Below are 56,501 nucleotides of genomic sequence, written 5' to 3'. Positions count from 1 at the left end.
GGAGCAGAGCTGAAGGAATGGCTCGAATGGTCGGCAGGCCAGTTCAATACGATTGACCCGGCTTCGACGGAGAAGCAGGAGCTGGTCAACAATGACTTCCCTACGTATAACTTTGATGTTATCGACGGGGTGACTTACCAGATCGACGTCTCGAAGCCCGCAAAATATAAAGCCGACGGTACGGTATCGAATGCGGATTCCAGCCGGATTCTAAACTTGAAATACGGGGGAAAACCTATCGAGCCCGCGAAAAAATTCGTAGTGGCAACGAACAACTACCGCGCCTCTTCCAGCAAATTCGCGAATCCGGACGGTAAACGGATTATACTGGCTTCGCCGGACGAGAACCGCCAGGTCATTATTGACTACATCCGCTCGTTCAAGACCATTAACCCGGCCGCGGACGGCAATTGGTCGCTTGCTCCGATCAATGGCAAGGTAAATGTAGCCTATAAAACCTCGCCCGACGCTAAAGCCGCGGCGGAAGCGGTCAAATCGCTTTCTTACGTGGGCCCAACGGCAGACGGTTATGCGGAATTCAAGCTGAGCTTTGCAGCACCGGCAACGACGGTGCCCGAGGCGCCAACGAAGCCCGATCCGAAGCCGCCTGCGAAGCCTGAACCGCCTGCGAAGCCGGAGCCAAAGCCCGATCCGAAGCCCGAGACTCCGGCCGATATCGTCTACACCGTGAAGAAGGGCGATACGTTATGGGCGATTGCCCGCGAATACGGCACAACCTGGCAGCAGCTTGCGAAATACAATAAGCTGAAAAATCCGAATCGGATTTACGTTGGCCAAAAGCTGCTTATACCGGCAAGCAAATAAGAGGTGAAATCAAGATGGCCCCCGAATATGTCCGGGAGTCATCTTTCATCATTTTTGCTTAAAAGGAGCGGTTATGATGCATTCTTGATCAGCTTAAGGCGGAGCAGGACCGGCAGCATAAACCGAATTGCGCCCATGACGATAAGATATCTAACGATGGGCTGTTTTTGGTATTGTCCATATGTCCAGGTTGCGTTAGTCTGTAGAAAGAAGCAGGTACAGCATGCCGCAGGCTGCGGCAGAAATGGAGAACCAGGGCAATGACAGGCAGAAGCAGCGCCGGACGGCGCAACGTAGGCATCTTCGCGCATGTGGATGCGGGGAAAACAACAACGACCGAGCATATGCTGTTCGTCAGCGGACGGACGCGCGCGCTTGGCAGCGTGGATGCGGGGACGGCATTAACGGATTGGCTGGATGTGGAGAAGGAGCGGGGCATCTCGGTAAGGGCGGCAACGACATCCTTCGTATGGCGGGATACAACGATTAATCTTGTGGATACGCCGGGGCATGTCGACTTCCTGTCGGAGGTCGAGCGTTCGCTGCGGGTGATGGACGGCGCCGTGCTGATCGTATCCGCGGTGGAAGGCGTGCAGGCGCAGACGGAGATGATCTGGAGCGCGCTGCGCAAGCTGGGTATTCCAACGATCCTATATATCAATAAAATGGACCGGATCGGCGCTGACCGGGAAGCGGTATTGCGGGATATCCGCAGCTATCTGACGCCGGATATCATAGAGGTGCAGCATCCGATCGGAAGCGAGCAGCAATTTGCCGGTTCCGCGGATTTATGGGGAGCGGATGCCGACGAGGAAGCGAGGACCGCGCTGGTGGAAGCGGTTGCGGAACGGGATGAGGAGCTGCTGCTGCGGTATATAAGCGGCGAAGCCGGGGATTGGAAAAGCCATGCTTCGGGGATGACGAAGCGTGCGGAGCTGTTTCCGGTGTTGTACGGCGCATCGGGCAGAGGAATTGGCGTAACCGAGCTGATGGATGCCATCATCGATTATTTGCCCGAGCCGGGCGGGAATCGGGAAGCGCCGCTGTCGGGTATCGTGTTCAAGATTGAACGCGATAAGACGATGGGGCGCATGGCGTTTGTCCGGCTGTACGAAGGGACGATGCGCAACCGGGATGTGATCCGGAATTATTCGCAAAATATCGAGGAGAAGGTCACGCAAATCCGCAAGGTGGAGGGCAGCCGATCGGAGGACCTAGGCTTGCTGGAGGCAGGCGATATCGCGGCCGTATGCGGCATGTCGCATGTACGGATCGGCGATATTATCGGCGATCCGGGTGCCGTTCCGGAGGAGGTGCGGCTTGCGGTGCCGCTGCTTACGGTACAGGCGCATTGGGCCGATCAGCAGCAGTATCCGGCTGTCGTGGCGGCGCTTCAAGAGCTGTCGGACGAGGATCCGCTGCTGGACGTGCAGTGGCTGCAGGAGGAACGGGAGCTGCACGTGAAGGTCATGGGGCCGATTCAGCTGGAGATTCTGACAAGCGTGCTGGAGAACCGGTATGGTCTGCAGGCGAGCTTTGGCCAGCCGTCGGTCATCTACAAGGAGACGCCAAGCTGGCCTGGCGAAGGCTATATCGCGTATTTGATGCCGAAGCCTTGCTGGGCCATTCTCCGGTTCCGCATTGAACCCGGCGAGCGCGGAAGCGGGCTGCATTACGAAGCGTTTGTCCGTTCGGAGGACTTGCTTCCGCAATATCAGAACGAGGTGGCAAGACGCGTGCCGGAAGCGCTGCAGCAAGGGCTGAAGGGCTGGGAGGTCGTTGACCTGAAGGTTACGCTGATCGAAGGGCAGCACCATGTGTGGCATACGCATCCGCTTGATTTTGTCGTGGCGACGCCGATGGCTATTATGAACGGGCTGGATTCGGTCGGCACAAAGCTGCTCGAGCCGGTGCTCCAATTCCGTATCGTTGTCCCGGAGGAAAACGGCGGCCGCGTCATGAATGATATTGTCCTCATGCGGGGGACTTTCGAGGCGCCGACGCTGCAGGGCGACCGGCTTCTTATCGAGGGGCGCGTGCCGGCGGCAACGTCGCTTGAATACTCGATGGAGCTGAACTCGCTGACGAAAGGGCGCGGCACGATGGCGACCTTCTTCGCCGGCTACGAGGAATGCCCGCCGGATGTAACGGCGGAACGGACGCGCCGCGGCGTTAATCCGCTGGACCAATCCAAATATATATTAAGCGTCCGCAAGGCGCTGCAAGGATAATAGAAGCTGGCCGCTTTCCGGTACAAGGGGAGCGGCCGGCTTCTTTTCAGTAGACATAGCAGACAAGCAGGTAAGTCGCAGCCGAGAGCAGCACGGTAGCGGCTGCCATCGCGGCAAGCGGGCGCAGCGCTTTGTCCTTCAGGGCGCGCAAATCCACGTTCAGGCCAAGACCAACCATAGCCATCGCAAGCAGGAAGGACGGGGCTTTCAGCAGCTGGTCGGCTGCATGGGCCGGCAGCTCAAGCGGCGTGCCGGGCGTCAGGCTTCCGAAGAGACTCATGGCCGCAAAGCCAAGCAGGAACCACGGGAAGGCAATGGCTGTTCCCGTTCCCGGATCGTTATTTCCCTTATTCCTGCGCTTCATGATCAGCATCAGTATAAAGCTGACCGGTACGAGCAGCAGCACCCGGCTCAGCTTCGCGAGCAGACCGGCGTTCACGGCGTCCTGGCCTGCCGCGGCGGCAGCCAAAGGGACATGGGCGATCTCATGGAGCGTAAGACCGCTCCATATCCCGTATTGCCCGGCGGTAAGAGGAAGCAGCGGCTGAAGCACGTTATAGCCGATAGCGGCGGCCGTACCGATCAAGGCGATCAGACCGGCGCTGACCGCGGTGTCTTCGTCCCGGGCTTTCACAATGGGGGATACGGCAGCGATTGCCGCCGCTCCGCATATGCCGGTGCCGACGCCAAGGAGCAGGGACAGCGGGGCATCGGCCTTCAGAAGACGGGCGATGCCAAGGGTCATCCCTACGGCAAGAATGATCGTAACGGCGCCCTGCAGCAGGAGGGCCGGGCCTTGATGGAGAAGCAGGCTGATGTTCAGCCGCAAACCGCATAATACGATAGCGAGCCGCAAGAGATGCTTGGAAGCGAATTGGATACCCTCGCGAAGCCGCTCCGGATAGCCGATGAACTGGCGCGTAATAATAGTGCCCGTCAGCGCCAGGGCCATCTGCCCGATGCGGTCAAGTCCCGGAAGTCGGGCCAGCTCGTAAGCGGCCGTGGCAATAGCGGCCGTCAGCAGAAGTCCGAGCAGCCAGTTAAACGGCTGAAGGAAACGTTTATTTTTTGGCGTAAAGGTATAATGGGTTATCGTACGCATCTGTCGTCACCTCGACGTTTGTTGGTGGTTGATGAGTTAAGTTTAACCGGACCTTTACGATAAGAAAAATAAATAGTTATAATCGTTATAATAATGAATTGCTTATGATGGAGGTGGTTGGTATCGTGGATCAGTCTTTACTTGTGTTTATGACCGTTGCCGACATGCGGAATTTCACGCGCGCGGCAGAGGCGCTGCATATGACCCAGCAGGCAGTGAGCCAGCATATTCAAGCGCTGGAGAACAACATCGGAACCAAGCTGCTCGATCGCAGCAACAAGCATGTCCGGCTCAGCAAGGCAGGGGAAATTGTATACAGGCATGGCAAGGAAATAGAAGGGTTGTATGCGCGCATGCAGCGGCTCGTGGATGATCTGATGCATAACGCAAGCGGCTTGCTGTCCATTGGCGCCAGCTATACGTTTGGGGAATACGTACTGCCGCATGCCATTGCTTATTTGCAGGCGCACTATCCGCTCATTAAGCCGACTATTACAATCGGCAACACGAAGGAGATCAGCTCGCTTGTTGCCGGAGGGCAGCTGGATATCGGCATTGTGGAGGGCGAGCTGGAGCATGAGAAGCTGTATGCCGAGTCTTTCGCCAAGGACCGGTTGTACGTGGTGACGGCTTCTTCCCATCCATTCGGCACGGCTGACGATATTGAGGCCTTAAAGCTGCAGCAGGAAACCTGGATCGTCAGAGAAGAGGGCTCGGGGACGCGGGAAGTGACCGAGCGGATGTTCCTTGAGCAGGGGCTGAATCCGGAGAATCGCATGGTATTCGGCAGCACGCAGATTATTAAAGAGTCCGTCGAGGCGGGCCTGGGCATCTCGTTATTGTCCCATTGGGCGGTCCGCAAAGAAATTGCGCTTGGCACCGTCAGCAGGCTGACCGTTGGCGGCAGGCCGGTGGAACGGGATTTCTCGCTGTTGACCGGATTGCACCGTCAGCATACGAAAGCGGCGGAGGTGTTTATCGGGATATTGCGGGAGCGGAAGGGCTGGCCGGAGCAGGTTGAATGATAAAAAGACTGTTCCCCATCGTCAAAAAACGATAGGGAACAGCCCATGCATGCTTACCCGTTTCCGATTGCCGATGGAGCATTATGCTTCGGTTTTCGGTTATTGGCCTTCAGCTTCAGCCGCTTTTTTTTGCGCAGCCAGCTTCTGGCGATACTGAAGCGCGGGAAGGCCGCCCCAGCCCCAGTTATCGGTATCGACTTCTTCAATAACGACGAAAGTCGATTCGAGCGGCTTATTTAATACGTTGAGCAGCAATTCGCTGACACCTTTGATAAGGGCAGCCTTCTCTTCCGCGGTAACCGAATCGCGGCCAGGCGTTGTGCCCTCCCGCGTGACTTGAATGTTTACGATTGGCATATAGAGTTCCTCCGCTTTTTTTAGTCGTTATTCTTGTCCAAGCCGGCTTTTACTGCTGCTGAAAGACGTTGATCAGATCGGCAGGCGATTGCAGTCCGGACAGGGCGTGCTTCTCGTTAATGACGTAAAAGGGAACGCCTCGTATACCAAGCCTCCGCGCATCGCGCTGTCCTTCTTCTACCTTCTCGAGACCTTCTCCCTTGAGAAGGCGGGCTTTAAGAGCCTCGCGATCATCCGTAATCCCGCTGGCCTGAGCTATATCCGCAAGCGTGTCCACATCGCCGATATCCAACCCTTGTTCAAAATAAGCCGTATACAGGTTCACGATCAAATTCGACTGCTGATGCTCCGGCGTAATCGCGATCAATTGATGCGACAATTCCGAATTTGGCGTAACTTTAACGAGATCCATATTGTAATTCAGACCGAAAAGAGCGCCGGTTTGGTTATACTGCTTCATTCTTGCTTCGAATTGCGCTTCTCCGCCCAAACGGCCGATCATCACCTTCCGGTAGTCCTCGCCTTCCTTGCGGATGCCGGGGTTCAACTGGTACGCATGGTAGCGAACGGTGGCGTTTATGCCTTCCGGAAGCTCCTTAAGCGCGGTTCTCAGGCTAGCATCCCCCATTCGGCACCAGGGACATACCGTATCCATATAAACGTCGATCGTTACGTTTTTCATTTGGTCACCGCCAGCGGTTTAACCGTTCTAAGATGCTCCACGTAGGCTTTGCTGCTTTGAGCAAGGCGTTCAGGCGTTACGTCGGAAGTGTCGTTTACCGCGAAGTGCGGCAGGTAGACGGCGCTGATGAAACGCGCGCTTGCTTGAAGCGGAGCCAGGATCTGCTCCAGCGTAAAGCCGTTGGAACCGGTTGGCTGATACGATTCCGCCGTGCCGTAAGTCGAAATCGCAGCTCCGATTTCTTTGCCTCTTGTCGCGGTGGCTTCCGGACCGTAAGCCCAATTGTACTGCAGCACGGAATCGTACCATTCTTTAAGAAGCGGCGGCGTGCTATACCAGTAGAGCGGGTATTGGAAAATGATGCGGTCATGCGCTTCAACCAGCTGCTGCTCGCGTTTAACGTCGATGTTCCGGTCCGGATATTCTTTGTACAGTTCATGGACCGTGATGTCGCCGTGTCTCCGCAGCTCCTCGACCCATGCTTTGTTCCAGTTGGATGCTTCCAAGTTAGGATGCGCTACGATTACGAGTGTTTTCATTTGTTTTTCTCTCCATTCATTGTTGGTTTAAATTTTATCTATCTACTAAAAGGTAGATTTAGTGCTGAAAAAATATCCGCTTCGCCTGTTAAGTTAAAGCGGATACGACTCCATCGGCAATGATCGTAAACCGGTTGACATCCCGAAAGGTTCTTGCCAGCAGCTGAGCCCCTTGAAGCGAGGCCAAAATCATATGAGCCTGCCAGCTTGCTTCACCTTCAAAACGCAATTCCCCTTCACGGCGGCCTTCTTCCAGGACACGCTCCACCCACGCCAAGTTGGAGGTAAAGAAATCTGCCAGCCTTGTCCCAACCTTCTCCGACAGGGTAGCCAGATCCGAAGAAAGCATCACGCTCAGGCAGGTGCAATAGCTATCGACCGGAATGCTGAAAATATTGACGTATTTGCGTATCTTGTCCAGATTGTTCTGCGTATCGGCGTCAATCTGAGCAACGGTAGCCAGGAAACCCTTGTGATACCGTGTAATCAACGCTTCCCCTAGATCCTCCTTATTCGGAAAATGGTAATGGATGCTTGCTGTGCGGATACCGACCTTCTCGGCAATGTGCGCGTAGCTGAAGCCGTTAAATCCGACTTCCTGCACAAGCGCTTGGGCGGTATCAAGGATCAAGTCAGCCGTGTTTTTGTTACTGTTCATGTATGCATTCTACCTTTCAGTAGGTATAAAAGTCAATATCCTGTTTCATCCAAAAAATTGAAGGCTCTCTAATGCTGCCGAGCGAGCCGTTTGCCTAAGGCAAACGGTATAACGCAAACGGCTCGCCATTACGGAATGAGCGGCTTAAAGTATCCAGCTCGTCCAGCGCGGCCTCATCTAGAGGAAGCTCAACGCTGCCCAGATTATGCTCCAGCTGCTCCGTGCTGGTAGCGCCAACGATAACGGTGGAGACGGCAGGCTGCTTCATCAGCCAAGCCAGGGACAGGACGCTTGCGGAACAGCCAAGCTTATCCGCCAGCTCGCTGACCCGGCTTCCCAGCGCAAGATTGCTCTCGCCGAAGAAACGGGTAAAGCCCGGATTGGTCGCAGCGCGCGAGCCGGCGGGAGCTTCTTCGCCGGCGCGGTATTTGCCGGTCAGGATTCCGCCGGCCAGCGGGAAGTAAGGAATAATGCCTACGCCTTGATCAAGGCACAGGGGAACAAGCTCGCGCTCCGGCGTCCGGTCAGCCAGCGAGTAGCTTGTCTGGGTGGAGACGAATCGGTTCAGGCCAAGACGGTCGCTAAGTCCAAGCGCCTTCATCAGCTCCCAAGCGGCGTAGTTGGAGGCGCCGATATACCGGACTTTGCCGGACCGGATCATATCCTCGAGCGCCCGCAAAGTCTCTTCGAGAGGGGTCTCCGGGTCAAAAGTATGGATCTGATACAGATCAACGTAATCGGTCTTGAGCCGCTTCAGGCTATCCTCCAGCTCCAGCATCAGATGGTAGCGGGAGGAGCCCTTCGCATTAGGCCCTTCGCCTCTGACGAGCCCGGCCTTGGTTGCCAGGACAACCTCATGGCGTTTGCCTGCAAGCGCGGCGCCGATGACGGATTCCGAAGCCGTTGCCGAGTAAATATTTGCCGTGTCGATAAAGTTAATGCCGCTGTCGATGGCCGCGTGCAAAATACGAGCCGACGCGGCCTCGTCTGCCCGCGAGCCAAAGGAGTTTGTTCCGAGGCCTAGCGCGGATACCTTCAGTCCGCTTCCTCCCAGCCGATTGTATCGCATCTTTAAGGTCATCCCCTTTTCATGGATTAGATATAATGTTGCAGTTAGTATAGCAAAATGTGGGCATTGCAAGCTATATGCGAATCAAGCTTGTCGTGCTATATTTGACATAAAAGTAAAGCGCTTACTTATACTAAATTAAGGGGATTTTAAGCTGTATCGATTATAGTAGCACTATAGAGCAACATTTTGTCCGAAGGGGATGGGGAAAATGACGCGTCTGCCAGTTACCTACTCGATTATCGTGCCGGTCTGCAATGACGAGGAATCGCTGTTTGGCGCCTATAAGCGCCTGAAGCAAATCATGAAGCCTACCGCCGCCAGCTACGAATTTATTTTTGTCGATAATTACAGCACAGACCGGTCGGCTGATATGCTGCGCGTCTTTTGCGCGGCGGATATCCGCGTAAGAGCGATCTATTTGTCGGCCCGCTGCGGCCATGCCGCCGCGATTGCGGCGGGCATCGACCATGCGGCAGGCTCGGGAATCGCCGTTATGGAAGTGAAGCCGATAGACCGGAAAGCAGACATGGCCGAGCTGGCAAGCCCGCGTCCGGCTTATGCGATCCGGTCGATGGAAGGCTTTGCGCATTCCCCGCTGTGGGATGCCATTCCGGCTGGCTGAAGGCTACAGCCAGGCATTCAGCTGCTGCCGCAGCTTCTCCGAGACCGGAGTAAGCGGCAGGCGAATATGATCCGAGGCGATGATGCCTTGCCTTGCAAGAAGATATTTTAACGGAGCGGGATTGGGCTCCTGGAACAATAGACGGATCAAGGGAAGCAGAGCGCCGAAGGACTGCCTGCTTGCTTCAAGCTGACCTTTCATGAGCTGTTCGTATACCTCCGCAAATGCCGTTGTCCGGACGCTGGCGGATGCGAGCATGCCGCCGGCTGCGCCGCAGCACAGCATGGCGTGGAAATAGATATCTTCTCCGCATAACACCGGCTTGTGATCACCGCTGCTTGCAAGCTCGATCATCAGCTCGATTCCGCCGGAGCTGTCTTTGATCCCGATGACGCCGTCCAGGTCCAGAATGGCACGGACCGTATCCGGAGCAAGGCGTATTCCGGTACGCGAAGGAATCTCGTAAGCAACAATCGGCAGGCCCGTGCTTGCTGCCTGTCTGTAGTGCTCGATGATGCCCTCCTGGGAAGGACGGCTGTAATAAGGCACCACAACAAGCGCCGCATCCGCGCCAAGCTCGCCGGCAAAAGCGGTTTTCCGCACGGTGGAAGCCGTGTCGTTTGTTCCCGTCCCCACGATGACCGGACGGTTCATAGGTCCGCATACCAAGCGTGCGGCTGCCGTGAGAGCCGCCATTTCCTCCAGCGTTACCGTTGGGGCTTCCCCCGTTGTTCCGTTTACCACTATGCCGTTCACGCCATCCTCAAGCAGCTGCTTCACATAGGATTCGAATGAACGAATATCCACTTCCCCGCCCGCCCCCATAGGGGTTACCACAGGTACGTAAATGCCTTTCAGCTCATTTTCCGTTAGCATCTCCAGCGCCTCCCGTTTGTAATTATAAATTCTGTCTTTACTGTAGCACGGTTGAAGTATTACAGTTATCTATAATGATTCATGTCTATCATCAATAATATTAATATTTAGGCAAGTGCGGAGGTGGGAGCATGGAGCTGGTTTATTTACAGACCTTTTGCGCGGTAGCGAGAAGGCGGAGTATTACGCGCGCCGCGGAAGAGCTTGGTTACGCGCAGTCCAGCGTAACGATTCAGATTCAGAAGCTCGAGAAAGAATACGGAGCGCCGCTGCTGGAGCGGTTCGGCAGGCAGATGCGCCTGACGCCGCCCGGCGAGAAGCTGTTTGCGCTGGCCGTTCAGATGCTGGAGCTGTACGAGCAGTCGAAGGAAACGGTAGCGGGTTATGCGGGAGGTACGCTTGTGATCGGCGCTATCGATTCGCTGGCGGCTTATTATCTGCCTCCTTATCTGCAGAAGCTGCGCCAGCTGTTTCCCGAGCTGACCATCCAGCTTCAGCCGGACCGCGAATCGCAGATCGTCAGCAAAGTTAAGGACGGCGAATACGATATCGGGCTGCTGCTCGACGCTAAGCCGGCCGATGCGTCGCTGGAATGCCGGCCGCTGCGGGAAGAGCCGCTGGTGCTGGCGGCGCCGGCAGGTCATCCGCTTGACGGCCGTCCGCGGATCGAGCTGCAGGATTTGAGCGGCATGGAGCTCATCATGTCGGAGGAAAGCTGCGTATACCGGGGCATGTTCGAGAAGGTGCTGCGGGAGAGCGGGATCGCCTTTACCGCCTTGTTCGAGCTTGGCAATCCGGAGGCGGTGAAGCAATGCGTCGTCAACGGCCTAGGCCTCGCGCTGCTGCCCCGCATGGTTGTCGCGGAAGATATCCGGCAGGGACGAATAACGGCTCTTCCGTTTACCCATCCGCAAATCCGCTTTGACCTGCAGTATATGGTTCATCCCCGCAAATGGATGTCCCAGCCGCTTGATGCTTTTATTGCTCTGCTCAGCGAAGGGGAAGACAATAAATAAAAGAACGCGAGGCGTCTCCTTCACTGGAGAAGCCTCGCGTCTTGTGTTTGTTTCTTATTCCGGGTGATTATGAGTAGCCGTGCCTGCCGTATACGGCGATGTGATGCCTTCGTACATCAAATGCATCGTCATGCCTGCCGCCGCATGGGCGAGATTATGGCAGTGGTCCATCCACAGTCCCGGATTATCGGCAACAAAGGCGACTTCGTAGACCTCTCCCGGAGCCGCATCAAGCGTATCGGTCCACCAGGGGCTGCCGTCTACGGCTTCGCCGTTTCGCGACAGGACGAGCATATGATGGCCGTGAAGATGCATGGGATGCTCAACGGCGCCCCGGTTAATAATCGTTGTTTTCACAAGCTCGCCTTCGCGAACCATAAACATCGGCGTATCCGGGAACACTTTGCCGTTAATCGTATAGTTGAGCGCAAGCTTGCCGTTAAAGAACCCGAGCTGGTTATCCAGCACCATGGTGAACTCCCGGTCGAAATGGCTGCTTGCGTCAAAAGGCGTTGCAGCCGGCGTCCCGTAATGGGTCGGGTCAAAGACCGTCAGGTTAGCTGCATGCTTTGGCAAATCGCCTTGCCCGTCCGGACTCATCACGATGCCCAGCTTGCCGCCTAACCCCACGTTTAAGGTTACCGGCGTGTCCGGCATGACGAAGGTCACGTCGTACCGGCCGCCCGTAATCAAATCCAGCCTGACATTTTTCAGCTGCTGCGGTTCATGAAGCTCCGTTCCGTCAATGGCCGCTACTTTAAAAGAGGCTCCAAGCAGCGCGTAAGATTGCCTGACCCAATCATCCGTGTTGATCAGGCGAAGACGTACCGGAGTTCCCGGCGCAATCTTCATCCGCTGGATGCCTTCGTGATCTCCGATGGCAACGCCAAGGTGATCCCAGATATGAGTCGTCACCGTGATATCCTTCGTACCGGGCGGCATTCCATCCTCCGGTTCTACCACGAGCGGGCCAAACAGTCCTTTTTGCACGGCTTCCTGCGAATCCTGATGGGAATGGTACCAGAAGGTGCCGACCTGATTGGCGACGAACCGGTACGTATGGGTCTCGCCGGGCATGACGGCATTTTGCGTTGCTCCGGCTACGCCGTCCTCCGCGTTCGGGACGTCAAGGCCATGCCAGTGCAGCGTTACGCCTTCCTCGATGTCCTTGTTGATCAGCTTGACTTCGACCAGCTGCCCCTTCTTGAAGCGCAGCTCCGGTCCGGGCGTTTGACCGTTGTAGGTCCAGGCCTCTACCGTGCGTCCTGAAGCCAGTTTAACGGTCTTCTTCTCGGCGGTCAGCGTAAACGATACATCGGCTTTTCCTTCCGCCGGACCGGTCAGGCTGTCGACGGAGACTTCCTTTACGGGCTCAGCCGATGCGGTAACGGCGCCGCTATGATGGTTATGGGCAAGCATCGTACCCGTTCCGTTATCCATCGGCCCTTCCGTCATGGAGATCGTCTCCGGCAGCTTGCTGGCCGTAAGTCCGCCATAAAACGGAATGCTCCCTAATGCCAGGACAATAGCCAATACAGTCAGCCGGCGCAGGAATCGAATCAAGGGCCGGTTAACCGGCTTTGTTCCGTTCAAGCTGACTCTCGAGCTTCGGTTAAGATGGGTAAGCCATAGGACCATGCCCGCGATAAGGAGCAGCACCAGCGGGATAGTGCCGTTCATAACGTCGAACGGAATCGTGGTCGTAAACGTCCAATACATGCCGGTTAAGGAACCAAGCGCCACGAATTGATAAGGCGCCACAAGCGCCGGCTGCGAAGCCCGGCTCAGCAGTCTCACGTCAAGGGGCGAGTCGGTCTTGCGCATGGTCGCCTGCCGGATGCGGCGAAGGCGGGGCAGAGCGCCAAGCCAGATCATCAGCATGGGAACAATAAGGACAGGCGGAATGAGCAGGCGGTCCCGCCAGAAGACGGAATCCGTAGCCGCCATAAGCCAGATAATGCCTGCAAGAACGCCCGCGCAGGAGATGGACAGGATGACAGCCCAAGTCGTTAATTTACGTGCTTTTCGGTTCAAATTCGCTTCTGTCCCGCTGAATAACAGGGCGGATGCCTTGTTACCGGCAATCCAGGCGAGCAGCACGGTAAGAAGCAGGAAGCCCCTTGCAACGCTGATAGCTGCAAAATACATACAATCGATTCCTCCGTCCCGGACGTTGCCGCGGAAAATTGTGCATCGGATTCCAAGAAGCCAAGGAAGCTATCCTGTCCGCGATGTGATAATATAGTCATAGTTCATTGTAGCGCGGGCGGACACCCGTCTTAACCGTCCTGAGAATGGACTCGAACTAGACTTTGGGCCGGGAGAAGAAACGTTTCCGGCTGTTAGCCGTATGTGAATATACAAATCATTAGCTCATGCTTACGAGGCAAGAATTGCACGAAAAGGTTGAAGCACAACCATTTGAATATACAATTCTTTTAAGGAGGTGAATGCATTGTTAGAGCTGCAGGATTTAATCCCGTATTTTTTCTCGATCAGTATTTTATGCTCGATGGCTTATCTGGCTTATTTTGCCCATCAGAGCGTTGACGCGGAGTTTAATACCTTGCTGAAGCGGGTCGTATGGGAGCCGATTGTTCCGATCGTCGTCGTCATCAGCAGGCTGGAGAGGATCCAGCATTGGCTGGCCCGAAGGATAAAGCGCAAAGAAGCGCCGGATGGTGAATTAGCGGATTGTTGCCCTTCGTTTGTGGAGATTACCGAGCACGCACACAAACGAGGAGGCTATTATGAGCACAAACAATGCATTCACCGCTTTTACTAAAAAATACAGAATTCTCGCAGCCATCGCGATCCTGGTGATCGTCAGCGGCTGCGGCGCCAAGGGAACGATTGATTCGGACACGCCGGGCTTTTTCAACCACTATGTCGTATTTCCGTTCTCGTATCTGATTCAGCACATCGCCTCTTTCTTTGGCGACAGCTACGGCATGGCCGTTATCGTCATGACGCTGCTCGTGCGGATCGTTCTGTTGCCTCTGATGCTGCGGCAGTATAAAGGCCAGCAGGGCATGAAGCAGAAGATGAGCGTCATTCAGCCGGAGCTGAACAAGCTGAAAGAGAAGTACAAAGAGAAGACGCCCGAGAACCAGGCCAAGCTGCAAAAAGAAACGATGGAGCTCTACAGCAAGCATCAGTTTAACCCGATGGCGATTGGCTGTCTGCCCATGCTGATTCAAATGCCGATCCTGACCGGCCTTTATTATGCGATCAAGATGACGCCGGAGCTTGCCCAGCACTCGTTCCTGTGGTTCCAGCTTGGCACGCCGGATCATATTCTGCCGTTCCTGGCCGCGGCGATTTATTACGTGCAGTTCCGCGTATCGCAGATTGGCGTGGACTCCGCCCAGCAGAAGCAAATGGCGATGCTTGGCTTGCTCTCGCCGGTCATGATGGGGATTTTCTCCTTCAGCGCTCCGGCTGCGGTTCCGCTGTATTGGGTTGTCGGGGGAACGTTTATGATCATCCAGACCCTTGTGTCGAAGAAGCTTTACCCGACGCTGCCTGCGGCGGGAGCTAACGAAACGCCAGCGGTTTCTGCAAAATAATGCTTCGCGTGAAATAAAGAGAAAGGACGCATAACCTGTATGTGCAGGCGAATGCGTCCTTTTATTTTCCCGTATATGGCGATATTTCGCCGTAAGGGGCTGTTTACCTCACTCCGTAAATGCTATACTTGATATAGCTCCTTACCGCGAGCCGTCAGCCGGTCCGCTGGGAGGCGGCGCTGTTGCGCCCTTTTTCGGATACCTATCGATCAGTTTGCTTGATGCGTCCGGCAAGACGATTTGCGGCATCTCCTCTGTAAATAAGCCGAAATTCGGATCGATATCTCTCTCCGTAACGAGATCATCCTTGTTGTCCATCGCCCGTTCACTCCCTTTTTTTCAGCTCCTGCCGTTAGATTGCCCTATATTTAAACTTACCATTACGATTACATAAGGTCTTTGCGAGCCTGTCCGGCGTATTTTTGGTATACATGCCTGCCTGAGGTTACAATAAAAGGAGGATATGGCTCGGAATATGGATTGAAAAAGGAGGCGTTTTTTCGATGATGAAACATTTTCCGGCAAGTGCCCGCCATTCTGTCGATTTGGGATGGCTCCGCAGCGCGATGAGCTTCTCGTTTGGGGAGTATTTCGATCCCGACAACTCGAGCTTTGGCGTCATGCGCGTATTAAACGACGATACGATTGCGCCGGGTCGCGGCTTTGGCGCGCATCCGCACAGCGAGATGGAGATTGTGACGATTCCGCTAGCGGGAAGACTGAAGCATGAAGACAATCTTGGCAATATTGAAGTAACATCGGCTGGCGAAGTTCAGCGCATGTCGGCGGGAACGGGGATTATTCACGCGGAATACAACGATTCGGATACAGAGGAAGGAAAGTTCCTACAATTGTGGTTTATGCCGAAAGAACGGGGGCTCGCTCCCTCCTACGAAATGGCCAGCTACGATGAAGAAAAGCTCCAGAATGCGCTGCTGCCGGTTGTAACGCCGGATGGCGCGGGAGATACGGCAAGCATCAATCAGGATATGACGATCTATCTGGGAAGGCTGCAGCCGGGCAGAAGGATCTTTTTTAATCAGAAAACCGGACGCCGCGCCTTTGTTATGGTGCTGGAAGGAAACTTGAATGTGAACGGCATTGCGATGGGACCGAAAGATTCGATCCGCGCGGAATTCGAGCCCGATTTTGTGCTGTCCGCGGAAGAATCCGCGTTTGTTATGCTGATTGATCTGCCATAGGGCAAGGCTTGCGAAATGCGGCTGAAAGCGAGCTATACGCTTTTTAGGAGGGTTCAACCATGAAAGAACAATTACTCATCAAACACGCCGTAGGCGGCCGGACCTTTGTGGATTCATCCAAGCAATCGGTGTCTTACGAGGTCGCGCATGAGGATGGGCAGTGGCTATTCGCCGTTAACGCGCCAAAGCATGCCGGAATAGACGAGATCCTAAAGTGGAAGCAGGAGCTGAACGTGTTTATCTTTCGGAATTACGAAGACGGTCGGCCGACGCTGAAGATTTGGTACTCGGTTGCTTCGGATACGGTTAAATATGATGCGGCAGGGGAAAGGCTGACGTTTACCGCGATCTCCTGCATTGAATATATTCCAAACGAATTCGGCTATAAGCTGTAAATAAAGCTTCCAAACCCTGCATATTACAAGCTCTTTCGCTTCCTGACCGAGGCGGGGGAGCTTTTTTTGCGCCTGCTTTGCCGTTTCTGAATTTCATGTATGAAATTGGCGGTTAAAGGCACTCTAAAGTGGCGGGGTTCATGAAGTCCGTACCAGATTAATCTGTAGAAGGAGGCATACATACCTATGTACAACAGGAAAAAGATTCAAGAAGAAATCCCGGAGGTCATCACGAAAATTTGGTCATGCGCAAGCGAGGACTGCAATGGCTGGATGCGGGCCAACTTCTCTTTTGACCAGACGCCGACCTGCGTCCTGTGCCAATCTCCTATGATCAGCGGGGAGCGGATGCTTCCTTTGATTGTGAATTTGAATGATCCGGTAAAGCTGAGCGCTGTCGTCACTACGGCCGAATAGTTGGATCGCGCGGGAGGATGCCTATAGAGGCATCCTCTTTTTCGTTTCCTTGACAGGGGTGGGGAACGTCATTAGAATGGTTGCGATAAAACGGTTCGGGAGTGGTTGTCATCATGGTAAAAGGTACGGATGCCTCGCCGGCGCAGGCACCGAGAGCTGTCCTATGGATGGCTTTGCTGCTTGGTTCGCTTTCGGCGTTTGCTCCTCTCTCCATCGATATGTATTTACCGGCATTGCCGGAGCTTGCGGGCGACTTCCGCGCGGGAACCTCGATGTCCCAGCTCAGCTTAACGGCATGTCTGCTTGGCATTTCGCTTGGGCAGCTGTTTATTGGTCCGATCAGTGATGTGAGAGGCCGGCGGAAGCCCTTGTTAATTGGACTTATCGTTTATATTGCGGCTTCGATGCTATGCGTGGCGGCGCCGTCCATCGAGACCTTTGTTCTATTGCGTTTCGTGCAGGGCTTTGGCGGCGCGGCGGGGATTGTCATTTCGCGTGCGGTCGTCCGGGATTTATTCGAGGGAGTGGGAATGACCCGGTTCTTCTCCATGCTTATGCTGGTGAACGGGGTAGCTCCAATCGCGGCTCCGATTGCCGGGGGACAGATTCTGAAATGGACGGAATGGCGGGGCGTGTTTATGGTTCTGACCGTAATCGGTGCGGTTATGCTTGCGGCGGTATGGCTGGGGATGAAGGAATCTCTTCAGGAGAAGAACCGCTCGCAGGGCGGTATCGGCAACATGCTGATGAAATTCCGCGGATTGCTGACGGACCGCGTATTTATGGGCTACGCGCTGACGCAGGGCTTTGTGGTCGCCGCGATGTTCGCCTACATCTCGGGCTCGCCGTTTGTGATCCAGAACCTGTTTGGCGTTTCTCCGCAAGGCTACAGCTTATGCTTTGCCATTAACGGGCTTGGCATTATTGCGGCCAGCCAGATCGCCGGGCGGCTTGCCGGCAAGGTAAGCGCGCCGAAGCTGCTTGTTGCGGGACTTAGCCTAGCGTTTGCGGGCGGTCTCGTGCTGCTGATTGGTATTGTAGCCGGCTGGGGGTTGTTTGCCGTGCTGGTGCCTTTATTCTTCGTGGTTGCCAGCGTCGGCATCGTGCAGACGGCAAGCTTCTCGCTTGCGATGCAGAACCAGCAGCAGGCGGCAGGCAGCGCATCGGCGCTGCTTGGTTTGCTGTCCTTTGTTTTTGGCGCCTGCATGGCGCCGCTTGTGGGGCTTGGCGGCAGCGAAGCCGCGCTGCCGATGGGGATTGTGATCGCCGCGTCGGAGACCGCGGCCGTACTCAGCTATGTGCTGCTCGTACGGCGGGCTCGCTCGCGTTAGGGTGCCGGCCGATAAGGCGGGTTAGCGGCGATAATACCCTGTGGGGGCCTTCTGGACCTGCTTTTGCCCTGATGGCAGGCCTTTAACGCCCGCGGCGTTTTATGCCACTTTGGCGGCTGCAATGTTGCGATAAGGCCCTAAGGGGCCTTAACCATGAAAACTAGCTACACTCTCCTGGCCTTTAAGGTCCCCTAGAGACCTTAAACCGTCCTTAACTGCCGCTGTCCGCCGCCACTTTCGACTTTTCTAGTAGGTTAAGGTCCTTAAGGGGCCTTAACCTACCTATAGTGTTAGCTTCTGGCTGCGTTGGCGGAGTTAAGAATATAGGATTACTCGCTTAAGAAGGCGGAATGAAAAAGAGCTTCTGATGGCCGTTCAGGCCTTCAGAAGCTCTTGATTATGACGATCTTAGGGAAGATAGAGGGGGAGGCTGCCCTGCTGCAGCACCGGCGCTTATGTCACGTTACTTTACACCGCCGATTGGGGCGGGGGTTCCTTCGCCAAGCAGGCTGCCGCGCCAAGCCATGTAACGCTTCCATGCGGCGCCGCTGTCGAGCAGCTCTTTGCATTGGTACAATGCCTCTTCGACGGATTCGGCACGGTCGGCCAGACGTAGCCGAACGGCCGCGTTAAGCAGGACCTGGTTTACGTAGCCGATATGCGCCGTTCCCTGCAGGACAGCCTCTACGTTTTCAACCTGTTCGGCAGCGCTCCATTCCTTTTTCTCCGGCAGCGTTGCTTCCATGCCGAATTGTTCCGGATCGATAACATGCAGCCGCGCCTCGCCGTTCTCCACGATGTACGTGCGGGTAGGACGCTCGATGTACAGGTCCTCGGAGCCCTCCGTCCCTTGCACGATAAGGGCCCGGCGGTATTTCAAATCGGTGAGCAGCTTGCTCATCCGGTCAAAGACGGTATTATGGAAAACGCCAAAGACGAGGTACGGCGAATGGGAGAAATCGATCAGCTTCTCCGCGGTGTTCAGCACCGTGCGCATGCCAAGCTCTTCGCGGATGCTCCGAAGCTCGCCGAGCGGCGGGCACCATTCCTCCGTGTCCACGAACAGCACGCCGGTTGCCTTAGCCGCCTGCACGACGCGGTCCCGCGTCAGCTGCGCTTTGCCGATGCCAAGCTCGGCGAGCATATCCGGCAGCGTTACGCCCCATTTCGGCGGCAGCGACTTTGCGCCGTGCAGTGTAACGGGAAGACCGGCAGAAGCAAGCACGAAGGCCGTAGCGAAGGAAGCGAAGAAGGTTTTTACCCGCCCGTCGTATGGTCCCGCGCAGTCCAGCCCTTCTTGAATGGGAGCGCGGTAGGCGTTGTCCCGGCATACGTGTACGAACGCTTCCAGCTCCTCGACGCTTTCCATCTTAATCCGTTCGGCAATAAAAAAGGCGCCCATCTGGGCAGGGGACGCTTTCCGGTTCATGATCCAGTCGGCCGCTTCCAGCGCCTCTTCATAGGTTAAGTCCCTGGCGCCTCTTTTCCCGCGGCCGACTTCTTTTAATAGTGTGGTAAACATCGTCAGCACCCCTTTATTTCTGCTCTTGCAGCAGCTGATAGACTTTCACGATGGATGTCGCTACATCCACGATCCGCTTCCGCTCGTTCATCGCCTGCTTGCGCAGCAGGTCGTAAGCTTCCGCCTCGGATACCTGCTTTATTTTACATAGGATACCCTTTGCCATGTCAATCCACTTCCGCTCTTCGAGCCGCGCCTCCAGCTGCTTTCTCTCATTCAACCACTGCTGCCGTTCGAAGCAGGCCTTCGAGCCGAAATGAAGCGCCCAGTGGAGCTCCTGCTCGCTCATCGATGGCGCGAGAATACCGTCGATCGGCAGATCGTCCTCGCAAAAGGCGGCGGACATCGTTGCCGTATCGGCGCTGCACCACCAGAGCATGGGGAGCCTCTTGCGCTGCAACAGCCGGTTGCCCCAAGCCTTCACTTCGCCCAACGGCAGATGAAAAATGACGGCATCGGCTTTCGGCAGATGGTTTTTGGCCGTATCATCCGAGCTTGCATATAATACCGAATACCCGTATGCCTCCAGCATTTGCTCCAGCGACTGCGCTTCAGCATTTCCCCCGGCATTGTCGATCACTAACAGAGAACGCATGTCATCCTCCTCTTCCCCTACAAACGAATATCATTTGTTATTATATATAACATGAATCGTGTAAAACTGTCGATACGCACAAATGTTCATTTTTTATGTTAAGTATGTTGACATGAATGTCATGCCATTGTATAGTAGCGGTAACACACCGACAAAGCTTACGGTTTTGAGGTACGAAAATTCAATCTTTCATGAATACAATGGCGTATTCATTTGAAGCGGCAATGAAGCCTGACTTCGTCTTTTGCGGGAATGCACAAGTGCGTCCTCGCGGAATCCGAAGCAGGCTTTTTCTATTTTTCCATACAGATTAGAGGCTGGAGAGAGTGGAGAGGAGAATGACAATGGCGGATCGGAAGAAATTGGTGCTGGTTGGCAACGGAATGGCGGGGGTGCGGGCAATCGAGCATTTGATCAAGCTCGCTCCGGATGCATATAGCATTACGATTTTCGGAGCGGAGCCGTACCCGAACTATAATCGGATTATGTTGTCCTCGGTCCTTGCGGGCGGAACGGACATGAAGGATATCGTCATTAACGACTGGGACTGGTACGCGGACAATCATATCCAGCTGCATGCCGGACACACGGTCACGAAGATCGATACGAAACGGAAAAAAGTGTATTCCCAGCAAGGGATTGAAGCGGACTACGATGTGCTCGTGATGGCGACGGGCTCGAATCCGTTTATGCTGCCTCTGCCTGGCGCGAACAAAGAAGGCGTAATCGGCTTCCGGGATATCCGCGACACCGAGATTATGCAGGAGACTTCTCAAAAGTATAAAAAAGCAGCCGTAATCGGCGGCGGCCTGCTGGGTCTTGAAGCGGCGCGGGGGCTGCTGAATCTGGGGATGGACGTCCACGTTGTTCATATCAACGGCATTCTGATGAACCGCGAGCTGGATGAGCCGGCGGCGCGGATGCTGCAGCGCGAGCTCGAAGCGCAAGGCATGAAGTTCCTGCTGAGCAAGCAATCGGCCTCCATTACGGGCAGACGCCGCGTAAAGGCTCTGCAATTCGCGGACGGCAGCGAGGTTGAAGCGGATCTTATCGTGATGGCGGTGGGGATCCGCCCGAACGTTGATTTAGCGAAGGCTTCCGGCATTGAAGTCGGCCGCGGGATTATCGTTGACGATTTCATGCGGACGAATATTCCGGATGTATACGCCGTTGGCGAATGCGCCGAGCACCGGGGGATCGCCTACGGCCTTGTCGCTCCGCTGTATGAGCAGGGTGCCGTTTTGGCGAAGCTGCTGGCCGGCATTGAGACGGAAGGCTACCAAGGCTCCGTTACTTCAACGAAGCTGAAGGTATCCGGTGTCGACGTGTTCTCGGCAGGCCAATTCAACGAAGGACCGGGAACAAGAGCCCTGCGTATTCAAGATGATGTAGCGGGCACATACAAGAAGATTGTGATCAAAAACGGCAAGCTGGTGGGGGCGGTACTGTTTGGAGATACTTCCGACGGCGCCGAGCTGTTCTCGATTATGAAGAAGGGCGAATCGATCGAAGGCAAGGAGAAGGAGCTGCTGCTCGGCTTCTCGCCTGCGGCAGGAGGAGGCGCTTCCTCCGCGGCGGACCGGCTGGCGGCGATGCCCGACGATGAAATCGTCTGCGGCTGCAACGGCGTATCGAAGGGCGCTATTGCCGATGCCGTTCAGAATAAAGGCTGCAATACGATGGCCAGTCTCAAAGGCTGCACGAAAGCTTCCGCTTCCTGCGGCGGTTGCAAGCCTCAAGTGGAAGGCTTGCTGAAGCTGTACGCCGGCGATGCGGCAGGCGCTCCGGTGAAGGAAGGCATCTGCGGCTGCACGGAGCATTCCCGCGACGAGATTGTTGCGGCAATCAAGGAAATGCGTCTCATGACCGTCAAGGAAGTCATGAACGTGCTGGGATGGAAGAACGAAGGGGGCTGCACGAAATGCCGCCCGTCGCTGAACTACTATCTTGGCATGCTGTGGCCGGGAGAATACGAGGACCAGAAGGAATCGCGCTTCACGAACGAGCGCTACCACGCGAACATTCAGAAGGACGGCACCTATTCGGTTGTGCCTCGCGTCTACGGCGGCGTGACCACGCCGGCCGACCTGATCAAAATCGCTACCGTCGCCGAGAAGTACGAGGTACCGATGGTGAAATTCACCGGCGGACAACGGCTTGACCTGCTCGGAGTGAAGAAGGAAGACCTGCCGAAGATTTGGGAAGAGCTTGATATGCCTTCCGGCCATGCCTACGGCAAGACCCTCCGCACGGTAAAAACCTGCGTCGGCAACACCTTCTGCCGCTTCGGCACGCAGGACTCGATCGCCATGGGGATCCGGATGGAGAAAGCCTACGAGCGAATGACGGCTCCGGCGAAAGTAAAGCTTGCCGTATCCGGCTGTCCGCGCAACTGCGCGGAAGCAACGATCAAGGATCTTGGCGTTGTCGCCATCGACGGTGCCTGGGAGCTTCACGTCGGCGGCAACGGCGGCATACACGTCCGCGCGACCGAACTGCTCTGCACCGTGAAGACGGAGGATGAAGTGATGGAATGGTCCTCGGCTTACCTGCAATATTACCGCGAGAATGCGACATGGAACGAACGTACCGCGCAATGGATTGAACGCGTTGGCCTGGATCATGTCAAGAAAGCGCTGGAGAAACGCGAGGACCGTCTGGCCTTGGTAGAACGTCTGGAGAAGACGCTTAGCTATACAACGGATCCATGGAAAGAAATTATCGAGAACAAAGAGCTGCGCAAAAACTTCGAGGAATTATCCAGTCCGCAGCCGGTGCAAGGATAGGGGGGGCTACCATATGGTGACAAAGGTGCTTGTAGCGAAATTAACGGATATCGACGTATTAGGCTCTCGTACGGTGCAGATTGACAACACGGACGTGGCGATTTTCCGCCTGGCGGACGGCAGCGTGAAAGCGGTCGAGAACAAATGCCCGCATAAGGGCGGCAGGCTGTCGGAGGGGATGGTGTGCGGCACGGCCGTGCACTGCCCGCTGCATGATTGGAAGATTGACCTGAAGAGCGGACGCGTGCATGAGCCCGATGACGGCTGCATCAAGACGTTCGAGACGGAGATTGACCCGGGCAGCGGCGACATCTATATCACCCTGTAGAAGAGAGATAACAATTGCGGTGATCATTCATGAGGTGGACGCTTTCGAAGTATGAATCATCACGATAGCCTGCACTCAGGCTATCTTGGTGATCATTCATGAGGTGGATACTCGCGAAGTATGAATCATCACGATAACCCGTACACGGGCTATTACGGTGATCATTCATTTTAGGAGGAATGGAACATGGACTACGTGAAACCGGCTGAAGTACTGGAATCGATGGTGGAGGCGGGGACGGCGAAGGCGGAAATGAGCGCCTCGCAAATGCTGATGAGAGGTTTTTTGGGCGGCGGCATCCTGGCCTTTGCGACAACGCTCGCCTATACGGCGACAACGCAGACTTCACTCCCATTAACGGGGGCAATTATTTTCCCGATTGGCTTTGTTATCATCGTTCTTCTGGGGCTTGAGCTTGTTACCGGCAGCTTTGCGCTTATTCCTCTATCGGTCTTCAAACGGAAAACAACGCTGACCCGCATGCTGGCCAACTATGGGCTTGTCATTATCGGTCATCTGATCGGCTGCGCGGTATATGCGGCTTTATACGGCATGGCGGTTACGAAGATGGGGACGGATATGTCCAATCCGCTAGCTCAAATGCTCATTCAAGTCAGCGAGACCAAGACATTGGGGTATCAAAAAATGGGCTTCGACGGCATCATTCTCGTGTTCATCAAGGCGATCCTGTGCAACTGGATGGTAACGCTTGGCGTGGTGATGGCGATGACCTCGAAATCGACCCTGGGCAAAATCGTCGCGATGTGGCTGCCGATTCTGATGTTCTTCGAGCAAGGCTTCGAGCATGCGGTCGTTAATATGTTCGTCATCCCGGCCGGCATGATGCTTGGCGCGGACGTGTCTGTAGCGGACTGGTGGCTGTGGAACCAAATTCCGGTATTGCTCGGCAACTTTGTCGGCGGCGCTTTGTTTACCGGCTTTATGTTCTACTGGTCGCATAACAAGAAGGCAAAAGACTCCGAAAGCTCTTCTTCTTCCGCAAAGTCGGGTCTTTCGGCCAAACCGGCGCTTGCAGCCGAGAAAAGCGGCCTGTAATGGAGGCGGCAGGCAAGGTATTTATTGTTGGGGCAGGCCCCGGTGACCCGGAGCTGATTACGGTGAAGGCGATGCGGCGAATCGGGCTGGCGGATGTCATCCTGTACGACCGGCTCGTGAACGAAGAGCTGCTCGCGTACGCCCGCCCGGATGCGGAGCTGGTGTACTGCGGCAAAGCGCCTAATGCGCATGCGATGCCGCAGGAACAAATTAATGCGGCGCTTGTCGCCTACGCCAAGCAAGGGAAAACGGTCGTCCGCCTCAAAGGGGGCGACCCCTTCGTCTTCGGGCGCGGCGGCGAGGAGGCGCTGGAGCTGGCCGAGCACGGCATCGAGTGGGAGATCGTGGCGGGGGTCACGTCCGCAATCGGCGCGGCGGCCTCGGCGGCGATCCCGCTGACGCATCGCGGGAAGGCGGCATCCTTCGCCTGCGTGACCGGCAACCGCTGTCACGGCGACCAGGAGCCTGTGCGCTGGGATTTGCTTGCGCATAGCGTGGATACGCTGGCGATCTATATGGGCGTCAGCCAGCTCTCCGTCATCCGCGGGGAGCTGCTGAAGCACGGCAAGGCGGCAACCACGCCGGTTGCGATTATCGAGCGCGGCACAACAAGCAAACAGCGCGTTATTACGGGAACGCTGGCTGACATTCATAAGCTGGCGGTGTCTTTCAAAGTGGTCAACCCGGCCCTTATCATCGTGGGCGAAGTGGTCAAGGTTCGCGAGCAGCTTCTGCTGGCGGAGCGGCAGGCGGAAGCTTGGGTCATGTGATCATTCTCCAAAATAGGCGGGGTTTTACAAAAAAACGGATTGACAGTTATTTCTTCGGATGGTAAAGTGACAAATATCTTAAACAAATCGAAAGGAGGATTACGGCATGAATCCAATTGTAGGCGTCCATCAACCATTTAACCAAATGCATACTAAATTTATGAGCGTAATCCATCCGCGCGTCGAATCTCTTTGATCTTTAGGGGTATCCCATTAGAATCAAAGGCGCATGGTTACGTAACCGTAACCGTGCGCCTTTTTTGATGCAGCGGGCCAATTTGCGCCCGCCTGCTGCCAAAGGAAGCGTATCGTTATCTTACGGTGCGCTTCCTTTTTTTGCGGTGGGGGAAGATGCTTGGATGGAAACGGGAGGTGTCAAACGGAAACTATGTTTATTGTACTTAAGAAGCTTCGATGGTTTTTCGCAATGAATTGGAAAAGATATACGCTAGCCTGCGTACTGCTGATCATCACGGGCTTTCTCGACGTGATTCCGCCTTGGCTGATCGGCCATACGATTGACGGCATTCATCAGGGCAGGCTGGACGCGACGGGCTTTATGCAGGTCGTGGCCGGCTGGATCGCCGTGACGGTGGTCGGCTACGCGATCACTTACGTGTGGCATTATAAGCTGTTTGGAGGTGCCTTCGTTCTGGAGCGGCTGCTCCGTTCGAGGCTGATGCGCCACTTCCTGAAGATGTCGCCAACCTTCTATGAACGGAACCGGACGGGCGACCTGATGGCCCGCTCCACGAATGACTTGAATGCGGTTGCCACGACGGCCGGCTTCGGCATTCTGACGCTGATTGACTCGACCTTCTTCATGCTGACGATTCTCGGCATTATGGCGGCGATGATCAGCGTTAAGCTGACGCTGGCGGCGCTTCTGCCGCTGCCGTTTATCGCGCTTGCGATGAAGCATTTCGGGGGTAAAATCCACGAGCGGTTTATGCAGTCGCAAGACGCTTTCGGCGAATTAAACGACCAGGTGCTGGAATCGGTATCGGGGGTGCGGGTTATCCGCGCTTTCGTGCAGGAGGAAGCAAGCCAGGATCAATTCCGCAAGAAAACCGATGAGGTCTTTCAGAAAAATATCGAGGTGGCCAAGATCGATGCGCTCTTCGAGCCAACGATCAAAATACTGGTCGGCCTCAGCTACCTGATCGGCTTGTGCTACGGCGGTTATCTCGTATTCCACAGCGAGATTACGCTTGGCGAGCTGGTCTCCTTCAACGTCTACCTCGGGATGCTGATCTGGCCGATGTTCGCAATCGGCGAGCTGATCAACATTATGCAGCGGGGCAATGCTTCGCTTGACCGGGTAGATGAAACGCTTGGCTACAAGCCGGATGTGCAGGACGCGGAGAACACCGTCGACGTGACCTCGCCGGCAACGATTGCTTTCGACGATGTGACGTTCCGTTATCCATCGTCGGTGGTAGACAACTTGAGCGACGTGAACGTCAGTCTGCGCCAAGGCCAGACGCTGGGCATTGTCGGCCGCACGGGCAGCGGCAAAACAACGCTGCTCAAGCAGCTGCTGCGCGAATATCCGGTTGGCGCCGGCGCAATCAAGATTACCGGCCAGCCGCTGGAGAAGCTGCCGATGGAGCGGCTCCTTGGCTGGATCGGCTACGTGCCGCAGCAGCCGATTCTGTTCTCGAAGACGATTCGCGAGAATATTATGTTCGGCAAGAAGGGCGAGGCGACGGAAGAAGATCTGCAGCGCGCGCTTGCAAGGGCATCGTTTGCCAAGGATATTCAATTCCTGCCTGACGGGCTGGAAACGATGGTCGGCGAGAAGGGCGTTGCGCTCTCCGGCGGCCAGAAGCAGCGGGTCAGCATTGCGCGCGCGCTTATCGCAGATCCGGAAATATTGATGCTGGACGACGCGTTGTCCGCGGTAGACGGACGGACGGAAGCCGAGATTATCGAAGGCATCCGGACGGAACGAGCAGGCAAAACGACACTGATCACGACACACCGGCTGTCCGCGGTGCAGCACGCTGACCACATCATCGTGCTGGACGAAGGACGCATTGTTCAGCAGGGTACCCATGACCATCTTGTGAAGCAGGATGGCTGGTACAAAGAGCAGTACGAGCGGCAGCAGCTGGAGTCGCTGATTGAATCATAGGAAAGAGAGGCGTTTACGAACAATGGGTCAAACAGGTAAACGATTGTTTCAATATGCCATGCTTTATAAAAAACCGATCATCGGAGCGTTGGTTCTGCTCCTGCTGGCCGTATGCGCGGAGCTGGCGGGGCCGTTTATCGCGAAGCGGATGATCGATCAGAATATTCTCGGCATCGAGAAGAGCTGGTACGAGGTTGCGGGGGATGAGCCCTACGCGGTCTCTTATAAAGATAAATGGTATAAACGCGAAGACCACTTCGCAGTCGGCGAGGCCAGAGGCACCGAGGTGCATCTGCTTCAGGCCGGCAGAAAATTTTACTGGCATGAAGGCACCCTTCCCGCAATGGAGGGCGTGCGCAAGGTGACGGACGGCCAGATGACAGTCACCGACAAAACAACCGGAGAGAGTGCCGCATTCCCGGTTGCCCTGATTTCGGCGAAGGAGCTGTACCAGTTCTACAGCCCGGAAATTCCAAGCCTGATGAAGCTGGCCGGCCTTTATGTCGGACTGCTCGTGCTTGGCGCGGTATTCACTTACGGACAGCGGCTCCTGCTGCAGACCTCCGCGAACCGGATTGTCCGGCGCATGCGAAATGACGTATTCGCCCATACGCAGCGGCTTCCGGTGAACTACTTCGATACGCTGGCCGCCGGGCAGGTCGTCTCACGGATTACGAACGATACGGAGGCCATCCGCGAGCTGTATGTCGCGGTACTGGCGAACTTCTTCTCCGCGATCGTATACATGACGGCGATCTACGGAGCATTGTTCCTGCTGGATCCAAGGCTTGCGCTGTTTGCGCTGCCGCTGGTGCCGATCCTGCTGGTCTGGATTAATCTGTACCGGCGCTTTGCTGCCCGTTACAACCGGATTATCCGGACGAAGCTGAGCGAGATTAACGCGATGATCAACGAATCCATCCAGGGGATGGCGATTATCCAGGCGTTCCGCCGTCAGAAAGAGACCTTTAAAGAATTCGACGAGTTGAACGAGCATTATTTTACGTATCAGAACAAGCTGCTGAGCTTGAACTCGATTACGTCGCATAACCTGGTCAACGTGGTCCGGAACATCATCTTCCTTATCGTGATTTGGTTCTTCTGGGGCGACTGGTTTGGCGCCGCCATCGGGGTAGGCGTGCTGTATGCGTTCGTCGATCTGATGAACCGGATGTTCCAGCCGATCGTTGGCGTCGTGAACCAGCTGTCCAATCTGGAGACGGCAAGGGTATCCGCTGAGCGGGTATTTACCCTGATGGATCAGCCTGGCGTTGAGGTTGAGCCGGGCACAATGGAGCGTTACAAGGGCGAAGTGAAATTCGATAACGTTTCGTTTGCCTACAAGAAGGATGAATACGTGCTGCGAAATATCTCCTTCACCGCCCGCCAAGGCGATACGGTAGCGCTGGTTGGCCATACCGGCTCCGGTAAAAGCTCGATTATGAACCTGCTGTTCCGGTTCTACGATTCGAATGAAGGCAGCATCGTAATCGACGGCAAGGATGTGCTGAATATTCCGAAGCAGCATTTGCGCCAGCATATGGGCATCGTTCTGCAGGATCCGTTCCTATTCACCGGTACGATTGCCTCTAACATCAGCTTGAACAATCCGGCGATCAGCCGGGAGCGGGTGGAGCAGGCGCTTCGCGACGTTGGCGCCTACGACATGTTCGCGCAGCTGCCGGGCGGTATCGATGCGGAAGTGATCGAGAAGGGCAGCACGCTGTCCGCCGGCCAACGCCAGCTGATCTCGTTCGCGCGGGCGCTCGCCTATGATCCCGCGATTCTGATTCTGGATGAAGCAACGGCAAGCATCGATACGGAGACGGAGGCCATTATTCAAGAAGCGCTGGACGTGCTGAAGAAGGGCCGCACGACGTTTGTCATTGCCCACCGCTTATCCACCATCCGACAGGCGGATCAGATTCTGGTGCTGGACCGCGGCCGCATCGTCGAACGCGGCAATCACGACCAACTGATGGATCACCGCGGCAAATATTTCGCGATGTACCAGCTGCAGCAAGGCTCGGCTGTTACCGCATCCTAATTCATGACGGATCGGGGAAGGGTTCTCTCCGTTTCCGGTTATAGTTATGAAAAAGCACCTCCATGCAGCCGTTTGGCTTGATGGAGGTGCTTTTGTCGTTTGCGCGAATTTATTGCGTCTTGAAGGTATCGATCGCTTTGTTCAGTTCGGTGGCAAGTTTGCGAAGCTGGGCGGATGAGCTTGCAACCTCCTGCATGGAAGCGAGCTGCTCCTCGGATGCCGCGGCCACGCGCTGGGACTGTATGGAGGATGCCTCGGCGATATGCTCCAGCTGATCGAGCGAGGCCGCGATTTCCTCGCTGCCCGCCGACATCTGCTCGGATGCCGCGGAAACCTCCTGGATTTGAGAAGACACCTGGCGGATAGCCTCATGGATCGAGCGGAACGATTCGCCGGCCTGATGGGAGACGGAGCTGCCCTCGCGCGCGCCTTCGGCCGCTTTTTCCATCGAGAGAACGGCTTCGCTAGTCCGGCTGCTGATGCCGCTCAGAATTTCGCCGATCTGGTCGGAGGACTCCTTCGAGCGTTCGGCCAGCTTGCGGATCTCATGGGCAACAACGGCAAAGCCTTTGCCATGCTCCCCTGCGCGGGCTGCTTCAATAGATGCGTTAAGAGCGAGCAGGTTTGTCTGCTTGGATACCTCGCCGATCATCTCCAGAATGGAGCCGATCTGGCTGTTCATTTGCTGCAGCTCCTGCATAACGGTTACCGTTTCGCTGACATTTTGCTCGATCACCCGCATTTGGCTGACTGTCCGGTTAATAACCGTATCGCCCGCATTGGCAAGCTCGGAGGCGTCGGCGGCAAGCTCGGATACGGAAGAAGAGGACTCCGCAATCCGCTGGATGCCGACGGTCATCTCGTTCATCGCGCGCTGGCATTCCTGGAAGCTCTGCAGCTGCGTATCCGCTCCCGCGGCAACCTCATGAATGGCGTTAGCGACTTCCTCCGTTGCGCGAGAGGTCTGCTCGGCGCTTTCCTGCATCATGGAGGATGAACCGGCAACCTCGCTGGAGGTGGAACGAATATGGCTGGCCAACTGGCGCAGGCTGGCTATCATCTCATTAAAGGCATGAGAGGCCTGCCCAATCTCATTGCCGGTAGTGACCGGGACGGTGACGGTCAAGTCGCCTTTTGCGGCAAGAGCGGCTACCTGGCTGAGGCGCTTCAACGGTTTTACGGCAAAACGCACGATCAATACGATGAGGATAATGGCGATGACATCGCAGGCGATCCCCACGTTAAGGACCTGCCACATTCTCCGGTCGAGCTCCGCTTGCACGTTGTCGTAGTCGAAGTCGGCGCCCAATATCGCGACCGTTTTATTGGAGTTGTCTTTAATCGCCATCAGGTAAGACACCCATGTGCCCATTTCATCTTCGTAGGTAGCCACTCTGGCAAAGCCGTCTTTCATTGCCTTATCGTAGCCCTTTACAAAGGAAGGAGAGAGCTCGTACGGAGTGCCCGGCGTAAGACCTGCTTGCGTAAGCGCTCCGGTGCCCTGCAGCGTGGTGAGATAGGTTTTTCCGTCCTTCTCTACTTTATCCGGCTGCAAAACGTATACGTTGGAGACTTGGTCGTTGGAGTTCATGGCCTCCAGAAATAACGATAAGTTGTAAAAGTCCGTGGAGCCTTGCGTCTTTCCTTTATTCAGCTGCTCCTGCGCAGAGGTGATCAGGTCGATTTTGGCGCTGGTAATATTGCCAAGAGTCTGGACCGTACGGGACATTTCTTCGAAATAGGCATCCTTCTGATTGTTTGTCGTGATGGATACCATTGCCCCGATTGTGGCCAGAAACAGAAGGGCAAGCACAACGGAAAGGACGAGCGCTAGACTGGTTTTTCTCTTCTTGAACATTCATGATCCCTCGTTCTTTAGGAAGTTGATCGGCTGCCTGAGCAAAGTTGTCTTCATCTTATAACCAACTATAACAGCCAAATATTAGGTAAGTTCGCGTGGCCGTGTTAGAAAAGTATTTGGCAGCGGTACTTACTCTATTTTTCGGTGTTTGGCGGGTTAGAGTTTAGTTCTGAGACAATTCTCATCCTTGGCAATCCGCTAATTACTAGCGATGTTCAAAATCTGTTCATAGAAGAGGGATACAATGGAGGGGTAATTGAAATTCCTGAATAGAAAGGCGGTATATCATGCGAAGAAGCAAAGCAATCGCGGCAAGCCTGATGGCGCTGACCCTTGCGCTTGGCGGGGGATTAGCTTACGCGGCCGGCTCCGACTCGTCGGCGTCGGCTTCAGCGGGAATGTCATCGGACCAGTCGCCGGCAGGAGGGCAGCAGGATAAACACGGTAAGCTTGCCGGCAAGCGCGGCTTTATCGGACTGGCCGGTATGGAAGGTAAGCTGGCGGACTACCTGAAGCTGTCTGCCGAAGAGCTGAAGAGCAAGCTCGTGACGTCCACCTTGGCTGAGGTTGGGGCAGCCCAAGGCATCAGCCGCGAGGACTTGAAAGCGAAGCTGGTGGAGTGGATCGATGCCGCGGCAGCGGCTGCGCCGAAGAAGGATGATACGGCTGCAGGGGGTGATTCGGTCAAAAAGCTTGATAGCGCGGCGATTGCCGACAAGCTGCTTGATTCGAAAGGCTTTGCAGGCAAAGGGCAAGGGCATGGTCGTGCTTTCGCGTTTGGCGATAAAGAAGCACTCGCCAAGCTGCTTGGGTTGACGTCGGCGGAGCTTAAGGCGGCAGTGAAGGATGGTCAGACACTTGCCGCAATTGCGGACAAGCAAGGCGTAAGCGTGCAGAGCGTGATTGACCTTGAAGTAAACGCCGTGAAAGCCAAGCTTGACGAAGCACTCGAAAGCGGCAAGCTTGCGCAAGAGGAATACGACGTCAAGTTGAAAGCGGTCACGGACGAGGTAACGAAACGAGTAAACGGCGAATGGGAAGCGCCTAAGGGCGGACGCGGCGGCTTTGAGGGCGGCGCCCGTTTCGGCGGCGGCAAGCGGCAAGGTGAAGCCGGGCAGCAGGCAGCGCCATCGGCTTCAAGCTCAGCTACAGCTTAATAGAAAACGGGGTACGCACAGGTAACTGGCGTACCCCGTTTTTATCTCTGCCCCTTGGCGAGGTGTGGAGCAACGGATACGCGGGTAAAAGCAGCGCAATAAGACGGTTTTTTCGTGTTACGGCGCCAGCCGCGCAACAGCGGCGCTCGCCAACCGCCGCAAGCGAAACCAAAAAAAAGGACGGAGCAGCTTCTGCTCCGTCCTTTGCTTATTTAAGCTTTCAGCACGTCATGGTCGACGTAACGCTCGCCGTTCAGCTCGCTGATGATGTTAATCGCGACTTTGGCGCCGTCGCCTGCGGTGATAACCGCATGCACGCTGACGCCTGCAACCGTACCGGCTGCCCATACGCCGGGGATGCTGGTGCGGCCGGCGGGGTCAACATCGACCACGGTTTTGATGCGCGGTTCGGTTCCGGGCTTTGTCGCCGCGCCAATGTGCTGTGCCAGATCAACCAAAGCGCCGGTTGCCAGCAGTACATGCTTAGCTTCGTAAGTGCCTTGATCCGTTACAACGGACAAGCCGCCTTCGATTGGCGATACGCCGGTAACGGTCTCTTCTTTTAATTCTGCGCCAAGCCGGATGGCCTGCTTCTTGCCTGTATCCACAAGATCGGGGCCGCCAATCTCGGTAATGCCGTAATAGTTCTCGAACCAAGCCCGCTTGGTCATGCCTTTGTTGTTCTCGAGCAGTAACGTTTGCTTGCCTGCTTTTGCCGTAAAGATTGCTGCGCTTGCACCGGCAGGACCGGCGCCAATAACGATGATATCGTACATCATTCCAGCCTCCTACGTAACAATAATAAGTTTCACCAATATTATAAGTCCGGCCGGCAGGGACAAGCAATCGCTCCAGTCTTTTCATAAAATTTTCAAAATATTGGCTGCATCTGGGTTGACTGACGACTAATCCTTTTGCTATAGTTCTACTGTCTAATAGTTCGACAGTGAAACTAATGAGTTGGAAAACGAGAGGGATATAGACATGGGGATAGACAACGATATGCTGGGGCAGATCATCCGCCGTTACGAAGGGGCGCATTTTACCGTTGAACGCAGGCTGACGGCCATGTTCCGCGATCTGATGCCGGAGGAGCTGACCTTTGAGCAGTCATCGACGCTTCGTTATTTGCGGACGGTAGGGGTATGCACCTCGACGGAGCTTGCGGATACCTTTTGCGTGGGAAAGAGCTCGATCACCGCGATAATTACGCGGTTATTCGATAAACAGCTGCTGGAGAGATTGCCGGACGAGAAGGACCGCCGCGTCACGCTGCTGCGGCTGACCGATGAAGGCATGCGGATGGCCGATGCGGTGGAGAGCAAAATCCAGGAGCTGATCGCGAAGTATTTGAAGCATTTTGACGAACGGGAAGCAATTGCGTTTATTGAGACTTATGAGAAGCTGGCCATGGTTATGTCACAACCGCCGGGAGACGGAGAGGAGTTAGAGAAAAAATGAAGACGGTAATCAAAGCAAGATGGATTCTTCTTGTTGTCTGGATTGCGGTAATGGCGGGGCTTATGCTAAGCGCGCCTAATATGCAGGATCTTGTCCGCGAGAAAGGGCAGGTAAACGTGCCGGACGGCTATTCCTCCACAATCGCCGCAGACATGGAGAAGGCCATCGGCACGAAGGACTCCGGGGGCGGCGGTGCTTCCACGGTGCTCGTCTTTCATAAAGACGGCGGGTTATCGGACGAAGACCTGGCCGGCATACAAGGCGGCATCAACAAGCTGAAGGAAGAGAAAGACGAGCTGCGCATCACTTCGCTGACGACGCATTTCGATACGCCGGAGCTGGCGAAGCAAATGGTGGCGGAGGACGGTTCCACCGTGCTGGTGCTCGTCAACGTGAACCTGGACGGAGCGGAGCTCGCGCAGGTCCGCGATGATCTGTACGACGCGCTGAAAGACGTCAAGATTGAGCATTATTACACCGGCAACTGGCTAATTTCGGAGGATGTCGTCACCAGCTCTCAGGAAGGGCTGAAGAAAACCGAATTCATTACCGTCGGTTTTATTCTTATTATTCTGTTCGTGGTGTTCCGTTCGGCAGTGGCGCCGATCGTGCCGCTTCTGACGGTTGGCTTTACTTACATGGTGACGCAGTCCATCGTTGCTTTTCTCGTCAAATACACGGACTTCCCGCTCTCCAACTTTACGCAGATATTTCTCGTTGCCGTGTTGTTCGGGATCGGGACGGACTACTGCATTTTGCTGATCAGCCGATTTAAGGAAGAGCTGTCGCACCGCGGCGGCAATATTCCGGAATCGATTGTAGCTACTTACAAAACGGCGGGCCGAACGGTTCTCTTCTCCGGCCTGGCCGTATTGGTCGGCTTCGCCTCCATTGGCTTCTCGACCTTTATTCTGTACCGCTCCGCGGTGGCGGTAGCCGTCGGGATCGCCGTGCTGCTGCTGGCCTTGTTTACGATCGTGCCGTTCTTTATGGCGACGCTTGGACCTAAGCTCTTCTGGCCTTCGAAAGGCTCGCTGGAGCATAAGCCCAGCGGCCTCTGGGGCGCGGTCGGCAGCTTCTCGCTGAAACGTCCGCTTTGGGCGCTTGTTATTTTGGCGGTGCTGGTCGTTCCGTTCCTTACGGCATACAAGGGCTCTCTGTCGTTTAACTCGCTCGACGAGATTGGCGACAAATACGATTCGGTCAAGGCGTTTAACATGATCGCGGACAGCTTTGGTCCGGGCGAATCGCTGCCAACCACGGTCGTCATGAAATCCGATGAACCGCTTGATACGTCGGACGGTCTTGCGGCGCTCGAGCAGATCAGCCGGGAGCTTGGCAAGGTTGACGGCGTAAAAGCGGTCCGCAGCGCGACGCGCCCGACTGGCGAAGCGATGGACGATTTCCTCGTGTCCGATCAGGTCGGCCAGCTTACGGACGGACTTGGCCAAAGCAATGACGGGCTTGGCAAAATCGGCTCCGGCTTATCCGATGCCAGCTCCGAGCTTAGCAAAAACGGACCGAAGCTGAACGATGCGGCCGCCGGCGCCGGCAAGCTGGTGGAAGGCACCAACGCGCTGAAGAGCGGCATCGGCCAGCTGGGTACCGGATTAAAGCAGATTGAACGCGGTCTGCAGGACGGTTCAGCGGGGGCCAAAGAATTAACGGCCGGGCTGAAGCAGGCTAAGGCAAGCGCCGATCAGCTTGCGGCGGCAAGCCGGGATTTGCTGAAGGGCTACCAGCAGGCGGGCAGCGGATTAACGCAGCTTACGCGGGCCTATCAGTCGGTTGCATCCGAGCAGGCGAAGCTTGCGGACGGATTGTCGAGTCTAGAGCAAGGCATCTCGGGACTTAGCGCAACCCATCCGGAGCTTGCTGAGGATGCGGCTTACCAGCAGGCATTAAGCTCGGTGAAGCAGCTTGGTCAGCAGGCTTCCGGCCTGAGCGGGCAGCTGTCGCAGCTGAACGCGCAGCTAACCGGCGTGAGCGGCGGGCTGGACAAAGCCAATGCCGGCTATAAGCAAGCGGCTGACGGGCAAGCGGCGCTTGCGGCGGGACTCGCCAAGCTGGCAAGCGGCATTGCCGACCTGCAGAAAGGCATTGAGCAGGCGGCAAGCGGCCAAGGGCAGATCGTTTCGAAGCTGCCTGGCGTTACGCAAGGTCTGGATCAGCTGTCGAACGGACAGAAGGAGCTGCAGTCCGGCTTTACGGAGCTGAACAGCCAGCTAGGTCAACTGACGGATGGGCTGGATCAGAGCGTCGACGGCTTGTCGCAGGTAACGAACGGCTTGTCTTCGGCGAAAGGGTATCTAAATGAGCTGTCTTCCTCGCCGAACAAACAGATGACCGGTTGGTTCATCCCGGGTGAAGCGATCAAGAATGACGAGTTCCAGCAGGCGCTGAACGTTTATTTGTCCGAAGACCGCAAGTCGGCGAAGTTTGACGTCGTCTTCAGCGGCAACCCGTACGAAGAAGAAACGATGTCGCAGATTGACGATCTGGAGGCGGCAGTGGGCCGCGGCGTGCAAGGCACTCCTTTTGCCGGTCATGTGACTTACGCGGTTGGCGGCGTTTCCAGCATGAACAACGATTTGAGCAATATTTCGAACGCGGACTATTCCCGCACGGTTATGCTCATGATTATCGGCATCGCGATTATTCTCATTATCTTGTTCCGTTCCGTCATTATGCCGCTGTATATGATTGCTTCGCTGCTCGTGACGTTCTATACGTCCATGGCGATTACCGAAGTTATTTTCGTGCGGATGCTTGGACATACCGGCATCAGCTGGGCGGTTCCTTTCTTCGGCTTCGTTATGCTGGTGGCGCTGGGTATCGACTACAGCATCTTCCTGATGGACCGCTTCAAGGAGTACCGCGATCAGCTGTCTCCTGCCGAAGCGATTCTGGCGGCGATGAAAAACATGGGCACCGTCATTATGTCGGCAGCCGTTATTCTGGGCGGCACCTTTGCGGCGATGCTTCCTTCGGGGGTTATGTCGCTCCTGCAGATTGCCACAATCGTGCTCTGCGGCCTGTTCCTGTACGCGCTGGTGATGCTGCCGCTGTTCATTCCGGTTATGGTGCGGGTGTTCGGCAAAGCGAACTACTGGCCGTTTATGAAGTCCGATGAGGAATACGTGCCGGCGGGACGCGAGGTCCATACTCATTCGAAAGAGATGTAAAAAAGAGCGGCTGCGCCGGGATAACCCTAGCGCAGCCGCCATTTTATAGGGGAAGATGAGCCCAGTAATCGGTAATATCCTGCACGGAATGCAGCATAATGGCCCAAACTAATCTATTATGACTTAAATCGGTGAAATATCCTGCACTCCATGCAATATAATGCTTTAGACCATCCGATATTGGGCAAATATACTGTATTTCGTGCAGGGGGAGTTCGGCTGACCACGACCACGGATAATTTGAATAGCTTGCCCCAAATGGTGGACATGACCAGATAATGAACTCCAGCCTGGCTAGCCACAACAGGAGCCCTCCCATCGCTCAAAATGACGCATGGGAGGGCTTCTGATCTTCTTCTTAGATATGCGCCAGCACCGTGCCGCCGTAAACAAAGGCGATACAGATGACGATTGCGGGATGGATCTTTTTGCGCTCCATCAGCCAGTAAGCCACGGCCGCAATGCCAAGCGTCTGCCACAGGTTGGTGGAATGGATCGACGTATCGACCATCTGCCAGGTCAGCAGCACCATCATGATGGCGACAACCGGCTGAACAAGCAAGGTCATCCCCTTTACAATCGGGGATTGGCGGTGCTTCTGCAGCAGCTTAAGCAGGAAAATCAGCGCTACGGCGGAAGGGATGATCGTAGCCGCAAGTGCAAGGACAAGGCCCGGCCAGCCGGCAACGTCATAGCCGATAAACGCGGCGATCTTGGTTGCGATTGGTCCGGGCAAGGCGTTGCCGAGCGCAAGGATATTCGAGAATTCGGCGTCGTTCGTCCAGCCGTAATGCGTAACGATCTGGTTGTACATAAGCGGGATGGACGCAGGGCCGCCGCCATACCCAAGCACGTTGGCAACGAAGAAGCCGATAATAAGGTCAAGCCAGTCCATTAATCGCTGCCTCCTTCAGAGCGTGCGCGCCGTTTGTTTCTTCGCTTGGCAACCCAGCCGGCCGCTTTGAAATGGACGGCTCCGTACGCAAGAAAGGCGACGATAACGATTGCGTCTTCAATATTAATAATTTGCAGAAGGAGAAAGGCAACCGCAAACATGGCGAAGCCCATCCATTTGCCAAGCCCTTTGACGGCGCGGTTCGCAAATTCGTAAGCCATGACGCCAAGCATAACGGCAATGACCGGAATAACGGCGGAGATCATCCCTTGTATGACGGCCGAACCGCTCAAATATTGCACCACCGACAGCAGCGCGATCATCGCGATGGCCGAAGGCAGGATGTGGGCCAGAACGGAAACGACGGCGCCAAGCCAGCCCTTGCGGCGGTAGCCGAGATAAGCGGCCATTTTGGTGGCGATAGGTCCCGGGAGAGCGTTAGCCAGCGCCAAAATCTCGGCGAATTCATCATCCTCGATCCAATGATAGCGGGTAACGGCCTCATAACGGATTAGCGGAATAACCGACGGTCCGCCGCCATAGCCTAATACACCGGTTTTGACCATGGCCCATGCGATGTGGCCGTAGTCGGTTAAACCGGAAGGCCTTCCGGTCCGGGGCGGGCTCTTGCCCGGCTCCAAAGACGTTGTTGTTTCCATATTACAGCCTCATTCCCATCCGACTTTTGTATCGGTTAATCAGTACCTGGCAGTCGACGCCCATAATGCCGGGCAGCGGATACAACTTCTCCCGCATAAAGGTCTCCATCTCCTGATTGCTCGCGAACAGTCCGTGCATATGCAGCTTGCTTGGGCCGGTCATATGATACAGGCTGGTCACAACCGGTTCGTCGGCTAAGCGGTCCGCCGCTTCATGAAGATACTTGGGCTCTACCTCCACGTTAAAAAAAGCGCTGACCGTAATGCCGATCTTCTCCGGATTAATAACGGCGGTGAACCGCTCGATGACGCCCTCTTCCATTAACGTATTGATGCGGGCCTGCACCGCGACGCGGGATAAGCCGATGTCTTTGGCCAGGTCGGTGTAAGAAATTCTGCCGTTCTGATGCAGGGCGGAAATGATTTTGCGATCGATTTCGTCGATCTGCACGTTCTCGATTGGACTTGAAGTGCGGTGCTGCATGTTTAGTCTATCTCCTCTCTAATGCTCCTGTATATGCAAAAGGTATGTAAAATCGAAAGATTCATTACCATATGCATAAATATATATCGTTTTTTGTTCATCATCAACAAAAAAAGAGGGGTCGACTTTCTTTTCCGTTGCCGGAGGCATGGGGGCGTGTTATGTTTGAATCTATAATGTTAGTAAACCTGACTTGCGAGGTGGCATGGGGATGAAGAAGCCGGTTACGGGTACGAAAGCGATGGTTGTAAGTCCGCATCATTTGGCAACGGCGGCAGGCGCTCGCGTATTGGAGCGGGGAGGCAACGCGTTTGACGCTGCGGTTGCGGTCAGCGCATGTCTGGCGGTTGTTTATCCGCATATGACGGGTGTTGGGGGAGATGCTTTTTTCCTCTCCTATCACGCTTCGGACGGGGAAGTGCGGGCTTACAACGCAAGCGGCCGGTCGGGAGGCGAAGCAGCCATTGAAGCTTTTGCAGGCGCGGAGGCGATTCCGACAAGAGGACCCCGCAGCGCCATTACGGTGCCCGGCATGGTCGACGGCTGGCATGCGGTGCAGAATCGGTACGGCCGCTTAACGTTTGCGGAAGCGCTGGAGCCGGCGATTTCGTATGCGTCGGAGGGCTTCCCGATGTCACCCGATCAATATGAACACACCAAGCAGCATGCCGGTATGCTGGGGGAGCATCCGGCTACGGCTGCGATCTATATGCCGGGCGGGCGAGTAATACCTGCCGGAGAAAGGTTTGTCCAGTCAAAGCTGGCGGCAACCTTAAGCACCATTGCGGAAAAAGGAAGGGACGGCTTCTATCACGGTGAAGTAGCCGCGGAGATTGTCCGGTTCCTCCAAGCCGAAGGCGGGCTGCTGACGGAGGACGATTTCGCGCAGCATAGCGGGGAATGGGCGGAGCCCATCCGCGGTTCTTACCGCGGTTACGAACTTTATCAGGTGCCGCCGAATTCGCAGGGCTTCACCGGAATAATGGCTTTGCAAATCCTTGAACGGTTTGATCTGGCGGCTATGGGGCATGGCTCTTACGAGTATTATCATGTGCTGACGGAGGCGCTGAAGCTGAGCTTCCGCGACCGGAACCGGTATTTGACGGATCCCGCCTTCTCGGCTGTTCCGCTTGACCGGCTGCTCAGCAAGGAATACGCGGCAGAGCTTGCGGCGTCGATTAAGAGGGAGGCTGCCGCGGACATTAACAGCCAGCCCGTTGGCAGCGATACCGCTTATGCGGCTGTTGTCGATGAGGACGGCAATGCGGTTTCATTTATCCAAAGCTTGTATTTCGAGTTTGGCTCGGGCGTTGTCGCGGGTAATACCGGCGTGCTGCTGCAGAACCGCGGCTCGTTCTTCTCGCTTGATCCGAGCCATATCAACCGGCTGGAGCCGCGCAAGCGGACCTTCCATACGCTTATGCCGGCAATGGCTTGCCTGAACGGCAAACCGGGCTTTTTGTACGGCACGCAGGGCGGGGAAGGACAGCCGCAGACGCAGTCGCTTATGCTGACGCGGATGATCGACTTCGGCATGAATCCGCAGCAGGCGGTCAGCGAACCGCGTTTTGTATGGGGACGCACTTGGGGAGCGCCAACGCAGGAGCTGAAGCTCGAAGGACGGATTTCGGAAGAGACAGCCGAGAAGCTGGAGGAGGCGGGGCATCTTGTCCGCAGGCTACCCGATTTCGACGGGATAATGGGGCATGCCCATGCCATAGCGATAAGCAAGGACGGTCTGCTGAGCGGCGGCGCCGATCCGCGCTGCGACGGTTCGGCCATCGGCTGGTAGCCGAATTGCTGGATAGAGAGGGAGGGATTATTCCATGATCGATACGTACAACGCGTTTGTGCAGCCGGAGCTGGAGCTGCCGCCCACCGGGGAGGGAGCGCTTAGCGGCCTGACATTTGCCGTAAAGGATGTATTTGCGATAAAAGGGTACGCGAGCGGGGCCGGCAATCCGGATTGGCAACGTACGCATTCGCCTTGGGAGAAGACGGCCTCCTCGATTAGCAAGCTGCTTGCATCGGGTGCCCGTTTGACGGGCACAACTCATACCGATGAATTGATGTACAGCATTAACGGTCAAAACGAACATTACGGCACGCCGGTTAATCCGAAGGCGCCGGATCGCATTCCGGGCGGCTCGTCCAGCGGCTCGGCGGTTGCGGTGGCGGCGGGCGCCGTCGATTTCGCGCTTGGCACGGATACGGGCGGCTCGGTCCGCGTGCCCGCCGCTTATTGCGGAATATACGGGTTCCGGCCGACGCATAACTTCGTGTCCATTGACGGAGTTATTCCGCTCGCCCCAAGCTATGATACCGTAGGCTGGATGGCAAGAGACATCTCTATTCTGCGCCAAGTGGCCGAGGTCTTGTTAGCCGGGACTGCTGACGAGGATGCGCCGCAGCAGGATTTTCGCAGGCTGATCTTTGCCGAGGAAGCGTGGGAGAAGGCGGAGCCTTCCTGCCGCAAGGCGCTGGAGAGCATTTGCATACAGCTTGTACAGACGAGAGGCACTACGCAGGAGTGGCGTTCGGTCGCGCCGGAGGGTCTGGAAGCCTGGAGCCATGCGTTCCGCACGACGCAAGGGCGGGAAATCTGGCAGACGCATGGCGAATGGATCGGCCGGGAGAAGCCGGTGTTTGGCGAGAGCATTGGCGCGAGATTTGCTTCGGCAAGCACGATATCGGATGCGGAAGCCGACAGGGACGGAGCGCTAAGGGCAGTTATCCGGGAACGGCTGAGGGAGCTGCTTGGCGATGACGGTCTGCTCGTTATACCGACGGTTCCGGGCACCGCGCCTAGCCGGACCATACATGGGCCTGCCGTGGAGGAACGCCGGTTCCGCACGATGCAGCTGTCCTGTATGGCGGGGCTGTCGGGACTTCCGCAGATAACGATTCCTGCAGGCGAGGTTGACGGGGCTCCTATCGCGCTGTCGGTTATAGCGGGCGCGAAGCAGGACCTTAACCTGCTGCGCTGGGCGGAACAATTCGAGAAGGGGCGGTAGGCGATGAAGCTGGCGACGATTGTGCATGACGGTGTAGAGCAGGGCAGCATAGCGGTGCCCGAAGGATATGTTACGCTGGCGGAGCTGAACCGCCGCACGGGAGCAGACAGGCCGACGAATGTATTTGGCCTGATTACAAGCGGCCGGTTGAAGGAGCTAACGGCCTGGTATAAGGAGGGCGGACAAGAGAAGTTGGCCTCATTGCCGGTCATTCCGGCAGGGGAAGCAAGCCCAGCGCCGCTTTACCGCCATCCCCGCAAAATATGGGGAATCGGCATGAATTACACGGCGGACGCGAGCCAGCTTGCTGCTCTTCGGGAAGAAGAGCCGGTCAGCTTCATGAAGCCGGATACGTCCATCATCGGCGACGGCGAGGATATTGTGCGGCCTGCCCAATCCGAGCGGGTAACGGCCGAAGCGGAGCTGGCCATTATTATCGGCCGGACGTGCCGGAACGTATCGGAGGACGATGCGCTCTCCGCTATCGCGGGTTTTACGGCCGCAATCGATACGACGGCGGCGGATATTCATGCCCGGCATATGCGGTATTTGACCCGGGCGAAAAGCTTTGATACGTTCTTTACCTTTGGCTCCGAGCTGATTACGCCGGATGAGGCAGGAGAGCTGATGGAGGTTCAGGTGGAGACGTGGCATAACGGCGGGCTGGCGCATGCCGCCAAGCTGACGAATATGATTTTTCCGCCTGCTTATTTGATTGCCTTCCACTCGCAGGTAATGACGCTGCTGCCGGGAGACGTTATTCTGACCGGTACGCCGGGCGCCGCCGTCATTCGGAGCGGCGATGTCGTCGAGTGCCGCATCCAGGGTCTGTCGCCGCTGCGGAGCGGGGTTCGTTAAACGCTTGCTTGCAAGCCTCAAGTCCGGTTTAGTATGATTTAGGTTGCATATGGGGACGAATGAGTAGTGGAACCATATGCCAATTGCTGAAACGGAGAGGGAGTTACAGATGAGCCAAATACTTGTGATGTTCACCGGCGGAACAATCGGCAGCAAAAACGATAACGGCGCGATTTCGGTGAATGAAGCGGGCTCTTACCATTTGATTGATGCTTACATGGCGAGCGAGCTGAAGCGGGAAGCGGACCTTGAAACGGTTCAACCGATGAATATATTGAGCGAAAATATCGTGCCGTCGGACTGGAATACATTGATCTCGGCGATCAGGGCCGTCGATCAATCCAAATACGACGGCATTATTGTGACGCATGGCTCGGATACGCTTGCCTTTTCGGCGGCGCTTCTCAGCTTTGTTTTGTGCGACCTGACGATCCCGCTGGTTCTTGTAGCCAGCAACTATCCGCTTGGCGATGAGCGGGCAAACGGACTGAGCAATTTCGCCGCGGCAGTAGACTTTATTTCGGAGGATGCGGCCCCCGGCGTATTTGTCATTTACCGCAATGACAAAGGGGAATCGGTCGTTTATCTCGGCAGCCGCATTACGCAATGCGAGTCGTTCACCGACCAGTTCGACAGTCCTTACAGCGTGCCTTACGGCACCATGACCGGCGGAAGATTGGTCCGATTCGACCATCCGTTCAATCCAACCCATGAGGAGCTGCGCGCGCGCCAGCCGGAGAGCAGTCCATGGCTGGAGGACGGCGAAGGCATCCAGTCCGGCATGCTGTATATCCGTCCTTTTCCGGGGCTGAATTATTCGTATTACGATTTCTCCGTACATAAACCAAAGGCTGTGCTGCATGACCTGTTCCACTCCGGAACGGCCAATGCAAGCGGGGCGGATTCCCATTCTCTTCTGCAGTTTGCCGAGTATTGCGCGGAGCATGGCGTCGACCTGTATCTATGCCCGCTTAAGGACAGCAGCGAAGCGATGTATGCTTCGTCTATCCGCCTGCTGGAGGCGGGAGCGGTCTTTATCGAGAACATGTCCGTCGAAGCCGCGCTTATGAAGCTGACGTTGGCTTACTCGCTGCCGCTCGGCAGAGAAGAGATTCATTCCTTTGTTATGGAGCAGCCGCTGTTCTTCGAATTTGTGGCTAATCGTGGTAAACTTGGCGTATAAAACGTTTTCGAGGAGAGGTGTTCATTTATGGCGCAAGTGCAAGCGGGACAAGCGGTACCGGATTTCACTCTGCCGGCTTCAACTGGAGGCAATATTTCGCTGTCCGACTACAAGGGCAAAAAGCTGGTGATTTATTTCTATCCGAAGGATAATACGCCGGGCTGCACGGTGGAGTCCTGCGATTTCCGCGATTACAACGGGCAGTTCAAATCGTATAACACGGAAGTGATCGGCATCAGCCCGGACGACCTGGCGTCGCATGATACCTTCATTAACGACTTCCAGCTTCCTTTTCCGCTGCTGGCCGATACGGAGCATGAAGTATCCGAGTTGTTCGGCGTCTGGAAGGAGCGGTCCTGGAACGGCGAAACGTTCATGGGAATCGAGCGCTCGACGTTCCTGATCGACGAGAACGGCGTACTGGCTCGCGAATGGCGCAGCGTATCGGTAGACGGCCACGTTCTTGAAGTGCTCGAAGCGGTAAAATAACAATAAGAAAAGCCTCCAAATCCACGAACGGTGGAGATGGAGGCTTCTTATTTGGGCGTTATGTATTAACGCTGGAAAAATTCGATCCGTTCGCCTTCCGGTCCGCTGATGAAGAAGTAACGGTAGCCGTTAGGCAACGTTGTAATATCCTCGTCGATAAACGTTACGCTTGTCTCCTTCAAACGTGCGAATTCGGCATCCACATCGTCCACATGAATCGCGAAGTGGTGAACGCGGCCTTCAACGGGCAGCTCGCCGTTGTAATGCTGGACTAATTCGATTTCCGTCTCGTCGGAATCCCCGAAGCCAAGGAAAGCCAGTTCAATAACGCCGTTTGTATGAGTCAGACGGCCTTTCAGGGTCAATCCCACAAACTCCTCGTAGAAGCGGATGGTTGCTTCCATATCCCTTACCATGATTCCAACGTGATCGACGCGTTTGCGTGCCATTTGCATTGCTCCTTCTCCTCTAGGTTGACCCCATCATAGGCATTCATTCTTTCGTTGTCAAGCAACGGGGGGAAGAGTATAATGAGAAATAATTCCAAGTAAGTAAATAGGTATTCTATGATAAAAATCGCCGGATAAAAGGAGGCAGGAGGATGGAAACAAGAAGGCTGGGCGCAAGCGAGCTGTACCCGTCGGTTATTGGTTTCGGAGCATGGGCTGCGGGCCGGAACGGCTGGGGACATGTAGAGGAGGAGGAGATCCGGCAGGCGATAGATCGAGCCCTTGATCTCGGGATTACCTTTTTCGATACGGCTCCGGTATACGGATTCGGGGAATCGGAGAGAGTCCTGGGAAAAGCGCTTAGGTCCGTACGGGATAAAGTGATTATTGCCACCAAATGCGGTCTTGTCTGGGATGACCGTTACCAGGTCGATATCGACTTGTCCGGAGCAAGCCTTATCCGCGAGGTGGACGACAGTCTCCTTCGGCTCGATACCGATTATATCGATCTTTACCAGGTGCATTGGCCGGATCCTAAAGGCAAGGTGCCCATCGAGGAGACATTTTCGGTTCTGAACGGGCTTGTCCAGGCGGGTAAAATCCGCAGCATCGGCGTATCGAATTTCTCCGTTCATCAGCTTGTGGCGGCGCAGTCCGTTGCACCCGTCGTCTCGCTTCAATCTCCGTACAACCTGCTGCAAAGGCAAGTCGAGTATGCCGAGCTTCCTTATTCCGAGAAACAGCAGCTGGGCTTTATCCCGTACAGTCCTTTGGCGCAAGGGCTGCTCACCGGCAAGTTCAACGAGGTAACGAAGTTCCGGGATGACGATATCCGCTCCTATGGCAATCACCTCTACAAGCGCGGTCAGTTCGAGGGGAATGTGCTCAAGGTGGAGCTGCTGCAAGGAATCGCAAGGTCCATCGGCAAGCCGCTTAGCCAGATTGCGATCAATTGGCTGCTCTATAATAAGGCGGTTACAACGGTTATCGCCGGCGCCAAGACGGCTGCCCAGGTACAGGAAAATGCCGCCGCTTCCCGCTGGAAGCTGACCCGCGAGGATTACGAGCAGATCAGCCGCTTGTTTGAACCGGATTCTTCATACGTCATTTAACAGAAGAGGCTTGCGGATATCCGCAAGCCTTCTTCCTTTTTATTCCGCGATTTCGTCAGTGCCGGATGCGTCATCCGCATCGGAAGCAAACAGATAGATTTTCCAGCTGTTGTCTTCCATTTTCTTCAGCAGGTAGTAGCCGTCTCTAGGAACCGTCTGCGTTTGCGTATCGGCGTCGGTTTGGCCTTTAACCGTTACTTTGTACGTGCTGCCTGTTGCATGAATGGTGGCGAAACGGTCTGTTTTCAATTCGATCTCATACTTTTGCGGAGTCAGCTTTTCCAAAGTAAGGGTGTAGCCTTCCTTGGCCAGTTCCGAATAATCCTGATATTCAAAAGCGCTCTCGGCTTTAGCGTAACCCGTCATGTATTTATCCAGAACGTCGCCAAGCTTAGCGAAGTCCTGCGAGTTAACAACCTCGGCTTCTTGTTTCTCGTATTCATCAATCAAAGCGGTAAGCGTCGCGTCTTCCGGCAGATTGCCCGCTTGCAGATCCAGCGCGCGTTGAACCATTACGACAGCTTCCGCGCGGGTTGCGTTAGCGTATGGTTTAAACGTTGTTGCAGTAGCGCCGCGAACGATGCCCGCTTGGCTAGCTTTTGCAATGAACGGAGTTGCAAAGTATTCCGGTACGTCGGAGAAGGTCTTCGCTTCGCCTTCAAACTTGACGGAGGATTCGAATGCGCGAACGACCATTGTAGCGATTTCGCCGCGTTTGATCAATTCGTTTGGACCAAAGGTCGTCTCGGTCAGACCGTTAACGATACCGAGGGAGCTGGCGATGCGAATCGGCTCGGAGAACCATTTGCCGGCAGGAACGTCAGCGAAGGTTTTTCCTGTATCGGTTGTAGTCAAGCCAAGCGCGCGAACCAGAATGGCCACGAATTCCGCACGGCTGACGGACAGATCCGGTTTAATCATCGTATTGCCTTCCGAATCAAGGGTGCCTTTAAGCAAATCGGCATTAACGAAGTTGTCGAGCTCGTCATAAGCCCAGTGATCGTCGATATCACCCGGGAAGTATGTGCTCAGCGTGTCTTCCGCGGACGCAGCGTTTGCCGTGGAAGCTTGAAACGGAAGCGCGAGCAGCACAAAGGCCGCCAGGAAAACAATAAAACTACGGGAAAAAGTTTTCATTTCATATTCCTCTCTTATGTAAGAATTTTGTAAATTGACCCTTATTGATACTATCAGATGAGAGAGAATTGTACTAGAGAAATTTAGTGGATTTCGCCCTTAATAGCTAAAATAAATCCTTTGAACCAGCGCGCAAAAAAACCGATCCTTATTAACTAAGGATCGGTTTTTTGTGTCGAATCATTTCCAATTGGGAAGCTGGCTGACATAGCTGTCGGACAACTTCAGCAGCTCCAGCGCGCGGTTGAATTCGTCCTCCGAGTCAAGAGACACGGTGCTGGCTCCCGGGAGCGGAAGATGCGTGCCGTCCTCATAGCCGCTGCCGGAGAGGAACAGCTCGTCGCTGCTGACGAAGGAGCCCGTCGGCAGATAATAACGCTGCGGCAGCAGGTTAACCGAAGCATTGTTCAGGATATCCTGGCCGAAATGAATCTGCCGGTCGAGCGGGAAGCCGAACAGGTTCGCTACCGTAGGCAGAATATCAACCTGGCCGCCAAGCTGGTTGAATACTTTCGGCTCGGTGATGCCGGATCCCGAAATAATAAGCGGGATGTTAATCATTTCGGCAGAGCCGTAGTCATGCCCGTATATCTCTTTCATTAATTCCTTGTCATCGCGGTCCAGCGAGTAAATGGGCAAGCCAAGATGATCGCCGTACAGCACGATAACGCTGTTATCCCAGATGCCGCGCTGCTTTAGATCGTCAATGAACAGGCCTAGCGCGTAATCGGCATAGTTCTGGGCGCGAATGTAGTCCCCCACGAAGGTATTCTCGTAGCGCTTTGGGAGCTCCATCTTATACTTCCGCTCCGGTATAGTGAACGGATGATGGGAAGACATGGAGATGACCTGCGCATAGAACGGCTTGTCGCCTTGATCCATCTTCGCAAGCTCGGCTGCCGTCTTCGCGTACAGCACCTCATCGGAAGCAGCGAAGAAGACGGAATCCTCTTCGCCGAAAAACTGTTTGTCATAGTAACGGTTGAAGCCAAGCGCCTTGTACAGCTCGCTGCGGTTCCAGAATTCCACGACGTTGGTATGGAAGGTCGCCGTGTCATAGCCATGCTGCTGCATCAGCCTTGGAAGGCTTGGCAGCTCTTTCTTCGGGTAGACCTGGGTAGCCGCGCCGTTTGGCGGTATATAATAAGAAGTGTTAACGATAAATTCGGCATCCGACGTATTGCCTTGACCAACGCCTTGATAGAAATTGTTGAAGTAATAGCTTTCGTTGGCAAGCTTGTTCATGTTGGGCGTGATTTCCTGCCCGTCGATTTTCAGATTGATAAGGAAGTTTTGGAACGATTCCATCTGGATAATAATCAGATTTTTGCCCGAAGCCGCATTCCACAACTGAGGGGCTGCCGGTTTTTCGATTTGCTTTAATTTATCGATCCTGGCCTGCGTAATTTCGGTAGGCTTGACGAGCTCCTGCTTTTTGTTGGATAAAATCGTATAAGCCTCATAGTTGAGTATGCCCATCTGCTCCGCTTTGACGATCTCGTTCATGCTTGCGCGGTTCGGCAAAATATTAAACAGGCAAAGCGCAAGGGAGATGCCAAACAAGGCAGCAAGCACGCTCCGGCTGACGCGTTTTTGGCTGGCCGCCTTCCAGTACTGCCCCTTCCGGCGCCGGATTAAATAATAACCCATGACGACAATGTCGATGAAGACGAGCAAATAGTAAGGGTCCATCAGCGAGAAAACGCTGTTGCTGACCGCCGTAACCTGATTAACCTGATTGAGGGCTGAGTAGGTAACGATAACGCCATAATATTTGTAATACATAAGAACCGCGAACAGGATTCCGGTCATGAGCAGGTTAGCGCTTAAATAATAGACCAGCTTTCGTTTGGTAGCGAACCATTCAATCAGACAGAACACGATTAACGCAAACGGGACTTCCTTGAGCAGGGTTGTCCAGTTGGGACCACCAAAGACGACCATCCAGGTTAGAAAGCTCTTAAGTAGAACAATCAGTGAGAATGCGAGAATGGGTCGTTTGCTGAAAAGCCTTTTTGGTGCTAGATTTGACACGTTTTCGCCGCCCTTCATAATAAAACAGGCTTCTCACTAAGCAGCCTGTTCCATAATGTCTTATATCTCTGTTGTAATCATTATGCTTGGCTGGAAGAGGAATGTCAAAGGCGGGGCCGCTCTGCCGGAGATGGCAAAATGACGCAACAAATGTTGCAACTTTTTAAGACATTATCGAGTCTATTCGTTTATAGTAGAGAGGAAAGAACGATCACGTTCCTACGCAAAAACAAAAAACAAGCATAATTAAGGAGAGCAGCATGAGAAGAAACGTACAAAGACGAAAAAGACGCGGATTAGCTTTTCTGGCGGTATGCGTGGTTGCTATAGCAGTCATTCTGTTTATCCGCTACGAAAATTTGACGGCCGAAGCTCCGGAAGAGACAGCGGCTAATAGCCAGACTTCAGAACAACCTTCTTCTACGGCATCGAATGAGCCTGCAGCTTCTGCTTCAGAGGAGCCAGCGGATACGCCTACCGACGAACCGTCGGACACCCCTTCCGATACGCCGTCCGAGACGGACAAGCCTGCTAACACACCGGCTGACAAGCCTGCGATTGCTACGGCGGGAGAAGAGGATGGCTACGCGGTTGTCGCTCAGCCTGCAAGCATAGCCGTGCTGGTGGACAAGCAATACAAGCTTCCTGACAACTACGAGCCGAAGGATCTCGTTTATCCGGATGTGCGCTTTACATTCAGCGAGAAAATCGACAAACGCAAAATGCGCAAGGAAGCCGCTGGCGCTCTGGAGGACTTGTTTGCCGGCGCGGAGAAAGACGGCATTTACCTGGCCGGCGTCTCGGCTTACCGTTCGCAAGCAACGCAGAAGGCGCTTTTCAATAACTACGTGAAAAAAGACGGCATGGAAAAGGCGCTAACCTACAGTGCATTCCCGGGTACAAGCGAGCATCAGACCGGTCTGGCCATTGACGTATCGGGCAGCGACGGCAAATGCGCGGCGACGGATTGCTTCGGCGGTACTCCCGAAGCGGAATGGCTTGCGGCTCATGCGCCGGAGTACGGATTCATTATCCGTTATCCGGAAGGCAAGGATGACATTACGGGGTATAAGTACGAGCCTTGGCATCTCCGCTATGTAGGCAAGGAGCTGGCTAAGGAGATAGATGATAAAGACTTGACTCTGGAGGAGTATTATAACGCAGTTCCGGTATCAAAATAATAGATGTCGAATGGAACGGCGCTCAGCATCCAATGCATGTATTTATACATGGCAGAGGGCTGTGCGCCGTTATCCGTTCTTTTAGATCTTTGGCTCAAACGTTTTGCAGTCGGTTTCTTCCGAGTTGCTGGCTTGTTTGGAACGGTTGTTCACTACATAAATCGAAGAAGCAGCGCAATGATTGCCTGCAGCCCAATACTTGCAGGAGTTTACTTCGCACAGTACATCTTTAGCCATGGAAAATCACCATCCTTAAAAAAATATGGCCCAAGCGGCCGTTTCGGGCCGGTTAGAGAGCTTGGGCTCTTTCCTTAGGATGGACAAACGCAAACCCGTTTTATACTTATGAAAGGATGGAACAACAATGGGAAACAAGCTGTATTTTAATCATGACGCGGGGGTTGACGATCTTGTATCGTTGTTTCTCGTTCTGCAGATGAAGGATGTCGAGCTGATCGGGGTATCGGTAATTCCGGCCGACGGATATTTGGAGCCGGGGATGGCGGCAAGCCGCAAAATCATTGACCGCTTTGGAGCGCCGGGAACAAGCGGCAAAGTTGAGGTTGCCCGCTCGAATTCGAGAGGACGCAACCCGTTTCCGGCGGAATGGCGGATGCATACGTTTTTTGTGGACGCGCTGCCGATTCTGAACGAACCTGGCGTTATCCATACGCGCGAGGCGGAAGTGCCTGCCCATAAGCATATGATTCAGCGGCTTCTCGCGTCCGATGAGCCGGTAACTCTGCTGTTCACCGGTCCGCTCACGGACTTGGCGAGAGCGCTTGACGAAGCGCCGGAGATCGAGAAGAAGATCGGCAAGCTCGTCTGGATGGGCGGTACCTTTAACGAAAAAGGAAACGTTCAGGAGCCGGAGCATGACGGTACGGCGGAATGGAACGCCTTCTGGGATCCCGAAGCGGTTGGCCGCGTATGGAGCAGCGGAATCAAGATAGAGCTCGTAGCGCTGGAGAGCACGAATAAAGTGCCCCTTACCGTGCCGGTGCGCAACCGCTGGGCATCGCTCCGGAGGCATGCCGGACTGGACTTCGTGGGGCAATGTTATGCCGCTTGTCCGCCTCTTGTCTATATGGAAACCAATTCCACTTATTACTTGTGGGATGTTCTGACGACAGCGGTCGCAGGGGATCCAAGCCTGGTCGAAATGAAGACCGTCCACAGCGCGGTTATCGCTGACGGCCCAAGCCAAGGCCGAACAGTCGAGACGGCGGATGGACGGCCGGTGAGCCTTGTTTATGACGTGGAGCCGGAACGGTTCTTCGATTACATTACGTCGCTGTCGCAGAACGCCGTTCTGAATCCCGCGGAATAGTTAATCCATTTCGTAAATCGAACCGGATTTACTCGCGTACAGCTCGGCATAGACCTTCTCCGCGTACGCATCGGTCATGCCGGAAATATAGTCCGCGATAAAGCGGGCCCAGGTCCAATTGTGCTTGTGCTGCTCGAAGCTTGCCACCCAGTCCGGCGGCAGAATCAGGCGGCCTTGCTCGGGCCTCATGAAGCTGTCCCACAGACGGCGGATCATGATTTCGCTGCGCATTTGCAGCCGCTGTACGCGGAAATCCTTAATCAGCGTTACCCACGCCAGCTTCTTCAATATCTCCATCGTGCGCAGCAGGTCGATATCCTGCTGGCCTTCCAGCACGAACGTCACCTTCTTCCAGCCTCTTGCCGGATCCTCGATAATCCCTACACGCCCGGCAAAGACGCTGACCCACCGGGCTTTCATCTCTCTGCGCGTTCTGGACGATTCATGATCGTACAGGGCATACAGCTCTTCCCATTGCTGCAGATAAGCAGCGAGCACGCGCTTCACCATCGCCGGAATATCCACCTGATCCCAGCCTACGTCCATGTTGCCTTGATCCTCTACGATTTCCTGCACCAGATTGTCGATCAGCCGCTGATCCTCGAAAAACGTGCGGTTCATTTGTATTTTGCCGGCGCGGATGCCGTCTTCAATATCATGAGTGGAATAAGCGATGTCATCGCATAAATCCATCAATTGAGCTTCCAGCGTGGAACAGCCTGCAGGCATCGCCCATTGCTGGCGGATATGGTGAATGGCATGCCATTCGGAGCTGTACAGCCCCTTCAGCCTGCCCGGTTCGTCCAGGGAATAAGGGTATTTGTTAACCGCAAGCAGCACGGCTGCCGTCAGATCCAGGCCGCTGCCGCTGCCGGCGCGTTTCTCCAGAAACATGAGAATGCGGAAGTTTTGCGCGTTGCCCTCGTACGCGAGGCCATGCTCCTCCAGCAATAGGCGGTTCAACACCTCTTCGCCTTTATGGCCAAACGGCGGATGCCCGAGGTCATGGGCAAGCGCCGCGATTTCCACGACGGATGGATCCATGATGAGGCCGGGATGCTCTTTTTTGCTCAGAAAAGGGTACTGCGTCCCCAGGCGTCTCGCCACTTCGCGCGCGATCTGCGATACCTCGAGGGAATGGGTTAATCTCGTTCGGTAATAATCGCCCGATCCGGCGCCAAACACTTGGGATTTACCCTGGAGCCGCCGGAAAGCGGGGGATTGAATAAGCCTTGCGTAATCCCGTTCGTATTCGTCGCGTTCTTCGCTGAATGTGCCGAGCGCTGGTTCGTCTAATCGAAATTTGCGTAAATCCATGGTTCTTCCTCCTATGCCGCCCGCACTTTTTTTCTGAAAATTGTAACATATTTGATTCTTAATAAGAATGTTTGTGTAAGGTTTGAACATCTTTCCTGCTTGAGGTATGCTCTAGTTAACGTTTTTATCCATATATTGAGGGGCTCGTCTAGCTATGAATGTCTTACAGGATATTTCAACGGTCTTTATCGTCTTGAATATATTGCTGGCACTGACCGTTATTTTCCTCGAGCGAAAGGATGCAAGGTCGACGTGGGCCTGGCTGATGGTGCTTTATTTCCTGCCAGGGGTCGGATTCGTGCTCTATCTTATTCTCGGACAGCGGCTGCGCAAACGGAAGCTGAACAAGATGCTGCTCGAAAGCCAGCGTATTATTGAGGACTCCATTGAAGCTCAGAAGCTTCAATTGGAGGAGCGGCATATTATTTTTAACGATCCCGCTACCATTAACTATCAGAGCATGATTCACATGAATCTGGTGGGCAGCTATTCCTTGTATACGCAGAACAATGCGGTGCAGATCTTTACAACGGGGAAAAGCAAGTTCGACGCGCTGCTGCGCGATATCGAGTCCGCACAACATCATATTCACCTTGTCTATTACATTGTGCGCGACGATAAGCTTGGCAACCGCCTGATTCAAGCGTTGGTGGAAAAAGCCAGGCAAGGGGTACAGGTCCGGTTTCTGTATGACCATATCGGCAGCAAGGGCCTTCCGCGGAAATTTTTCAAGGAGCTGCGGGAAGCCGGCGGGCAGGCGGCAGCTTTTTTCCCTTCCCGGATTCCTTATTTGAATCTCAAGATCAATTTCCGGAATCACCGCAAGCTTGTTATCGTGGACGGGCGGATCGGCTATATCGGAGGCTTTAATATCGGGGACGAGTACATGGGCCGCGACAAGTATTTCGGCGAATGGCGGGATACGCATCTGCGGCTGGAGGGACGGACCGTTCTGCAGATGCAGGCGCAGTTCCTGATGGACTGGAATCTGGCCTCCTCGGGCATGGTGGACCTTGATTATCATTACTTCCCGCGCCACTTCCAGGCCGTGGGCACGATCGGCATGCAGGTCGTGGCAAGCGGGCCGGATTCGGAATCCCAGCAGATTAAGGACGCATACATCAAGATGATTTATTTCGCGAGAAAAAGCATCTGTCTGCAGACGCCTTATTTTGTCCCGGACGAGAGTCTGATGACCGCGCTTAAGACGGCCGCTATGTCGGGAATCGAAGTGAAGGTCATGCTGCCGGGCAAGCCCGATCATTTCTTCGTGTACTGGGCGACCCATTCGTATTTGAACGAACTGCTTGCCGCGGGCGGCAAATGCTACATTTACGAACGGGGCTTTCTGCACGCGAAGACGCTTGTCATTGACGGTCAGCTTGCTTCCGTCGGTACGGCCAATATCGATAACCGCAGCTTTAAGCTGAACTTCGAGATGAATGCTTTTATCTATGACAGCGCCACGGCAGGCGAGCTCGAGAGACTGTTTGAGCTTGACCTCCAGGATTGCCACGAGCTGACCTTCCAGGATTATTTGAAGCGGCCGCTGATGAACAAGTTCAAGGAGTCCATCGCCCGGCTGTTATCGCCGATTCTATAAAAATACGCACGAAAAAAGGGATTCCGCTTATCAATGATAACCGGAATCCCTTTACCTTTCTGAATCGCAATTATTCAATTTCGTAACGCTCCATTCTACAACTTGCGTTGCCTTAATTTTGCTTCGGATAAGTATGAGTCGGATCCTTGCGACAAGAGACGAATTTGAGTTCCCGCATGTCCGGTTTACCTTGCGATATCTCCTTCCCGGAAATAGTGAGGACACGCTTCGCTAACCTACTTCAATGGTCTATCCCCTTTCGTTTGGTGTAGGTCTATCATAAACTATTATTTAAATTTTGTAAATATTCTGATAATTATTTTTCGTAAAGTTTGGCTACTTGTTCTAGGACGGGAAAATGGCGCATACAGGCAGAGAGTCCCGGTTGATCTTCCTTTTATTTAGATTTATACTTAGTCTAAATTAACTTGCATTGAAGGAATGATTAAGGATGACCAAGATAAATTTAACCGTGCAGCGCAAAACGATTCTCGAAGCGATCCAGGCGTCCCATGATCACCCGACGGCGGCGGATATTATTGAGAGATTACGCGACAAGGGCATCAGCTTCGCGTACGGAACGGTATACAATTCGCTCCGTTATTTGACCGATGCCGGTCTGATCCGGGAGCTTAAGCTAGGCGAGGCCGTCAGCCGATATGATGCCAGAATGGACGATCACCATCATATTGTGTGCAAGCAGTGCGGCCGCGTAGAGGAAGTGTTGACCGAGCTGCCCGAGGAATGGCTGAAGAAAATCGCCGCGGAAACGAAGTTTAAGGTTCAGGACGCACATGTTGTATTAGAGGGGGTATGCGAATTATGCGCCAGCAAGTAGAAGACAACCGTATGGAGGGGCAGCCATCCGGCGAGTCGATTGAGGGGAAGGCTTGTTCCCTGACCAAACGGATTATGACGGTAAGTCCTTTTCCCGAACGGATGAACAGCCTTCTGCATCTACTCACGGCGGAATGCTTCGATCTGTTCACGCTCCACGACTTGAACAAGGCATTCGTCAGCAGCCTGCAGCCGGAGCTGATCATTTACGACGCGACCCCGCATCCGCTTATTCCGGATGCCGTAGATGCCCTTCATGCGGCGATGAGGCAAACCTCTCCTATTAACGGCGCCTCGCTTCTGTATCTGGTTCACGAGGATGCCCGGGTGATGGCAGCGTCTATTCCGAAAAATGCCGAGCTGCTCGCATGGCCTTCGAATCCGCAGGAAGCCCTTAACCGGATCAACCGGATGCTCGGCGAATGGAAGGCTCCCGAACTGTCCAGCTACCGCTTCAAGGACCTGACCGTCGATCTGAAGAAAATGGCGGTGTTCCGCGGTGTCGAGCGGATTGAGCTGACCAAGACGGAATATGACCTTCTTCTGATGTTTTTGACCTCTGGCGGAGCGGTACTAACGCGCGAAGCGATGTTTGACGCGGTATGGGGAAGCCAGTATTTCGGGGGAAGCAACGTCGTGGACGTGCATATCAAGACGCTCCGCCGCAAGCTGAAGGACAGCGCGGTAGCGCCTCATTATATCGCGACCGTGCGCGGAGTCGGCTACCGGCTTGTAGAAGAACGCAGCAATTAAGAGGGCGAGTCAGGTTTCGTCTTCATCCGTTCTTCATCAGCTTTTCATTTAACGTTCATGACAGGGTTGATCGGTAACCTTACAATAGGATTATAAGATTTAGATCAAGTCTAAATATAAATAATCCGGAGGTACCGATATGACCAACCGTTTAACGACTAATCAAGGCACGCCAGTAGGGGATAATCAAAACTCCAGAACAGCCGGACAGCGCGGCCCGGCCCTGCTGGAGGATTACCATCTGATCGAGAAGATCGCCCATTTCGACCGGGAGCGCATTCCGGAGCGCGTGGTGCATGCGCGCGGGGCTGGCGCGTACGGCGTATTCCGGGCATCAAACAG

53 protein-coding genes (2 of these 53 cut by a window edge) are annotated in these 56,501 nt (G+C 54.9%); 32 read left to right on the top strand and 21 right to left on the bottom strand.

Features of this window, described 5'->3' with window-relative positions; translation table 11 throughout:
• Positions 1 to 825, top strand: the 3' portion of a protein-coding gene (locus tag FHT67_RS22790; protein ID WP_481856729.1) for a bifunctional 2',3'-cyclic-nucleotide 2'-phosphodiesterase/3'-nucleotidase. It extends 1,413 nt beyond the left edge of the window; the window shows 825 of its 2,238 coding nt (coding positions 1,414–2,238); the start codon falls outside the window, past its left edge; the stop codon is at positions 823 to 825.
• A gap of 260 nt (positions 826 to 1,085) precedes the next feature.
• Positions 1,086 to 3,056 (top strand): GTP-binding protein, encoded by a 1,971-nt coding sequence (locus FHT67_RS22785; protein ID WP_167201414.1) that lies wholly within the window; start codon positions 1,086 to 1,088, stop codon positions 3,054 to 3,056.
• Between the two features lie 46 nt (positions 3,057 to 3,102).
• Here the strand turns inward: FHT67_RS22785 and FHT67_RS22780 are convergent, their stop codons facing one another.
• On the bottom strand, positions 3,103 to 4,158 hold the full coding sequence (locus tag FHT67_RS22780) for a YeiH family protein (protein WP_167201413.1): 1,056 nt from the start codon (positions 4,156 to 4,158) through the stop codon (positions 3,103 to 3,105).
• 125 nt (positions 4,159 to 4,283) lie between these two features.
• Here FHT67_RS22780 and FHT67_RS22775 point away from each other — a divergent pair, with 125 nt between their 5' ends.
• Complete coding sequence (locus FHT67_RS22775; RefSeq protein WP_167201412.1) at positions 4,284 to 5,183, top strand: LysR substrate-binding domain-containing protein; 900 nt, start codon at positions 4,284 to 4,286, stop codon at positions 5,181 to 5,183.
• A gap of 99 nt (positions 5,184 to 5,282) precedes the next feature.
• Here the strand turns inward: FHT67_RS22775 and FHT67_RS22770 are convergent, their stop codons facing one another.
• The 5 genes from FHT67_RS22770 to FHT67_RS22750 form a co-directional block, all read right to left on the bottom strand.
• Positions 5,283 to 5,540 carry a tautomerase family protein gene (locus FHT67_RS22770; protein WP_132308610.1) on the bottom strand — a complete coding sequence of 86 codons (258 nt, stop codon included), beginning with the start codon at positions 5,538 to 5,540 and terminating at the stop codon, positions 5,283 to 5,285.
• A gap of 49 nt (positions 5,541 to 5,589) precedes the next feature.
• Positions 5,590 to 6,222 (bottom strand): DsbA family oxidoreductase, encoded by a 633-nt coding sequence (locus FHT67_RS22765; RefSeq protein ID WP_167201411.1) that lies wholly within the window; start codon positions 6,220 to 6,222, stop codon positions 5,590 to 5,592.
• Complete coding sequence (locus FHT67_RS22760) at positions 6,219 to 6,761, bottom strand: NAD(P)H-dependent oxidoreductase (protein ID WP_167201410.1); 543 nt, start codon at positions 6,759 to 6,761, stop codon at positions 6,219 to 6,221. The genes FHT67_RS22765 and FHT67_RS22760 overlap by 4 nt, the downstream gene beginning before the upstream one ends.
• Before the next feature lie 88 nt (positions 6,762 to 6,849).
• Positions 6,850 to 7,419 carry a TetR/AcrR family transcriptional regulator gene (locus FHT67_RS22755; protein ID WP_167201409.1) on the bottom strand — a complete coding sequence of 190 codons (570 nt, stop codon included), beginning with the start codon at positions 7,417 to 7,419 and terminating at the stop codon, positions 6,850 to 6,852.
• 94 nt (positions 7,420 to 7,513) lie between these two features.
• Complete coding sequence (locus tag FHT67_RS22750) at positions 7,514 to 8,488, bottom strand: aldo/keto reductase (RefSeq protein WP_167201408.1); 975 nt, start codon at positions 8,486 to 8,488, stop codon at positions 7,514 to 7,516.
• Positions 8,489 to 8,699: 211 nt separating this feature from the next.
• Between FHT67_RS22750 and FHT67_RS22745 the strand changes: the two genes are divergently transcribed.
• Positions 8,700 to 9,113 (top strand): glycosyltransferase, encoded by a 414-nt coding sequence (locus tag FHT67_RS22745; protein WP_167201407.1) that lies wholly within the window; start codon positions 8,700 to 8,702, stop codon positions 9,111 to 9,113.
• Between the two features lie 3 nt (positions 9,114 to 9,116).
• Here the strand turns inward: FHT67_RS22745 and dapA are convergent, their stop codons facing one another.
• Positions 9,117 to 9,989: a 4-hydroxy-tetrahydrodipicolinate synthase gene (gene dapA, locus FHT67_RS22740; RefSeq protein ID WP_132308622.1), complete on the bottom strand. Its 873-nt coding sequence runs from the start codon at positions 9,987 to 9,989 to the stop codon at positions 9,117 to 9,119.
• 131 nt (positions 9,990 to 10,120) lie between these two features.
• Between dapA and FHT67_RS22735 the strand changes: the two genes are divergently transcribed.
• Positions 10,121 to 11,005 (top strand): LysR family transcriptional regulator, encoded by an 885-nt coding sequence (locus FHT67_RS22735; protein ID WP_167201406.1) that lies wholly within the window; start codon positions 10,121 to 10,123, stop codon positions 11,003 to 11,005.
• A gap of 54 nt (positions 11,006 to 11,059) precedes the next feature.
• Here the strand turns inward: FHT67_RS22735 and FHT67_RS22730 are convergent, their stop codons facing one another.
• Complete coding sequence (locus FHT67_RS22730) at positions 11,060 to 13,153, bottom strand: multicopper oxidase family protein (RefSeq protein WP_167201405.1); 2,094 nt, start codon at positions 13,151 to 13,153, stop codon at positions 11,060 to 11,062.
• Positions 13,154 to 13,460: 307 nt separating this feature from the next.
• Between FHT67_RS22730 and FHT67_RS22725 the strand changes: the two genes are divergently transcribed.
• On the top strand, positions 13,461 to 13,790 hold the full coding sequence (locus FHT67_RS22725; protein ID WP_132308628.1) for a hypothetical protein: 330 nt from the start codon (positions 13,461 to 13,463) through the stop codon (positions 13,788 to 13,790).
• The gene (gene yidC, locus FHT67_RS22720; protein ID WP_167201404.1) at positions 13,756 to 14,574 is read left to right on the top strand and encodes a membrane protein insertase YidC; all 819 of its coding nucleotides are present in this window, start codon (positions 13,756 to 13,758) and stop codon (positions 14,572 to 14,574) included. The genes FHT67_RS22725 and yidC overlap by 35 nt, the downstream gene beginning before the upstream one ends.
• A 141-nt stretch (positions 14,575 to 14,715) precedes the next feature.
• Here the strand turns inward: yidC and FHT67_RS22715 are convergent, their stop codons facing one another.
• Positions 14,716 to 14,892 carry a hypothetical protein gene (locus tag FHT67_RS22715; RefSeq protein WP_167201403.1) on the bottom strand — a complete coding sequence of 59 codons (177 nt, stop codon included), beginning with the start codon at positions 14,890 to 14,892 and terminating at the stop codon, positions 14,716 to 14,718.
• 185 nt (positions 14,893 to 15,077) lie between these two features.
• Between FHT67_RS22715 and FHT67_RS22710 the strand changes: the two genes are divergently transcribed.
• The 4 genes from FHT67_RS22710 (at position 15,078) to FHT67_RS22695 (ending at position 17,919) form a co-directional block, all read left to right on the top strand.
• Complete coding sequence (locus tag FHT67_RS22710; RefSeq protein WP_132308632.1) at positions 15,078 to 15,776, top strand: pirin family protein; 699 nt, start codon at positions 15,078 to 15,080, stop codon at positions 15,774 to 15,776.
• A 59-nt stretch (positions 15,777 to 15,835) separates the two neighbouring features.
• Positions 15,836 to 16,171, top strand: a complete 336-nt coding sequence (locus FHT67_RS22705) for a hypothetical protein (protein WP_132308634.1) — start codon at positions 15,836 to 15,838, stop codon at positions 16,169 to 16,171.
• Positions 16,172 to 16,357: 186 nt separating this feature from the next.
• On the top strand, positions 16,358 to 16,588 hold the full coding sequence (locus FHT67_RS22700) for a cold-shock protein (RefSeq protein WP_132308636.1): 231 nt from the start codon (positions 16,358 to 16,360) through the stop codon (positions 16,586 to 16,588).
• A 113-nt stretch (positions 16,589 to 16,701) separates the two neighbouring features.
• Positions 16,702 to 17,919, top strand: a complete 1,218-nt coding sequence (locus FHT67_RS22695; protein WP_167201402.1) for a multidrug effflux MFS transporter — start codon at positions 16,702 to 16,704, stop codon at positions 17,917 to 17,919.
• Positions 17,920 to 18,382: 463 nt separating this feature from the next.
• On the opposite strand, the gene FHT67_RS22690 is transcribed toward FHT67_RS22695, so the two are convergent.
• Positions 18,383 to 19,441: an anthranilate phosphoribosyltransferase gene (locus FHT67_RS22690; protein WP_132308640.1), complete on the bottom strand. Its 1,059-nt coding sequence runs from the start codon at positions 19,439 to 19,441 to the stop codon at positions 18,383 to 18,385.
• A 13-nt stretch (positions 19,442 to 19,454) separates the two neighbouring features.
• Positions 19,455 to 20,036: an ANTAR domain-containing response regulator gene (locus FHT67_RS22685; RefSeq protein WP_132308642.1), complete on the bottom strand. Its 582-nt coding sequence runs from the start codon at positions 20,034 to 20,036 to the stop codon at positions 19,455 to 19,457.
• A 344-nt stretch (positions 20,037 to 20,380) separates the two neighbouring features.
• Here FHT67_RS22685 and nirB point away from each other — a divergent pair, with 344 nt between their 5' ends.
• The 6 genes from nirB (at position 20,381) to FHT67_RS22655 (ending at position 29,160) form a co-directional block, all read left to right on the top strand.
• Complete coding sequence (nirB, locus tag FHT67_RS22680; protein WP_132308644.1) at positions 20,381 to 22,822, top strand: nitrite reductase large subunit NirB; 2,442 nt, start codon at positions 20,381 to 20,383, stop codon at positions 22,820 to 22,822.
• Between the two features lie 13 nt (positions 22,823 to 22,835).
• Positions 22,836 to 23,150 (top strand): nitrite reductase small subunit NirD, encoded by a 315-nt coding sequence (gene nirD / locus FHT67_RS22675; RefSeq protein ID WP_132308646.1) that lies wholly within the window; start codon positions 22,836 to 22,838, stop codon positions 23,148 to 23,150.
• 186 nt (positions 23,151 to 23,336) lie between these two features.
• On the top strand, positions 23,337 to 24,206 hold the full coding sequence (locus FHT67_RS22670; protein ID WP_132308648.1) for a formate/nitrite transporter family protein: 870 nt from the start codon (positions 23,337 to 23,339) through the stop codon (positions 24,204 to 24,206).
• Positions 24,206 to 24,976, top strand: coding sequence for a uroporphyrinogen-III C-methyltransferase (gene cobA / locus FHT67_RS22665; protein ID WP_167201401.1), 771 nt, complete (start codon positions 24,206 to 24,208; stop codon positions 24,974 to 24,976). The genes FHT67_RS22670 and cobA overlap by 1 nt, the downstream gene beginning before the upstream one ends.
• Before the next feature lie 388 nt (positions 24,977 to 25,364).
• Positions 25,365 to 27,113, top strand: a complete 1,749-nt coding sequence (locus FHT67_RS22660) for an ABC transporter ATP-binding protein (protein ID WP_132308651.1) — start codon at positions 25,365 to 25,367, stop codon at positions 27,111 to 27,113.
• 22 nt (positions 27,114 to 27,135) lie between these two features.
• Positions 27,136 to 29,160 carry an ABC transporter ATP-binding protein gene (locus FHT67_RS22655; RefSeq protein ID WP_167201400.1) on the top strand — a complete coding sequence of 675 codons (2,025 nt, stop codon included), beginning with the start codon at positions 27,136 to 27,138 and terminating at the stop codon, positions 29,158 to 29,160.
• A 109-nt stretch (positions 29,161 to 29,269) separates the two neighbouring features.
• Here the strand turns inward: FHT67_RS22655 and FHT67_RS22650 are convergent, their stop codons facing one another.
• On the bottom strand, positions 29,270 to 31,018 hold the full coding sequence (locus FHT67_RS22650; protein ID WP_132308655.1) for a methyl-accepting chemotaxis protein: 1,749 nt from the start codon (positions 31,016 to 31,018) through the stop codon (positions 29,270 to 29,272).
• Between the two features lie 290 nt (positions 31,019 to 31,308).
• Between FHT67_RS22650 and FHT67_RS22645 the strand changes: the two genes are divergently transcribed.
• Entirely contained in the window at positions 31,309 to 32,178 is an 870-nt protein-coding gene (locus FHT67_RS22645) for a hypothetical protein (protein WP_167201399.1), read from the top strand.
• A 212-nt stretch (positions 32,179 to 32,390) separates the two neighbouring features.
• On the opposite strand, the gene FHT67_RS22640 is transcribed toward FHT67_RS22645, so the two are convergent.
• The gene (locus tag FHT67_RS22640) at positions 32,391 to 32,954 is read right to left on the bottom strand and encodes an FAD-dependent oxidoreductase (protein ID WP_132308961.1); all 564 of its coding nucleotides are present in this window, start codon (positions 32,952 to 32,954) and stop codon (positions 32,391 to 32,393) included.
• 208 nt (positions 32,955 to 33,162) lie between these two features.
• On the opposite strand from FHT67_RS22640, the gene FHT67_RS22635 reads away from it, so the two are divergent.
• Together FHT67_RS22635 and FHT67_RS22630 are read left to right on the top strand one after the other, a co-directional pair.
• On the top strand, positions 33,163 to 33,639 hold the full coding sequence (locus FHT67_RS22635; protein WP_208403455.1) for a MarR family winged helix-turn-helix transcriptional regulator: 477 nt from the start codon (positions 33,163 to 33,165) through the stop codon (positions 33,637 to 33,639).
• Entirely contained in the window at positions 33,636 to 36,824 is a 3,189-nt protein-coding gene (locus FHT67_RS22630; RefSeq protein WP_167201398.1) for an MMPL family transporter, read from the top strand. Before FHT67_RS22635 ends, FHT67_RS22630 begins: the two co-directional genes overlap by 4 nt.
• 358 nt (positions 36,825 to 37,182) lie before the next feature.
• Here FHT67_RS22630 and chrA read toward each other — a convergent pair whose 3' ends face one another.
• The 3 genes from chrA to chrS are packed head-to-tail and all read right to left on the bottom strand — an operon-like array spanning position 37,183 to position 38,862.
• Entirely contained in the window at positions 37,183 to 37,719 is a 537-nt protein-coding gene (chrA, locus tag FHT67_RS22625; RefSeq protein ID WP_127496139.1) for a chromate efflux transporter ChrA, read from the bottom strand.
• Complete coding sequence (gene chrB / locus FHT67_RS22620) at positions 37,719 to 38,378, bottom strand: chromate efflux transporter ChrB (protein ID WP_481856725.1); 660 nt, start codon at positions 38,376 to 38,378, stop codon at positions 37,719 to 37,721. The genes chrA and chrB overlap by 1 nt, the downstream gene beginning before the upstream one ends.
• Before the next feature lies 1 nt (position 38,379).
• Positions 38,380 to 38,862 (bottom strand): chromate efflux transcriptional regulator ChrS, encoded by a 483-nt coding sequence (gene chrS, locus FHT67_RS22615; protein ID WP_132308663.1) that lies wholly within the window; start codon positions 38,860 to 38,862, stop codon positions 38,380 to 38,382.
• 211 nt (positions 38,863 to 39,073) lie between these two features.
• On the opposite strand from chrS, the gene ggt reads away from it, so the two are divergent.
• The 5 genes from ggt (at position 39,074) to bcp (ending at position 44,406) form a co-directional block, all read left to right on the top strand.
• On the top strand, positions 39,074 to 40,654 hold the full coding sequence (gene ggt / locus FHT67_RS22610; protein WP_167201397.1) for a gamma-glutamyltransferase: 1,581 nt from the start codon (positions 39,074 to 39,076) through the stop codon (positions 40,652 to 40,654).
• A 34-nt stretch (positions 40,655 to 40,688) separates the two neighbouring features.
• Positions 40,689 to 41,876: an amidase gene (locus FHT67_RS22605; RefSeq protein WP_167201396.1), complete on the top strand. Its 1,188-nt coding sequence runs from the start codon at positions 40,689 to 40,691 to the stop codon at positions 41,874 to 41,876.
• Between the two features lie 3 nt (positions 41,877 to 41,879).
• On the top strand, positions 41,880 to 42,734 hold the full coding sequence (locus tag FHT67_RS22600) for a fumarylacetoacetate hydrolase family protein (RefSeq protein ID WP_167201395.1): 855 nt from the start codon (positions 41,880 to 41,882) through the stop codon (positions 42,732 to 42,734).
• Positions 42,735 to 42,843: 109 nt separating this feature from the next.
• On the top strand, positions 42,844 to 43,917 hold the full coding sequence (locus FHT67_RS22595) for an asparaginase (protein ID WP_167201394.1): 1,074 nt from the start codon (positions 42,844 to 42,846) through the stop codon (positions 43,915 to 43,917).
• Between the two features lie 27 nt (positions 43,918 to 43,944).
• Positions 43,945 to 44,406 carry a thioredoxin-dependent thiol peroxidase gene (bcp, locus tag FHT67_RS22590; RefSeq protein ID WP_167201393.1) on the top strand — a complete coding sequence of 154 codons (462 nt, stop codon included), beginning with the start codon at positions 43,945 to 43,947 and terminating at the stop codon, positions 44,404 to 44,406.
• Positions 44,407 to 44,471: 65 nt separating this feature from the next.
• Here bcp and FHT67_RS22585 read toward each other — a convergent pair whose 3' ends face one another.
• Complete coding sequence (locus tag FHT67_RS22585) at positions 44,472 to 44,855, bottom strand: VOC family protein (protein WP_164775512.1); 384 nt, start codon at positions 44,853 to 44,855, stop codon at positions 44,472 to 44,474.
• 152 nt (positions 44,856 to 45,007) lie between these two features.
• Between FHT67_RS22585 and FHT67_RS22580 the strand changes: the two genes are divergently transcribed.
• Positions 45,008 to 45,967 (top strand): aldo/keto reductase, encoded by a 960-nt coding sequence (locus tag FHT67_RS22580; protein ID WP_132308676.1) that lies wholly within the window; start codon positions 45,008 to 45,010, stop codon positions 45,965 to 45,967.
• A 39-nt stretch (positions 45,968 to 46,006) separates the two neighbouring features.
• Here FHT67_RS22580 and FHT67_RS22575 read toward each other — a convergent pair whose 3' ends face one another.
• A complete protein-coding gene (locus FHT67_RS22575; RefSeq protein ID WP_132308678.1) occupies positions 46,007 to 47,104 on the bottom strand; it encodes an S-layer homology domain-containing protein in 1,098 nt (365 codons plus the stop codon).
• A gap of 180 nt (positions 47,105 to 47,284) precedes the next feature.
• Positions 47,285 to 49,156: an LTA synthase family protein gene (locus FHT67_RS22570; protein ID WP_167201392.1), complete on the bottom strand. Its 1,872-nt coding sequence runs from the start codon at positions 49,154 to 49,156 to the stop codon at positions 47,285 to 47,287.
• Between the two features lie 242 nt (positions 49,157 to 49,398).
• On the opposite strand from FHT67_RS22570, the gene FHT67_RS22565 reads away from it, so the two are divergent.
• Positions 49,399 to 50,319, top strand: a complete 921-nt coding sequence (locus tag FHT67_RS22565; RefSeq protein WP_167201391.1) for a D-alanyl-D-alanine carboxypeptidase family protein — start codon at positions 49,399 to 49,401, stop codon at positions 50,317 to 50,319.
• A gap of 81 nt (positions 50,320 to 50,400) precedes the next feature.
• On the opposite strand, the gene FHT67_RS22560 is transcribed toward FHT67_RS22565, so the two are convergent.
• Entirely contained in the window at positions 50,401 to 50,556 is a 156-nt protein-coding gene (locus FHT67_RS22560; RefSeq protein WP_132308684.1) for a DUF1540 domain-containing protein, read from the bottom strand.
• Between the two features lie 127 nt (positions 50,557 to 50,683).
• Here FHT67_RS22560 and FHT67_RS22555 point away from each other — a divergent pair, with 127 nt between their 5' ends.
• Complete coding sequence (locus FHT67_RS22555; protein WP_132308686.1) at positions 50,684 to 51,649, top strand: nucleoside hydrolase; 966 nt, start codon at positions 50,684 to 50,686, stop codon at positions 51,647 to 51,649.
• Here FHT67_RS22555 and FHT67_RS22550 read toward each other — a convergent pair whose 3' ends face one another.
• Entirely contained in the window at positions 51,650 to 52,966 is a 1,317-nt protein-coding gene (locus FHT67_RS22550; RefSeq protein ID WP_132308688.1) for a deoxyguanosinetriphosphate triphosphohydrolase family protein, read from the bottom strand.
• A gap of 154 nt (positions 52,967 to 53,120) precedes the next feature.
• Here FHT67_RS22550 and cls point away from each other — a divergent pair, with 154 nt between their 5' ends.
• From cls to FHT67_RS22530, 4 genes are all read left to right on the top strand, one after another.
• A complete protein-coding gene (gene cls / locus FHT67_RS22545; protein ID WP_132308690.1) occupies positions 53,121 to 54,569 on the top strand; it encodes a cardiolipin synthase in 1,449 nt (482 codons plus the stop codon).
• A gap of 451 nt (positions 54,570 to 55,020) precedes the next feature.
• Positions 55,021 to 55,407 carry a Fur family transcriptional regulator gene (locus FHT67_RS22540; RefSeq protein ID WP_167201390.1) on the top strand — a complete coding sequence of 129 codons (387 nt, stop codon included), beginning with the start codon at positions 55,021 to 55,023 and terminating at the stop codon, positions 55,405 to 55,407.
• Entirely contained in the window at positions 55,392 to 56,159 is a 768-nt protein-coding gene (locus FHT67_RS22535; protein ID WP_165930703.1) for a winged helix-turn-helix domain-containing protein, read from the top strand. The genes FHT67_RS22540 and FHT67_RS22535 overlap by 16 nt, the downstream gene beginning before the upstream one ends.
• Positions 56,160 to 56,298: 139 nt before the next feature.
• Positions 56,299 to 56,501, top strand: partial view of a catalase gene (locus FHT67_RS22530; protein ID WP_167201389.1) — the start only. Its footprint extends 1,255 nt past the window's final position; only the first 203 of its 1,458 coding nucleotides appear in the window; the start codon lies at positions 56,299 to 56,301; its stop codon lies off the right edge, out of view.

The sequence above is a fragment of the Paenibacillus sp. BK720 genome (genome assembly GCF_011761545.1).
In the GTDB taxonomy this organism is placed as follows: domain Bacteria; phylum Bacillota; class Bacilli; order Paenibacillales; family Paenibacillaceae; genus Pristimantibacillus.
Note: the sequence above shows the minus strand (reverse complement) of the source record. Positions and strands in the feature narration are given on the sequence as shown.

Bases quoted from the DNA above. Each gene is read 5' to 3' on its own strand.
- FHT67_RS22785 (WP_167201414.1), top strand. From the start codon at position 1,086: ATGACAGGCAGAAGCAGCGCCGGACGGCGCAACGTAGGCATCTTCGCG.
- FHT67_RS22780 (WP_167201413.1), bottom strand. From the start codon at position 4,158: ATGCGTACGATAACCCATTATACCTTTACGCCAAAAAATAAACGTTTC.
- FHT67_RS22770 (WP_132308610.1), bottom strand. From the start codon at position 5,540: ATGCCAATCGTAAACATTCAAGTCACGCGGGAGGGCACAACGCCTGGC.
- FHT67_RS22765 (WP_167201411.1), bottom strand. From the start codon at position 6,222: ATGAAAAACGTAACGATCGACGTTTATATGGATACGGTATGTCCCTGG.
- FHT67_RS22760 (WP_167201410.1), bottom strand. From the start codon at position 6,761: ATGAAAACACTCGTAATCGTAGCGCATCCTAACTTGGAAGCATCCAAC.
- FHT67_RS22755 (WP_167201409.1), bottom strand. From the start codon at position 7,419: ATGAACAGTAACAAAAACACGGCTGACTTGATCCTTGATACCGCCCAA.
- FHT67_RS22750 (WP_167201408.1), bottom strand. From the start codon at position 8,488: ATGCGATACAATCGGCTGGGAGGAAGCGGACTGAAGGTATCCGCGCTA.
- FHT67_RS22745 (WP_167201407.1), top strand. From the start codon at position 8,700: ATGACGCGTCTGCCAGTTACCTACTCGATTATCGTGCCGGTCTGCAAT.
- dapA (WP_132308622.1), bottom strand. From the start codon at position 9,989: ATGCTAACGGAAAATGAGCTGAAAGGCATTTACGTACCTGTGGTAACC.
- FHT67_RS22735 (WP_167201406.1), top strand. From the start codon at position 10,121: ATGGAGCTGGTTTATTTACAGACCTTTTGCGCGGTAGCGAGAAGGCGG.
- FHT67_RS22730 (WP_167201405.1), bottom strand. From the start codon at position 13,153: ATGTATTTTGCAGCTATCAGCGTTGCAAGGGGCTTCCTGCTTCTTACC.
- yidC (WP_167201404.1), top strand. From the start codon at position 13,756: ATGAGCACAAACAATGCATTCACCGCTTTTACTAAAAAATACAGAATT.
- FHT67_RS22715 (WP_167201403.1), bottom strand. From the start codon at position 14,892: ATGGACAACAAGGATGATCTCGTTACGGAGAGAGATATCGATCCGAAT.
- FHT67_RS22710 (WP_132308632.1), top strand. From the start codon at position 15,078: ATGATGAAACATTTTCCGGCAAGTGCCCGCCATTCTGTCGATTTGGGA.
- FHT67_RS22705 (WP_132308634.1), top strand. From the start codon at position 15,836: ATGAAAGAACAATTACTCATCAAACACGCCGTAGGCGGCCGGACCTTT.
- FHT67_RS22700 (WP_132308636.1), top strand. From the start codon at position 16,358: ATGTACAACAGGAAAAAGATTCAAGAAGAAATCCCGGAGGTCATCACG.
- FHT67_RS22695 (WP_167201402.1), top strand. From the start codon at position 16,702: ATGGTAAAAGGTACGGATGCCTCGCCGGCGCAGGCACCGAGAGCTGTC.
- FHT67_RS22690 (WP_132308640.1), bottom strand. From the start codon at position 19,441: ATGTTTACCACACTATTAAAAGAAGTCGGCCGCGGGAAAAGAGGCGCC.
- FHT67_RS22685 (WP_132308642.1), bottom strand. From the start codon at position 20,036: ATGCGTTCTCTGTTAGTGATCGACAATGCCGGGGGAAATGCTGAAGCG.
- nirB (WP_132308644.1), top strand. From the start codon at position 20,381: ATGGCGGATCGGAAGAAATTGGTGCTGGTTGGCAACGGAATGGCGGGG.
- nirD (WP_132308646.1), top strand. From the start codon at position 22,836: ATGGTGACAAAGGTGCTTGTAGCGAAATTAACGGATATCGACGTATTA.
- FHT67_RS22670 (WP_132308648.1), top strand. From the start codon at position 23,337: ATGGACTACGTGAAACCGGCTGAAGTACTGGAATCGATGGTGGAGGCG.
- cobA (WP_167201401.1), top strand. From the start codon at position 24,206: ATGGAGGCGGCAGGCAAGGTATTTATTGTTGGGGCAGGCCCCGGTGAC.
- FHT67_RS22660 (WP_132308651.1), top strand. From the start codon at position 25,365: ATGTTTATTGTACTTAAGAAGCTTCGATGGTTTTTCGCAATGAATTGG.
- FHT67_RS22655 (WP_167201400.1), top strand. From the start codon at position 27,136: ATGGGTCAAACAGGTAAACGATTGTTTCAATATGCCATGCTTTATAAA.
- FHT67_RS22650 (WP_132308655.1), bottom strand. From the start codon at position 31,018: ATGTTCAAGAAGAGAAAAACCAGTCTAGCGCTCGTCCTTTCCGTTGTG.
- FHT67_RS22645 (WP_167201399.1), top strand. From the start codon at position 31,309: ATGCGAAGAAGCAAAGCAATCGCGGCAAGCCTGATGGCGCTGACCCTT.
- FHT67_RS22640 (WP_132308961.1), bottom strand. From the start codon at position 32,954: ATGTACGATATCATCGTTATTGGCGCCGGTCCTGCCGGTGCAAGCGCA.
- FHT67_RS22635 (WP_208403455.1), top strand. From the start codon at position 33,163: ATGGGGATAGACAACGATATGCTGGGGCAGATCATCCGCCGTTACGAA.
- FHT67_RS22630 (WP_167201398.1), top strand. From the start codon at position 33,636: ATGAAGACGGTAATCAAAGCAAGATGGATTCTTCTTGTTGTCTGGATT.
- chrA (WP_127496139.1), bottom strand. From the start codon at position 37,719: ATGGACTGGCTTGACCTTATTATCGGCTTCTTCGTTGCCAACGTGCTT.
- chrB (WP_481856725.1), bottom strand. From the start codon at position 38,378: ATGGAAACAACAACGTCTTTGGAGCCGGGCAAGAGCCCGCCCCGGACC.
- chrS (WP_132308663.1), bottom strand. From the start codon at position 38,862: ATGCAGCACCGCACTTCAAGTCCAATCGAGAACGTGCAGATCGACGAA.
- ggt (WP_167201397.1), top strand. From the start codon at position 39,074: ATGAAGAAGCCGGTTACGGGTACGAAAGCGATGGTTGTAAGTCCGCAT.
- FHT67_RS22605 (WP_167201396.1), top strand. From the start codon at position 40,689: ATGATCGATACGTACAACGCGTTTGTGCAGCCGGAGCTGGAGCTGCCG.
- FHT67_RS22600 (WP_167201395.1), top strand. From the start codon at position 41,880: ATGAAGCTGGCGACGATTGTGCATGACGGTGTAGAGCAGGGCAGCATA.
- FHT67_RS22595 (WP_167201394.1), top strand. From the start codon at position 42,844: ATGAGCCAAATACTTGTGATGTTCACCGGCGGAACAATCGGCAGCAAA.
- bcp (WP_167201393.1), top strand. From the start codon at position 43,945: ATGGCGCAAGTGCAAGCGGGACAAGCGGTACCGGATTTCACTCTGCCG.
- FHT67_RS22585 (WP_164775512.1), bottom strand. From the start codon at position 44,855: ATGGCACGCAAACGCGTCGATCACGTTGGAATCATGGTAAGGGATATG.
- FHT67_RS22580 (WP_132308676.1), top strand. From the start codon at position 45,008: ATGGAAACAAGAAGGCTGGGCGCAAGCGAGCTGTACCCGTCGGTTATT.
- FHT67_RS22575 (WP_132308678.1), bottom strand. From the start codon at position 47,104: ATGAAAACTTTTTCCCGTAGTTTTATTGTTTTCCTGGCGGCCTTTGTG.
- FHT67_RS22570 (WP_167201392.1), bottom strand. From the start codon at position 49,156: ATGAAGGGCGGCGAAAACGTGTCAAATCTAGCACCAAAAAGGCTTTTC.
- FHT67_RS22565 (WP_167201391.1), top strand. From the start codon at position 49,399: ATGAGAAGAAACGTACAAAGACGAAAAAGACGCGGATTAGCTTTTCTG.
- FHT67_RS22560 (WP_132308684.1), bottom strand. From the start codon at position 50,556: ATGGCTAAAGATGTACTGTGCGAAGTAAACTCCTGCAAGTATTGGGCT.
- FHT67_RS22555 (WP_132308686.1), top strand. From the start codon at position 50,684: ATGGGAAACAAGCTGTATTTTAATCATGACGCGGGGGTTGACGATCTT.
- FHT67_RS22550 (WP_132308688.1), bottom strand. From the start codon at position 52,966: ATGGATTTACGCAAATTTCGATTAGACGAACCAGCGCTCGGCACATTC.
- cls (WP_132308690.1), top strand. From the start codon at position 53,121: ATGAATGTCTTACAGGATATTTCAACGGTCTTTATCGTCTTGAATATA.
- FHT67_RS22540 (WP_167201390.1), top strand. From the start codon at position 55,021: ATGACCAAGATAAATTTAACCGTGCAGCGCAAAACGATTCTCGAAGCG.
- FHT67_RS22535 (WP_165930703.1), top strand. From the start codon at position 55,392: ATGCGCCAGCAAGTAGAAGACAACCGTATGGAGGGGCAGCCATCCGGC.